This is a genomic window from Ruegeria marisflavi (assembly GCF_025673445.1).
In the GTDB taxonomy this organism is placed as follows: Bacteria; Pseudomonadota; Alphaproteobacteria; order Rhodobacterales; family Rhodobacteraceae; genus Ruegeria_B; species Ruegeria_B marisflavi.
The window spans coordinates 56,702-113,029 of record NZ_JAOVQN010000013.1 but is presented as its reverse complement, the minus strand read 5'-3'; the positions used below and the strand labels follow the sequence as shown (position 1 = coordinate 113,029).

General features: G+C 62.9%; 53 protein-coding genes (2 of these 53 only partly in view). 21 read left to right on the top strand and 32 right to left on the bottom strand.

From position 1 onward, the window contains the following. From OEZ49_RS13750 to OEZ49_RS13725, 6 genes are all read right to left on the bottom strand, one after another. Window positions 1-1,023 carry the 5' portion of an alpha-D-ribose 1-methylphosphonate 5-triphosphate diphosphatase gene (locus OEZ49_RS13750; protein WP_263388845.1) on the bottom strand. 126 nt of this gene lie to the left of the window's left edge, so only the first 1,023 of its 1,149 coding nucleotides appear in the window; its start codon is at window positions 1,021-1,023; its stop codon lies off the left edge, out of view. Next, window positions 1,020-1,793 carry an alpha/beta fold hydrolase gene (locus tag OEZ49_RS13745; RefSeq protein ID WP_263388844.1) on the bottom strand — a complete coding sequence of 258 codons (774 nt, stop codon included), beginning with the start codon at window positions 1,791-1,793 and terminating at the stop codon, window positions 1,020-1,022. The genes OEZ49_RS13750 and OEZ49_RS13745 overlap by 4 nt, the downstream gene beginning before the upstream one ends. A gap of 38 nt (window positions 1,794-1,831) precedes the next feature. Next, a complete protein-coding gene (locus OEZ49_RS13740; RefSeq protein ID WP_263388843.1) occupies window positions 1,832-2,674 on the bottom strand; it encodes a DMT family transporter in 843 nt (280 codons plus the stop codon). Window positions 2,675-2,805: 131 nt separating this feature from the next. After that, window positions 2,806-3,276 carry a GNAT family N-acetyltransferase gene (locus OEZ49_RS13735; RefSeq protein ID WP_263388842.1) on the bottom strand — a complete coding sequence of 157 codons (471 nt, stop codon included), beginning with the start codon at window positions 3,274-3,276 and terminating at the stop codon, window positions 2,806-2,808. A 175-nt stretch (window positions 3,277-3,451) separates the two neighbouring features. Then, window positions 3,452-5,092 (bottom strand): chaperonin GroEL, encoded by a 1,641-nt coding sequence (gene groL, locus OEZ49_RS13730; protein WP_263388841.1) that lies wholly within the window; start codon window positions 5,090-5,092, stop codon window positions 3,452-3,454. Window positions 5,093-5,154: 62 nt separating this feature from the next. Then, entirely contained in the window at window positions 5,155-5,442 is a 288-nt protein-coding gene (locus OEZ49_RS13725) for a co-chaperone GroES (RefSeq protein WP_263388840.1), read from the bottom strand. Window positions 5,443-5,672: 230 nt separating this feature from the next. Here OEZ49_RS13725 and OEZ49_RS13720 point away from each other — a divergent pair, with 230 nt between their 5' ends. Further along, complete coding sequence (locus tag OEZ49_RS13720; protein WP_263388839.1) at window positions 5,673-6,569, top strand: alpha/beta fold hydrolase; 897 nt, start codon at window positions 5,673-5,675, stop codon at window positions 6,567-6,569. On the opposite strand, the gene OEZ49_RS13715 is transcribed toward OEZ49_RS13720, so the two are convergent. After that, window positions 6,566-7,231 (bottom strand): DUF2161 domain-containing phosphodiesterase, encoded by a 666-nt coding sequence (locus tag OEZ49_RS13715; protein ID WP_263388838.1) that lies wholly within the window; start codon window positions 7,229-7,231, stop codon window positions 6,566-6,568. The two genes, OEZ49_RS13720 and OEZ49_RS13715, sit on opposite strands and share 4 nt — an antisense overlap. Window positions 7,232-7,344: 113 nt before the next feature. Between OEZ49_RS13715 and OEZ49_RS13710 the strand changes: the two genes are divergently transcribed. The 4 genes from OEZ49_RS13710 (at window position 7,345) to OEZ49_RS13695 (ending at window position 12,512) form a co-directional block, all read left to right on the top strand. Beyond that, a complete protein-coding gene (locus OEZ49_RS13710) occupies window positions 7,345-8,331 on the top strand; it encodes a TraB/GumN family protein (RefSeq protein WP_263388837.1) in 987 nt (328 codons plus the stop codon). A 9-nt stretch (window positions 8,332-8,340) separates the two neighbouring features. After that, window positions 8,341-9,333 (top strand): TraB/GumN family protein, encoded by a 993-nt coding sequence (locus tag OEZ49_RS13705; RefSeq protein WP_263388836.1) that lies wholly within the window; start codon window positions 8,341-8,343, stop codon window positions 9,331-9,333. Window positions 9,334-9,436: 103 nt separating this feature from the next. Then, window positions 9,437-10,357, top strand: coding sequence for a manganese-dependent inorganic pyrophosphatase (locus OEZ49_RS13700; RefSeq protein ID WP_263388835.1), 921 nt, complete (start codon window positions 9,437-9,439; stop codon window positions 10,355-10,357). Window positions 10,358-10,553: 196 nt separating this feature from the next. Then, window positions 10,554-12,512 (top strand): bifunctional 2',3'-cyclic-nucleotide 2'-phosphodiesterase/3'-nucleotidase, encoded by a 1,959-nt coding sequence (locus OEZ49_RS13695; protein ID WP_263388834.1) that lies wholly within the window; start codon window positions 10,554-10,556, stop codon window positions 12,510-12,512. Window positions 12,513-12,526: 14 nt separating this feature from the next. On the opposite strand, the gene OEZ49_RS13690 is transcribed toward OEZ49_RS13695, so the two are convergent. Then, window positions 12,527-12,934, bottom strand: coding sequence for a GFA family protein (locus OEZ49_RS13690; protein ID WP_238905177.1), 408 nt, complete (start codon window positions 12,932-12,934; stop codon window positions 12,527-12,529). Between the two features lie 102 nt (window positions 12,935-13,036). Between OEZ49_RS13690 and OEZ49_RS13685 the strand changes: the two genes are divergently transcribed. The 7 genes from OEZ49_RS13685 to OEZ49_RS13650 all read left to right on the top strand — a co-directional run bounded on the left by OEZ49_RS13685 (window position 13,037) and on the right by OEZ49_RS13650 (window position 19,921). After that, window positions 13,037-13,954 carry a GlxA family transcriptional regulator gene (locus OEZ49_RS13685; RefSeq protein ID WP_263388833.1) on the top strand — a complete coding sequence of 306 codons (918 nt, stop codon included), beginning with the start codon at window positions 13,037-13,039 and terminating at the stop codon, window positions 13,952-13,954. A gap of 80 nt (window positions 13,955-14,034) precedes the next feature. After that, the gene (locus tag OEZ49_RS13680) at window positions 14,035-14,910 is read left to right on the top strand and encodes an HAD family hydrolase (protein WP_263388832.1); all 876 of its coding nucleotides are present in this window, start codon (window positions 14,035-14,037) and stop codon (window positions 14,908-14,910) included. A gap of 102 nt (window positions 14,911-15,012) precedes the next feature. Continuing rightward, window positions 15,013-15,456, top strand: coding sequence for a MaoC family dehydratase (locus OEZ49_RS13675; protein WP_044028673.1), 444 nt, complete (start codon window positions 15,013-15,015; stop codon window positions 15,454-15,456). Between the two features lie 239 nt (window positions 15,457-15,695). Beyond that, window positions 15,696-17,387 (top strand): cytochrome b5 domain-containing protein, encoded by a 1,692-nt coding sequence (locus OEZ49_RS22995; protein WP_317853172.1) that lies wholly within the window; start codon window positions 15,696-15,698, stop codon window positions 17,385-17,387. Between the two features lie 97 nt (window positions 17,388-17,484). Beyond that, window positions 17,485-18,417, top strand: a complete 933-nt coding sequence (locus OEZ49_RS13660; RefSeq protein ID WP_263388831.1) for a bifunctional riboflavin kinase/FAD synthetase — start codon at window positions 17,485-17,487, stop codon at window positions 18,415-18,417. Next, entirely contained in the window at window positions 18,414-18,884 is a 471-nt protein-coding gene (locus OEZ49_RS13655; RefSeq protein ID WP_164133018.1) for a YcgN family cysteine cluster protein, read from the top strand. Before OEZ49_RS13660 ends, OEZ49_RS13655 begins: the two co-directional genes overlap by 4 nt. After that, on the top strand, window positions 18,884-19,921 hold the full coding sequence (locus tag OEZ49_RS13650; RefSeq protein ID WP_263388830.1) for a threonine aldolase family protein: 1,038 nt from the start codon (window positions 18,884-18,886) through the stop codon (window positions 19,919-19,921). Before OEZ49_RS13655 ends, OEZ49_RS13650 begins: the two co-directional genes overlap by 1 nt. A gap of 55 nt (window positions 19,922-19,976) precedes the next feature. On the opposite strand, the gene OEZ49_RS13645 is transcribed toward OEZ49_RS13650, so the two are convergent. Together OEZ49_RS13645 and OEZ49_RS13640 are read right to left on the bottom strand one after the other, a co-directional pair. Next, entirely contained in the window at window positions 19,977-20,774 is a 798-nt protein-coding gene (locus OEZ49_RS13645) for an alpha/beta fold hydrolase (RefSeq protein ID WP_263388829.1), read from the bottom strand. Window positions 20,775-20,788: 14 nt separating this feature from the next. Next, entirely contained in the window at window positions 20,789-21,391 is a 603-nt protein-coding gene (locus OEZ49_RS13640; protein ID WP_263388828.1) for a 2-hydroxychromene-2-carboxylate isomerase, read from the bottom strand. Window positions 21,392-21,498: 107 nt separating this feature from the next. Between OEZ49_RS13640 and OEZ49_RS13635 the strand changes: the two genes are divergently transcribed. Next, complete coding sequence (locus tag OEZ49_RS13635) at window positions 21,499-22,518, top strand: ribose-phosphate pyrophosphokinase (RefSeq protein ID WP_263388827.1); 1,020 nt, start codon at window positions 21,499-21,501, stop codon at window positions 22,516-22,518. A 77-nt stretch (window positions 22,519-22,595) separates the two neighbouring features. Here the strand turns inward: OEZ49_RS13635 and OEZ49_RS13630 are convergent, their stop codons facing one another. From OEZ49_RS13630 to OEZ49_RS13600, 7 genes are all read right to left on the bottom strand, one after another. Then, the gene (locus tag OEZ49_RS13630) at window positions 22,596-22,946 is read right to left on the bottom strand and encodes an H-type lectin domain-containing protein (RefSeq protein WP_263388826.1); all 351 of its coding nucleotides are present in this window, start codon (window positions 22,944-22,946) and stop codon (window positions 22,596-22,598) included. A 127-nt stretch (window positions 22,947-23,073) separates the two neighbouring features. Further along, entirely contained in the window at window positions 23,074-23,484 is a 411-nt protein-coding gene (locus OEZ49_RS13625) for a F0F1 ATP synthase subunit epsilon (protein WP_263388825.1), read from the bottom strand. Between the two features lie 12 nt (window positions 23,485-23,496). Continuing rightward, the gene (gene atpD, locus OEZ49_RS13620) at window positions 23,497-24,921 is read right to left on the bottom strand and encodes a F0F1 ATP synthase subunit beta (RefSeq protein WP_263388824.1); all 1,425 of its coding nucleotides are present in this window, start codon (window positions 24,919-24,921) and stop codon (window positions 23,497-23,499) included. 19 nt (window positions 24,922-24,940) lie between these two features. Further along, on the bottom strand, window positions 24,941-25,816 hold the full coding sequence (locus OEZ49_RS13615) for a F0F1 ATP synthase subunit gamma (RefSeq protein ID WP_263388823.1): 876 nt from the start codon (window positions 25,814-25,816) through the stop codon (window positions 24,941-24,943). A gap of 12 nt (window positions 25,817-25,828) precedes the next feature. After that, the gene (gene atpA / locus OEZ49_RS13610; protein ID WP_263388822.1) at window positions 25,829-27,367 is read right to left on the bottom strand and encodes a F0F1 ATP synthase subunit alpha; all 1,539 of its coding nucleotides are present in this window, start codon (window positions 27,365-27,367) and stop codon (window positions 25,829-25,831) included. After that, window positions 27,368-27,928, bottom strand: a complete 561-nt coding sequence (locus OEZ49_RS13605; protein ID WP_164133031.1) for a F0F1 ATP synthase subunit delta — start codon at window positions 27,926-27,928, stop codon at window positions 27,368-27,370. A 308-nt stretch (window positions 27,929-28,236) separates the two neighbouring features. Further along, the gene (locus tag OEZ49_RS13600) at window positions 28,237-28,968 is read right to left on the bottom strand and encodes a class I SAM-dependent methyltransferase (protein ID WP_263388821.1); all 732 of its coding nucleotides are present in this window, start codon (window positions 28,966-28,968) and stop codon (window positions 28,237-28,239) included. Window positions 28,969-29,028: 60 nt separating this feature from the next. Here OEZ49_RS13600 and gloB point away from each other — a divergent pair, with 60 nt between their 5' ends. From gloB to OEZ49_RS13585, 3 genes are all read left to right on the top strand, one after another. Then, entirely contained in the window at window positions 29,029-29,796 is a 768-nt protein-coding gene (gloB, locus tag OEZ49_RS13595) for a hydroxyacylglutathione hydrolase (RefSeq protein ID WP_263388820.1), read from the top strand. Between the two features lie 175 nt (window positions 29,797-29,971). Continuing rightward, window positions 29,972-32,299 (top strand): ATP-dependent Clp protease ATP-binding subunit ClpA, encoded by a 2,328-nt coding sequence (gene clpA / locus OEZ49_RS13590; RefSeq protein ID WP_263388819.1) that lies wholly within the window; start codon window positions 29,972-29,974, stop codon window positions 32,297-32,299. Between the two features lie 140 nt (window positions 32,300-32,439). After that, complete coding sequence (locus OEZ49_RS13585) at window positions 32,440-33,258, top strand: M23 family metallopeptidase (RefSeq protein WP_263388818.1); 819 nt, start codon at window positions 32,440-32,442, stop codon at window positions 33,256-33,258. Between the two features lie 3 nt (window positions 33,259-33,261). On the opposite strand, the gene OEZ49_RS13580 is transcribed toward OEZ49_RS13585, so the two are convergent. The 3 genes from OEZ49_RS13580 to OEZ49_RS13570 all read right to left on the bottom strand — a co-directional run bounded on the left by OEZ49_RS13580 (window position 33,262) and on the right by OEZ49_RS13570 (window position 37,370). Further along, window positions 33,262-35,583 carry a peptidoglycan -binding protein gene (locus OEZ49_RS13580; protein WP_263388817.1) on the bottom strand — a complete coding sequence of 774 codons (2,322 nt, stop codon included), beginning with the start codon at window positions 35,581-35,583 and terminating at the stop codon, window positions 33,262-33,264. A gap of 3 nt (window positions 35,584-35,586) precedes the next feature. Further along, a complete protein-coding gene (locus tag OEZ49_RS13575; RefSeq protein ID WP_263388816.1) occupies window positions 35,587-36,768 on the bottom strand; it encodes a biopolymer transporter ExbB in 1,182 nt (393 codons plus the stop codon). A 71-nt stretch (window positions 36,769-36,839) separates the two neighbouring features. Next, the gene (locus tag OEZ49_RS13570; RefSeq protein WP_263388815.1) at window positions 36,840-37,370 is read right to left on the bottom strand and encodes a gamma-glutamylcyclotransferase; all 531 of its coding nucleotides are present in this window, start codon (window positions 37,368-37,370) and stop codon (window positions 36,840-36,842) included. Window positions 37,371-37,435: 65 nt separating this feature from the next. On the opposite strand from OEZ49_RS13570, the gene OEZ49_RS13565 reads away from it, so the two are divergent. Continuing rightward, complete coding sequence (locus OEZ49_RS13565; RefSeq protein WP_263388814.1) at window positions 37,436-38,437, top strand: DUF2125 domain-containing protein; 1,002 nt, start codon at window positions 37,436-37,438, stop codon at window positions 38,435-38,437. Between the two features lie 9 nt (window positions 38,438-38,446). Here the strand turns inward: OEZ49_RS13565 and OEZ49_RS13560 are convergent, their stop codons facing one another. From OEZ49_RS13560 to OEZ49_RS13545, 4 genes are all read right to left on the bottom strand, one after another. Beyond that, window positions 38,447-39,178 carry an extensin-like domain-containing protein gene (locus OEZ49_RS13560; RefSeq protein WP_317853171.1) on the bottom strand — a complete coding sequence of 244 codons (732 nt, stop codon included), beginning with the start codon at window positions 39,176-39,178 and terminating at the stop codon, window positions 38,447-38,449. A 128-nt stretch (window positions 39,179-39,306) separates the two neighbouring features. Further along, window positions 39,307-40,227, bottom strand: a complete 921-nt coding sequence (locus tag OEZ49_RS13555; protein WP_263388812.1) for a prephenate/arogenate dehydrogenase family protein — start codon at window positions 40,225-40,227, stop codon at window positions 39,307-39,309. Beyond that, the gene (gene hisC, locus OEZ49_RS13550; RefSeq protein ID WP_263388811.1) at window positions 40,224-41,309 is read right to left on the bottom strand and encodes a histidinol-phosphate transaminase; all 1,086 of its coding nucleotides are present in this window, start codon (window positions 41,307-41,309) and stop codon (window positions 40,224-40,226) included. The genes OEZ49_RS13555 and hisC overlap by 4 nt, the downstream gene beginning before the upstream one ends. 66 nt (window positions 41,310-41,375) lie before the next feature. Further along, a complete protein-coding gene (locus OEZ49_RS13545; protein ID WP_263388810.1) occupies window positions 41,376-42,791 on the bottom strand; it encodes an aminotransferase class V-fold PLP-dependent enzyme in 1,416 nt (471 codons plus the stop codon). 103 nt (window positions 42,792-42,894) lie between these two features. On the opposite strand from OEZ49_RS13545, the gene OEZ49_RS13540 reads away from it, so the two are divergent. Then, on the top strand, window positions 42,895-43,353 hold the full coding sequence (locus tag OEZ49_RS13540; RefSeq protein ID WP_263388809.1) for an Lrp/AsnC family transcriptional regulator: 459 nt from the start codon (window positions 42,895-42,897) through the stop codon (window positions 43,351-43,353). Here OEZ49_RS13540 and rpiB read toward each other — a convergent pair. Both rpiB and rpsD read right to left on the bottom strand, forming a co-directional pair. Next, window positions 43,350-43,799: a ribose 5-phosphate isomerase B gene (rpiB, locus tag OEZ49_RS13535; RefSeq protein WP_263388808.1), complete on the bottom strand. Its 450-nt coding sequence runs from the start codon at window positions 43,797-43,799 to the stop codon at window positions 43,350-43,352. The genes OEZ49_RS13540 and rpiB overlap by 4 nt on opposite strands. A 128-nt stretch (window positions 43,800-43,927) precedes the next feature. Next, window positions 43,928-44,548, bottom strand: a complete 621-nt coding sequence (rpsD, locus tag OEZ49_RS13530; RefSeq protein WP_263388807.1) for a 30S ribosomal protein S4 — start codon at window positions 44,546-44,548, stop codon at window positions 43,928-43,930. Between the two features lie 285 nt (window positions 44,549-44,833). Between rpsD and OEZ49_RS13525 the strand changes: the two genes are divergently transcribed. After that, window positions 44,834-46,201, top strand: a complete 1,368-nt coding sequence (locus tag OEZ49_RS13525; RefSeq protein WP_263388806.1) for a class I SAM-dependent methyltransferase — start codon at window positions 44,834-44,836, stop codon at window positions 46,199-46,201. Window positions 46,202-46,224: 23 nt separating this feature from the next. Here OEZ49_RS13525 and OEZ49_RS13520 read toward each other — a convergent pair whose 3' ends face one another. Continuing rightward, a complete protein-coding gene (locus tag OEZ49_RS13520) occupies window positions 46,225-47,289 on the bottom strand; it encodes a Hint domain-containing protein (protein WP_263388805.1) in 1,065 nt (354 codons plus the stop codon). A 314-nt stretch (window positions 47,290-47,603) separates the two neighbouring features. Between OEZ49_RS13520 and OEZ49_RS13515 the strand changes: the two genes are divergently transcribed. Then, window positions 47,604-49,631 carry a molybdopterin-dependent oxidoreductase gene (locus OEZ49_RS13515; protein WP_263388804.1) on the top strand — a complete coding sequence of 676 codons (2,028 nt, stop codon included), beginning with the start codon at window positions 47,604-47,606 and terminating at the stop codon, window positions 49,629-49,631. Here the strand turns inward: OEZ49_RS13515 and OEZ49_RS13510 are convergent. Beyond that, the gene (locus tag OEZ49_RS13510; protein ID WP_263388803.1) at window positions 49,628-50,335 is read right to left on the bottom strand and encodes a GNAT family N-acetyltransferase; all 708 of its coding nucleotides are present in this window, start codon (window positions 50,333-50,335) and stop codon (window positions 49,628-49,630) included. The genes OEZ49_RS13515 and OEZ49_RS13510 overlap by 4 nt on opposite strands. 90 nt (window positions 50,336-50,425) lie before the next feature. On the opposite strand from OEZ49_RS13510, the gene pdxR reads away from it, so the two are divergent. Continuing rightward, window positions 50,426-51,826: a MocR-like pyridoxine biosynthesis transcription factor PdxR gene (gene pdxR, locus OEZ49_RS13505; protein WP_263388802.1), complete on the top strand. Its 1,401-nt coding sequence runs from the start codon at window positions 50,426-50,428 to the stop codon at window positions 51,824-51,826. 89 nt (window positions 51,827-51,915) lie between these two features. Here the strand turns inward: pdxR and OEZ49_RS13500 are convergent, their stop codons facing one another. The 4 genes from OEZ49_RS13500 to OEZ49_RS13485 all read right to left on the bottom strand — a co-directional run. Continuing rightward, the gene (locus OEZ49_RS13500; protein ID WP_263388801.1) at window positions 51,916-53,751 is read right to left on the bottom strand and encodes a BCCT family transporter; all 1,836 of its coding nucleotides are present in this window, start codon (window positions 53,749-53,751) and stop codon (window positions 51,916-51,918) included. A 107-nt stretch (window positions 53,752-53,858) separates the two neighbouring features. Beyond that, entirely contained in the window at window positions 53,859-54,872 is a 1,014-nt protein-coding gene (locus OEZ49_RS13495; RefSeq protein ID WP_263388800.1) for an Ldh family oxidoreductase, read from the bottom strand. Between the two features lie 12 nt (window positions 54,873-54,884). Beyond that, the gene (locus OEZ49_RS13490; protein WP_263388799.1) at window positions 54,885-55,517 is read right to left on the bottom strand and encodes a DUF3726 domain-containing protein; all 633 of its coding nucleotides are present in this window, start codon (window positions 55,515-55,517) and stop codon (window positions 54,885-54,887) included. After that, window positions 55,514-56,328, bottom strand: the 3' portion of a protein-coding gene (locus OEZ49_RS13485; protein ID WP_263388798.1) for a hypothetical protein. The gene runs 874 nt beyond the window's last position; the window shows 815 of its 1,689 coding nt (coding positions 875-1,689); its start codon lies beyond the right edge, outside the window; its stop codon occupies window positions 55,514-55,516. Before OEZ49_RS13485 ends, OEZ49_RS13490 begins: the two co-directional genes overlap by 4 nt.

Genomic DNA, 56,328 nt, shown 5'->3' with positions numbered 1-56,328 from the left:
CTCTCCCCGGTCGGTAAGCCCGAGGATCGTCGCGGGGCCGGAACTCACCAGCGCCCACGCCGCTGGCAGGTCGAGAACCCCGCTGCGGGCCAGCATCAAGGCGGCCCGGCGCGGGCTGGGGTAGTGATAGTCCGAGGCCAGCGCATCGCAATAGCCCATGGCGATCAGTTCCACCGCGCTGGCATTGCCCTTGTGCGAGCCGCCGCGCACCACGTTGGGCGAGCCGAGGATGACATGCCCGCCTGCCGCACGCCTGGCCTCGGCCGCTTCGGCGGTTTCCGGAAACTCCGAGATGCGCAGGCCACGCGCCTGCCAGGCGGCACAATCGGCCGCACTGTGGTCGTCATGGCTGGCCATGATCACCCCCCTGCCCTGTAGCTCCAGGCAGAGCGCATCGAGCGCGGCAGGCACCCGGTCGCCATTGGCATGCAGCGCCATGAGCATCTCCAGATGCGCTTCGGGACTGCGGCCAGCCTTCAAGGCCTGCCCAGCCAGTCGCGGCGGCTTGCGCCCTTCTGCCAAGCGGTCATGCGGCAGGTGATCGTTAAAAACAAGATAAGGGACCTGCCATTCCTCCAGCAGGTCGGGCAGCGCCGCGTAATCGTCCAGCATATGGGTCTCGAACCGGAGTTGAGGGATCAAGTCCGTCACCACGTTTCCGCGCACTTGCTGAATCGCCCGGAACACTCCGGCCGCGAACTCGGGGCTGCGCAAGCCGCCTTCCCAGCTCCAGAATTGCGCCATGACGGCCGTGGTGATGCCGTTGGCGGCCAGTTCGGCCTCGGCCGCGACGACGCCCTCGGCCATCTCTTTCATGGCGCCGCGCCGTGGCGCCATGTGCCGTTCGAAACCGTCGCCGTGCAGATCGACAATCCCCGGCAGCACCAGATATCCGGCAAGGTCGATCCTGCGGCCGGTTACCGAGGACACAACGCAGCCATCGGCCAGGCCCAGATCGGCCCGTTCCAGCCCGCTCGGCAGCAGGATCTGCGCGCCGGTGAGTGTCAGTTCAAGAGAGGTCATCGGCCACGGGTCCCCGATCCATTCGCGCAGTTTGCGCCCAGGCATCCCTTGTCGAACGCGCCGAACACGGAGTCGATCCAGGTCAGCTCGGGATCGAAACGGCCGTTTTCGAGAAAGAAGAGGGTCTGGGCGATCACACGCGGGTTGTTCATCATGAATGTATGCGTGACAGGCAAGACGATGTGGTCCGTCATGCCGGCAACCTTGGTCGAGGCGACCGAAACCTTGCCATCGTCGGGCCCGGGAATGATCGACGAAAAGACCGGGTTCAGCGTGTTGTCCCCGGCGATCACGCCCAGCGGAAAATCCACCGGCGGTAGTTTGCGCGGCACGCTGTCCGGCCCGGTTCCCAGCGCCAGCCCGGCCGGGCCGTTCAGACGGCCGAACACCTCCCAGGCGCCCAGTTCGTCAACCAGTTCGCTACCCTGGTTCGGCGGCCCCAGCATCACAACGCGGCCAAGCCCGGAGGGGCGATTTGTCATGAGCCACTGGCGGATCAGGATGCCGCCCATCGAATGCGCCACCATGTGGATCGTTTCGCCCGAACATTGCGCCACCGCCTCAGGCAGGGTGTCTTGTGCCAGTTCGGGGATCGGCAGGTCCGTCGAGGGGTAGCCCGGACGCACAACGCGCAAACCCCGCGCCTCGAACACCTCGTCCATCAGGGTAAACGACGCCTCGGTGCGCGCCAGCCCATGCAGCATCACGACGCAATCCGCCCAAAGCGGCGCAGGCAGAAGCAACAGAAACAGGGACAATACCAGACGCATAGGCGGGAGATACTGCGATTTACCGGCGTGCGAAACCCTCAACGCGCGGGCGAGCGACGGATGGAAAGCGCGATACCGCCCAGCAGCAGCACGCCCCCGAGGAGCAGCCGGAGCGGGAGATCCTCTCCCAGCAGAAGCACGCCCGCCAGGACGGCGATAGCAGGGGCGGAAAGCTGCACCGTTGCGGCGCGCGCGGATCCGAGGCGCGGCACCAGGCGGTACCAGAGCGCATAGCCCAATCCAGACGTCACCGCGCCAGAGACCACGGCCAAGGCGCCCCCCTCCCAGGTCAAGGCAAGAGATGTGCCCGGGATCAGGATCACGGCAGCCGAAACCGGCAAAGCCATGACAAAGTTTGCGCTGGTTGCCGACAACGCATCCGTTTCAAGACGCCCGGCAAGCGTGTATGCGGCCCATCCCAGACCGGCAAGCGCCATCAGACCCGCACCAACCGGATCGACGCGCACGCCACCGGCTGGCCACAGAATCCAGGTCAGGCCGGAAAAAGCGACCACAGCCCCGATGATCTGACGGACCGTAGGCGGGACACCCGACACAGCGGTCCAGCCGAACATGGTGATCTGCACAACGCCAAACAGGATCAGCGCGCCCAGACCCGCATCCAGGCTGAGATAGGCAAGCGAAAACGCGACCATGTACAATGACAAGGCCCCAGCGCCCACTATTCTCTGGCGATGGAAAAGCGGCAGCGGCTTGTGTTGCCAGAGGACCAGACACACCAGCATGGCGGCGCCCGCGAACAAGCGCAGCAGTGCAAAGGCCCCTGGATCCGCCAGGTTTCCGGCCACGGCAAAACGATTCAGAATGGAATTGGCGGCAAAGGCCACCATGGTCAGGGTTGTGAGCAAAAACACCTGCATGTGGGCCCCTTGGATCGCTGTGCCGGGGCGTGCCGCCCGTTTCCGCGCCTCCTGTTTGGTCGAAACCGGTGCTGGAAAGCAACCGTTTCGATATCACGATTGCGATGGATGGCCCGAGAGTAGACCGGCTGTCATGCCTCTTCGAAGGCAACGGGGTAGATCAGCCGCGACGCCGGAGCGTTCTGGCCGGGCCCGGCCAGCAACAGATGCTCGACCGGATAGGGGGCGGTCAGATTGGCTGCCCGCTCGGATGAAAAGCCGCGCTTGCCATAGTAATCCCGATCCCCAAGTACAACGATGGTGAGATCGCGTTCCTTAGCCCAGGCAACTGCCAGCTTCAGGACCTTGGAGCCGATGCCGCGCTTCTGATGTTCCGGCGACACCGCGACAGGCGCCAGGCACAGCCACCCATCCGGTGCCCGCATCCAGGACAGGGCGGCATAGCCCAGCAACTGGCCGAATTCCTGATAGATGATCTCGGTCGCCAGATCCCGGTCTGCCCGTAACGCGCGCACCAGTTCCGCCTCTGCCTCACCCGCAAAAGCCGCGCACAACAGGGCGTCGACCATGTCAGGGAATACTGCGGGGGGAAGCGGGTTCATGTCTGGATCTGCTCGGGATATGCGGTGCTGCGCTTTCTTGCACGAAACAACCTGTGATTACAGGTCGCACACGCAGAATTCACGGGTTCCCAGGTACTTTTGTTCCCCATTGACGGGAAATGAATAAGGGGCCGCCCGAAAGCGACCCCTTGTTTTCCGATCGGATCGGACGTGCTTACATCATGCCGCCCATGCCGCCCATGTCGGGCATGCCGCCGCCTGCGGGGGCGTCTTTCTGCGGCTTGTCTGCCACCATCGCTTCGGTGGTGATCAGCAGGCCAGCAACCGAGGACGCGTCTTCCAGAGCGGTGCGGACAACCTTGGCCGGGTCGATCACGCCGAACTTGAACATGTCGCCATATTCTTCGGTCTGAGCGTTGAAGCCGAAGGAGGCATCACCCGATTCACGCACCTTGCCGGCAACCACGGCGCCATCGACGCCTGCGTTCTCGGCGATCTGGCGCAGCGGTGCTTCGATGGCCTTGCGCACGATGTTGATACCGGCGGTCTGGTCGGCATTTGCACCTTCCAGGTCGGCCAGGACCTTGCCCGCCTGAACCAGAGCTACACCGCCGCCCACAACAACACCTTCCTGCACGGCAGCGCGGGTGGCGTTCAGGGCGTCATCGACGCGGTCCTTGCGCTCTTTCACTTCGACTTCGGTCATGCCGCCGACGCGGATCACGGCAACACCGCCTGCCAGTTTGGCAACGCGCTCTTGCAGTTTCTCACGGTCGTAGTCGCTGGTGGTTTCTTCGATCTGGGTGCGAATCTGGGCCACGCGGGCTTCGATCTCGGCCTTTTCGCCTGCGCCATCAACGATGGTGGTCTCGTCCTTGGTGATCGAGATTTTCTTGGCGGTGCCCAGCATGTCCATGGTGACGGACTCGAGCTTCATGCCCAGGTCTTCGCTGATCACCTGACCGCCGGTCAGGATGGCGATGTCCTGCAGCATGGCCTTGCGGCGGTCGCCGAAGCCCGGTGCCTTGACAGCCGCAATCTTCAGGCCGCCGCGCAGCTTGTTGACCACCAGGGTTGCCAGTGCTTCACCTTCGACGTCCTCGGCGATGATCAGCAGCGGCTTTTGCGACTGGATCACCTGCTCGAGCAGCGGAACCATCGGCTGCAGCGAGGAGAGTTTCTTTTCGTGCAGCAGGATCATGCAGTCTTCGAGTTCTGCGATCATCTTGTCTGCGTTGGTGACGAAATAGGGCGACAGGTAGCCACGGTCGAACTGCATGCCCTCGACCACGTCGGTCTCGGTCTCCAGGCCTTTGTTCTCTTCGACGGTGATGACACCCTCGTTGCCGACCTTCTGCATCGCTTCGGCGATCTGGCGGCCGATTTCGGTTTCGCCGTTGGCCGAGATGGTGCCGACCTGCGCCACTTCGGCGCTGTCGTTGACGGGGCGCGAGGCGGCCTTGATGGCCTCGACAACCTTGGCCGTGGCCAGGTCGATGCCGCGCTTCAGGTCCATCGGGTTCATGCCGGCGGCAACCGATTTCATGCCTTCGCGCACGATGGCCTGGGCCAGAACGGTGGCGGTGGTGGTGCCGTCGCCGGCCTCGTCATTGGTGCGGCTGGCGACTTCTTTCACCATCTGCGCGCCCATGTTTTCGAACTTGTCTTCCAGTTCGATTTCCTTGGCGACCGACACACCGTCCTTGGTGATGCGGGGGGCACCGAAGCTCTTGTCCAGAACCACGTTGCGGCCTTTGGGGCCCAGGGTCACCTTGACCGCGTCGGCCAGGATGTTGACGCCCTTGAGCATCTTGTTGCGGGCTTCGGTGTTGAACTTGACGTCCTTAGCAGCCATGTTCTTTCTCCTTGAGAATTTTGATTGGAATGTTGCGACCAGAGATCAGAGAAGCGCGCGGCTTACTCGATGATCCCCATGATGTCGCTTTCCTTCATCATCAGCAGTTCTTCGCCTGCAACGGTGACTTCAGTGCCCGACCATTTGCCGAACAGGATACGGTCACCGGCTTTTACGGCCATCGCGATCAGCTCGCCGCTATCCTTGCGGGCGCCGTCGCCACAGGCGACAACCACGCCTTCGCTGGGCTTTTCCTTGGCGCTATCGGGGATAATCAGGCCGCCTGCGGTCTTCTCTTCGCTTTCGGTACGGCGAACCAGCACGCGGTCATGAAGCGGTTTCAATGCCATCTTTGCAGCTCCTTGAGGCTCAAAGTTTGTTTCCCTCCCCCTGCTCTGTGTCAGAGGCATTAGCACTCCCTCTTGCTGAGTGCTAACGGCGCATAGCTAGGGACTTGGAAAGGCCGAGTCAACATCTTTGCCCGGAAAAAATTCCCCGATTTTGACGGGACGGAGGCGGTTTACAACCGGGTGTCCCCGAAGCAGAGTGCGCACCGTATGACAGACGCGGGACAATCGACATGCAGATCAAGGCAAACGGCATTCAGATCGAGGTCGAGGAGCACGGACCGTCGGACGGCGTACCGCTGATCCTTATCCGGGGGCAAGGCAGCCAGCTGGCGCATTGGCCGACCGAGCTGTATGACGGTTTTGCCAAGGCCGGATACCGGGTGATCCTGTTTGACAATCGCGACGTCGGCCTGACCCAGCGCTTCCCGGTCGATGACGTTCCGGCGGATGCCGATACCATTCTCGCACGGCTGCGCAATGGCGCGGAAATGCCAAAGCCCTATGATATCAACGATATGGTGGGCGACATTACCGGTCTGATGGATGCGCTGGGGATCGAACATGCGCATATGTTCGGCATCTCGATGGGGGGGGCGGTGCTGCAACAATTGTGCATCGATCACCCTGACCGCGTTTTGTCGGCCACGATTGTGATGACCGCTTGCCGACCATTCACCGAACGCGCGCCGGATGACCGGGCAGCCCTATTGGCGCTTGTCGACAGCCTGTTGGTGCGCGACGTGACGCGTTCGGAATATCTGGATGCGCAGGTCGCCGAACATGGGCTTTGGGGCAGTCCCGGCTACCCGATGCCCGAGGCGGATATCCGCGCCATGGCCGCCCGCGCCTGGGAGCGGGGCGTGGATGCGGCCGGGCGAAACCGACAGGTGCTGGCAATACTGCATGCGCCTGACCGCAGGCCAGGCCTGAGGAAGGTCGCACTGCCCTGCTTTGTGATCCACGGCACCGATGACGCGCTGATACCGCTGGAGATGGGCGAAGAGATCGCGGCGGCAATTCCCGAAGCAGAGTTTCAGGCGGTGAAGGGAATGGGCCATATCATCACCCCGGCCCTTTCCCCGGTCATGGTTGACATGGTGACCGACTTCATCGCGCGGCGGGCCTAGGTCCAGCTATAGGCCCAATGGACCAGTCCGGCGCGGCCTTCATCCGTAATGCCATAGATGCCCTTCTCGACCCGTAGAAACCAGCCATAGTGGTTTTCGCGCATCAAGCGGGTTGCAGTGGTAACGCCCGTAGCAAGGGCGACCTCGCTGCCTTTGCTTTGTCCGTTCTCCGCCAGATGCGCGGCACAGCGCAACGCATCCTGGCGGTAGGCGGTGACAATGCCATGCCGGGTCGCACCACCGGCGTTTGGATCGCCGGTCAGGCGGTCGAACTCTCGGAACAACTTCTCCGTCCGCGCCCTGGACTTGCGCGGCTGGTAGGGTCCGGGGTCGCACTGCACCTCGACCTGCCCATCGGGGCGCACTGTGATCAGGCCCAGCCCCAATCGCTGGCACAGCGCGAGATTGTCGCGTAAAGCCCGCCGGGCCGTTTTTCCCTTGGGCCGCAAGACCGCCATATAAACGGTATCTGTTAGGGCGAGCCGCGCCACAGCCTGATGAAACAGCGACAGCGAGAACCGCAGCTTCAATTCCACCACTACCGGCGGTTCATCACCCCGCCGCGCGACAATGTCGGCGGCGCCGACCTCACCCTTGACGGTGTAGCCCTGCCGTTCCAGCATCTGTTTGATCGGTGGGTATAGATCCTGCTCTCGCTGCATGGTTGCAGGCTAGGCACATCGGAGGGGCAATACAATCGCGCAACCAAGCGTGTCTTGCCCCTGGCAAATCCGGACCTTAGCTGTTGATTCAGTTCGAAATCGAAGGAGACCCCATGCTGCGCGCCCTGATACTCTGCCTGGGCCTGCTGGGCACGACCGGGGTCGAGGCCCGCTGTACCGGCACCGATCTGCGGACACGGTTGACGCCTGAAGGCGAAGCACTTTTGGCGCGCGAGATAAAAAAGGTCCCGTTTGCCTATGGCAACCACTGGATCGCGACCAAAGGGTCGCAACGCATCCACCTGATCGGAACCCAACATACCGGGGACAGCCGGATGCGGGCAGTGATGCGAAAGCTCACGCCGGTGATCCAGTCCGCTGATGCCGTACTGTTGGAAGTCACGGCCAAGCAGCTCGCCACCCTCGAAGACACGCTACGCGAGACACCCTCGATCCTGACGATACCCAAGGGTTCTCCGGGGCTGGACAAGCTGATGGAACCGGAAGAGTGGCAGATGCTGAGCCTTCAGATGCGGGTGCAGGGAGTCAATGAACAGGTTCTTGCCCGCATGCAGCCCTGGTTCATCTCGATGAACCTATCCCGCTCGGGCTGCGGCGGGCGCGGGCTGTTTGCCTATCGCGGTCTGGATGACCGGATCGAGCTTTTGGCGGCGCGGGCTGGAGTGCCGGTCGGCTCACTGGAAGCGGTCGGAACGGGCATGAGTTCTCTGTCTGCCATCCCGATCCGCGACCAGGTCAAGCTGCTTGTGCTGGACATGAAGAGCGAGCTCAATTTCGACGATCAGGTCGTGACCCTTTCGAACGCCTATTTCGAAGAGAGGTTGGCCGAGGCAATGCTGATCGAGGACTGGACGCTCTATCGCGACCTGAACGTTTCCCGAAAGGAAGTGTCCCGCCTGCTGCGCCAGTTCGATACGCATATTCTGGACAAGCGCAATCGGGCCTGGATGCCGGTTATCCAACGGACCAAAGGAAAGACCTTGGTCGTGGCTGTCGGGGCGGCGCATTTGCCGGGAAAGGCCGGTCTGCTGAACCTGTTGAAACAGCGCGGCTACAGCCTGAGCCGCGCTGAGTTTTGAAGAGCGGAAATGACATCCATGCGTTTTCTGGCCGCTTTCCTGTTTCTGACAATGCCAATGGCGGCCTTTGCCGCCTGCGAAGGGCGCGACCTGCGTGACGACTTGCCGAACGAGGTCCGCGCCGACATGGTACAGGCCGCTGCCGCGATACCCTATCACGAGGGCAACCACTGGATAGCGACCCGCGGCAATACCGTGCTGCATCTGATTGGGACCCTGCATGTCAACGACCCTCGTATGGGGCCTGCTGCCGACAGGCTGGAACCGCTGATCGAGCGGGCAGATTCCATCTGGTTTGAGATGAACTCTCTCGACCTTGCCGACTTTGAGCGTGAGATCATGGGGAACCCCAAGGTGGCGCTGATCACCGAGGGCCCAACCCTGATCGAACTGATGAGCGAAGAGGGATGGAGCCGCGTCGCCCAGGCCCTGGCCGAGCGCAATGTCCCGGCCTGGATGGGGGCCAAGATGCAACCGTGGATATTGGGTTCGGTCCTGTCGATGCCGCCCTGCCTGCTGCGCAGTTCGGAAGAGGCGATGCAAGGTTTGGATCGCCGCTTGATGGACATCGCCTACAGTCACGACGTACCGCAACATTCGTTGGAAACCGGGACCGAAATGCTGGCGCTGTTCACCGCCACCTCGATCGAACAGCAGGCACGCGAGTTGGAGATGTTTTCGGGCAGTCTGGGGACCAATGCCGACCAGTTGGCGACACTGAGCGATATCTATTTCGAAGAGCACCATGCCGAGGCCATGGAGTTCTTGCGTCGTGACACACTGGCGCGCACCGGTTTGACACCTGAGGATTTCGACCCGATTTGGGACAGTTTCAAGTTGGAACTGTTAGAGGGACGCAACCGCAATTGGATGCGCCATATTCTGGATTTCCAAGATCAAACTGCGGTGATCGCCGTGGGCGCGGCCCATTTGCACGGCGAAAGCGGATTGCTGAACCTCCTGACGATAGAGGGGTACGTGTTGGAACGCTCCGCATTCTAAGGCAGCAACCTGACCAAGGGTCGCAGCCTGAGCGGCCCCCCGTGACAATGCCGGTCCGCGCCCCTATAAGGCGCGCAAATTTGACCTTGCGCAGGATAGACACATGACCATTCAGGTATTTGGCCACAAATCCCCCGACACCGATTCCACCGGCTCGCCCATCGTCTGGGCCTGGTATCTGAACGAGGTAAAGGGCGAGGCCGCCAAACCGGTGCTGCTGGGCGAACCCAACACCGAAGCGGCCTTCATGCTGAGCCGCTGGGGTTTCGACAAGCCCGAGATCATCTCGGACGTGGACGCAGGCGCCCCGGTGGTGATCGTGGACACCAACAACCCCGCCGAACTGCCCGCCAGCGTCAATGACGCCGATATCCGCCAGATCATCGACCACCACGCGCTGATCGGCGGGCTGAAAACCAAGGGCCCGATCGACATCACCGTGCGTCCTCTGGCCTGTACTGCCACCATCATGGTCGACCTGATGGGCGACGATGCCGCGCGCATGCCCGAGGCGATCAAGGGTGCGGCGCTGACCTGCATCCTTAGCGACACGCTGGAGTTCCGCTCGCCCACCACCACCGACCACGACCGCGCCGTGGCCGAGAAGCTGGCCGCCGATCTGGGCGTCGACATCCCCTCTTACGCCGCCGAGATGTTCGCGGCGAAGTCGGACGTGTCCTCGTTCTCGGATGCCGAACTGCTGCGGATGGACTCGAAAGAGTACAATGTCGACGGCAAGGAATTCCGGGTCTCTGTTCTGGAAACCACAGCGCCCAAGGTGCTGCTGGACCGCAAGGACAGCCTGATGGCCTCGATGATCGACGTGGCCAAGGAAGACGGCGCCGATCAGGTGCTGCTGTTCGTCATCGACATCCTGAACGAGGAAGCCACCCTGCTGGTGCCCAACGATCTGGTCAAGACAGTGGCCGAAAAGAGCTTTGGCGCCTCGGTCTCGGGCGACACGGTTGTCCTGCCCGGCATCATGAGCCGGAAGAAGCAGATCATCCCCAACCTCAAGGTCTGATAGCCACTTCTGTCGAACCGGTTCAAACCGGGGAAAGGGCGCGGATACGCGCCCTTTTTTTGTTGCCACGATAATGAGACACTTCGGTCAACGGCCCCGGGAATCGGGTCGTTTCACTATTACGCCGCAGGCAGGGCTCAGCGCCCTGCCCGGCCAAACTGATAAAAACAAAATCCCAACAACCGGAGGTACTGACATGCCGCTTCTCCTAGACCGCCGTTCCTTTATCGGCGCAACCGCTGGCTTTATCGCTCTGCATCCGTTCTCGGCCCGGGCATCCGGGATGCAGGCCCATTTGCGGATCATGGAGACGACGGATCTCCATGTTCACGTCTACCCATATGACTATTACGCAGACAAACCGATCGACACCGTCGGCCTGTCGCGCACAGCGGCGTTGATCCAGTCGATCCGGGACGAAAGCACCAACTCGCTGCTGATCGACAACGGAGATTTCCTGCAAGGCAACCCGATGGGCGATTACATCGCCTATGAACGCGGCATGGCCGAGGGCGACAGCCATCCGATCATCACGGCCATGAATACGCTGGGCTTTGATGGATCGACCTTGGGCAATCACGAGTTCAATTATGGTCTGGATTTCCTGACAAAGTCTCTGGCGGGTGCGAATTTCCCTGTTGTCTGCGCCAATATCGCCCGCGAGGCGGGCAGTTCCCCGCGCGAGGACAAGACGCTGTTGCCGCCCTATGTCATTCTGGATCGCGAGGTCATCGACGGCGACGGGACACCCCATCCGATCCGGATCGGTCTGATCGGTTTTGTCCCGCCACAGGTGATGAACTGGGATCGGCGCCATCTGGAAAACAAAGTTGTCGCACGCGACATCGTGGATACCGCCCGGGCCTATGTGCCGCAAATGAAGGAGCAAGGCGCAGACATCATCATCGCGCTCTGCCATTCGGGCATTGGCGAGGCAAATCATGTGGACGGACAGGAGAACGCCGCGATTCCACTGGCGGCCGTCGACGGGATCGACGCGATCCTGACCGGCCATCATCACCGCGTCTTCCCCGGCCCGCAATATGAGGGGACCGCAGGCGTCGACTCGACTGCCGGAACCATCATGGGCAAACCTGCGACCATGGGCGGCTTCTGGGGCTCTCACATGGGGCTGATCGATCTGATGCTGGAACGCGACGGCGGAGCGTGGCGCGTCGTGGCCCATACCGCCGAGGCCCGCCCGATCTCGAAGCGCAACGAAGACCGCTCGATCACGCCACTGGTCGAAAGTGTCGCCAAGGTCGAAGAGGCCGCCAGTGCCGAACACGAGGCGACGCTTGCCTATGTCCGCCGTCCGGTGGGCAAGACCGACGCAGCGCTGCACAGCTACTTCGCTTTGGTCGCCGATGATCCCTCGGTGCAGATCGTGTCGATTGCCCAGACCTGGTACATCGGCGAGATGATGAAGGGCACCGAGCACGAGGGCCTGCCGATCCTCTCGGCTGCCGCGCCGTTCAAGGCGGGCGGGCGCGGCGGGCCGCAGTACTATACCGATGTCCCGGTGGGCGACGTGGCGATCCGCAACGTTGCGGACCTGTACCTCTACCCCAACACGGTGCGCGCCGTGCGCGTGAACGGGGCGCAGCTGCGAGGCTGGCTGGAACGGTCTGCCGGGATCTTCAACCAGATCACGCCGGGCGAGGCCGACCAGGTTCTGCTGAACCCCGATTTCCCGTCCTACAATTTCGACGTGATCGACGGTGTCAGCTATCAGATCGACCTCAGCCAGCCGTCGCGCTTTACCGCCAAGGGCGAGATGGCCAATCCCGAGGCGCAACGCATCGTCAACCTGTCCTTCAACGGCAAGCCGGTGACGGATGACATGGAATTCGTGATCGCAACAAACAACTACCGTGCCAGCGGCGGCGGAAGCTTCCCGGGCGCCTCGCCGGATACTGTGATTTTCGAGGGGCCGGACACCAACCGGGACGTGATCGTGCGCTACATTGTCGAACAAGGCACTATCAATCCCAGCGCCGACGCGAACTGGTCGTTTGCGCCCCTGCCCGACACCTCGGTCCTGTTCGACACCGGGCCGGCCGCCGCGCAATATGCCGACGGGATAAAAGGTATGAAGATCGAGGCCGCAGGCGATGGGCCGGACGGGTTCGCGCGGTTCCGCATCGCGTTGTGATCTGAAGCTCCCTGCTACGCGGGGGGCAGCCCGTCAAAGGCGTGTACGCCCTCGGGAATGATGTGAAACGCCTGTTTCTCGGCGGCGAACACCGCTGCCTTGGGCCCCTTGAACACCGCGGGGTCGTCCAGCGTGCCGATCTTGAGGATCACCGCCGGCAGGCCGGGCCGGTGCGAGGCGACCCCGGTGCCGCAGGTGGCGCAGAAATCGCGGGTCACGCGGTCGGGCCGGTCCTCCAGCCGAAAACTCTTGGGCGTGCCTTTGACATAACGAAAGCCAGCGGCGGGCATCACCATGAACAGGTTCGGCGCGCCGCCGGAGTAGGTTTGGCAGGCGCGGCAGTGGCATTGCGCCTTGAGCATGGGCGCGCCCTCGGCCTCGTAGCGCAGCGCGCCGCAATAACACCCGCCAGTAAGGGTCATTCTGGGTCTCCTGTTTCGGTTTCTCCGGCGAGGATGGACGCAGGAGTGACAAGCGCATAGTGTCACAAATGACATTATTCAGATCGAAATGGACAAATCGCCGTGGACGTCGTTCTGCTGCATCCAACCCCCTGCCAGCGGTCGAGCCTGGCCATCGCCGAGGACATGCTGGACAGCGCCAACCGCGTGGCCGCGTTGCGCGGCGAGACGGCGCCGTTTTGCTGGCGCACCCTGCACCCCGAGGCGGTCTGCCCGGATACACCGGCGCCGGGGCTGGTGGTGCTGCCGGGGATGGGGCTTGCCTCGGCCGAGGAGTTGCGGGCGGCGATGGACAGTCCTGCCTTTGTTGCGCTGACCGCGGCGCTGCGCCACTTCGCCCAGCCCGGTACCCGCATTGCCAGCGCCTGCTCTGGCGTCTTTGCGCTGGCGGCGGCGGGGCTTCTGGATGGGCGCTGCGCCACCACAACCTGGTGGCTGGCGCCGCTGTTGCGGGGCTGGTTCCCCAAGGTCCGGGTCGAGATGGGCGAGGTGCTGTGCAGCGATGGAGCGCTGGTGACGGCCGGGGCGTTCTTTGCCCAGATCGACCTGATGCTGCACCTGATCGAAACCCAGGCAGGGTTTGCCCTGGCCGAGGATTGCCGCCGCTTTCTGCTGGCTGACAGCCGACCCAGCCAGCTGCCCTATCTGTCGGTGGCGACCCTGGTGGCGGGCGATCCGGCGCTGCAACGGGTCGAGTTGTACCTGCGCCGCCATATCGCCCGACAGGTGCCGCTGGCCGAACTGGCCGATGCCGCCGGGCTGGGCACGCGCACCTTTGCCCGCCGTCTGGCACGGGTCGCGGGCATGACCCCGGGCGAGTTCGCCCAGACCCTGCGAGTGACCGAGGCGATCCGGCTTTATCGGGCGGGCGGGCTGAGCCTCGAACAGATCGCGCATCGGGTCGGATATGGCGATGCCACCGCGCTCCGCCGTGTAATGACCCGCCGCACCGGGCGGCGGCTGGAAAGTTTTCGCGGCTGACCGCCAGCCCTTTCCCATGGCCATTGTCCAACGCATGCGGCATACAAGCCCTTGCGACAATACCCAAACCGGACCCAGACATGACCCAGATCATCAATGCCCTCTCCGACATCTCCGACCGCTATCGCGCGCTATTCGTCGATCTGTGGGGATGCGTGCACAATGGGGTGACCGCCTATCCAGATGCGATCTCTGCGCTGAGAGCCTATCGCGCCCAGGGCGGCAAGGTCGTGCTGGTGACGAACTCTCCGAAACCGCGCGCCGGGGTTGCAACCCAATTGGTCCAGTTCAACGTGCCGCAAGACGCCTATGACACCATCGCCACCAGCGGCGATAGCGCACGTTCGGCCATGTTCCGGGGGGCGGTTGGGCAAAAGGTCTATTTCATGGGTGAGTGGGACCGCGACGCAGGCTTCTTCGAACCGCTCAAACTGCTCGACAACCCGGTCGAGATCACCCGTGTGCCGCTGCAAGAGGCCGAGGGCATCGTGTGTTGCGGCCCCTTCGACCCTATGGCCGACCCGGCGGTGAACCGGCCCGAGTTCCTCTATGCCAAGACCAAGGGGATGAAGCTGCTCTGCGCCAATCCCGATATCGTGGTCGACCGCGGCGAAATCCGTGAATGGTGCGCCGGGGCGCTGGCGCGGCTTTACACCGAGATGGGGGGCGAGAGCCTGTATTTCGGCAAACCACACCCGCCGATCTATGATCTGGCGCGCCGCCGGCTGCTCGCCTTGGGGGTGGATGTCGCCGATTCCGAGATTCTGGCGATCGGCGACGGCATCCAGACGGACATCGCCGGTGGTCAGGGTGAAGGCATCGATACCCTGTTCATCTCGGGCGGTCTGGCCGCATCGGAAACCAAAACTGGCATCAACCCGGATCCGGTGGCGCTAACTGCATACCTGGAAAGAGAAAACAGAAGCCCGACCTATACTATTGGCCAACTTCGCTAAGCAGAAAGGGCTTGATTTTCTGCAACTGCAAAGTAATAAAGTTGCCAAACCAAGGTGGAGACTTGCTCAAAGTTGCTCCGCCATCTGGATAGAGAGGGTGACATGTTGGACAATCTGCCGCGCGGAACGATCTGTATCGAAGATATCGAGATGGGCATGACCCGGTACCTGCGCAAGCAGGTCACCGACGAGGATATCGAGATGTTCGCCCAGGTCTCGACGGACCGCAATCCGGTGCATCTGGACGACGAGTATGCCCGCGACACCATCTTTGAGGGGCGCATCGCCCATGGCATGCTGACCGCCGGGCTGATCTCGGCCGTGATCGGCGAGCAGCTGCCCGGACATGGCACCGTCTACATGGGTCAGTCGCTGAAGTTCCTCGCCCCCGTGCGCCCGGGAGACACGGTCTATGCCGAGGTCAAGGTGATCGACATCGACTTTGCCAAACGCCGAGTCAAGCTGGACTGCCATTGCGCCGTCGACGGCAAGAAGGTGCTGGTGGGCGAGGCGATGGTGCTGGCCCCCTCGCGCAAGTTCGACTGATCGTTAGCACAGCTGCATTCGCGGCCTCGCTCCTCAGCAACACACGAAGAAGTGATCATTGCTCGCGCTGCCTGGGCCCAACCAAAGTGCAGTTTCCTACTTTTATTTCAATAAGTTGAACAATCACGCGCAGATCGCGGCCCATTGCGCGGGCGTGGTACTATTCTGCTGAAAGCCTGACTGAACTTGCTATCGTTTGGACAAGACTCACTTAACTTGTTCATGAAGTGGAGTTCGAGATGCGAGCAATCGTTATCGGCGCAGGGATGGGAGGGCTGATGACCGCCCTGACGCTGCGGCAATCCAAGGTCTTCTCGGCGATCGAGGTCTACGAGCAGACCAGGCAGCCCAGCACAGCCGGGGCCGGGCTGAACATTCCCCCCAATGGGGCGCGGATCTGCCGCTGGCTGGGGGTCGATCTGGATGGCGGCAACCCCAAAGGACCGGATGGCGCAGTGGATGGTGGCCGGGCTGCGATCCTGACATCGACCCGGCAGTTCAACACCGATGGCAGTGTGACCGAAAGGCCGTTCGACCATGTCACCGCCGCTGGCGATGGCGCCGGGTTTCATCACATGCACCGGCTGGACCTGCTGATGTGCCTCTACAAGCGGGTGTTGGAATTCGGCACCGACAGTGGCGCCCCCTGCCCGATCTCGGTCCATATGGACAGCAGGCTGACCAGGCTGGAGCAAAGCCAAGGCGGTGTGACGGCGGCGTTCGCCAATGGGCATACGGCGACCGGTGACATTCTGGTTGGCGCCGATGGGATCAACTCGGCCACTCTCAGTCTGGCCTGGCCCAACCCGCGCCCCAAGCGCTGGACCGAGGTCACCTGTTTCCGCGGCCTCATTCCCCGCGACACCGTCGCGGCGCTGCGCAAGCCTGATGGCCGTCCGCTGGACCACAACCCCATCCACTCTTTCAGCATGGACCGCCACAAGACGGAACGCAGCGGCGCCACCACCTATTGGGTACGCGGCGGCGAGTTGCTGAATGTCTGGATCGCCCGGTATGAACCCGATTCAACCGCCTTTGAACAGGAAGAGGGCGACTGGTTTCCCATCAGCCGCGAAGAAATCACGCGCGACGTCGGCGCGGCCTTTGCCGAGCTTCCCAATTGCGACGATCTGGTCGCCCTGGCCGGGGCGATGGTAGGCCCCACGAAATGGGGGCTTTATGACCGCGACGCGCTGGACACCTGGGTGCAGGGGCGCATCTGCTTGCTGGGCGATGCGGCGCACCCGATGCTGCCCACCTTTGGGCAGGGCGCGGCGCAGGCATTCGAGGATGCCGCCGCGCTTGGCTGCGCCTTCGCCCTGCACCGCCGTGACGTGTCCACGGCCCTGTTGCACTATGAACGGGTGCGGCACTATCGCGCCAGCCGGTTTCAACTGGGGTCGAAGTTTGCCTTTGACCATCTGCGGCCCAAGGGTACCGAGGCGCAAAAAGCGCTGCTTGAAGGGCTGGATGAACGCGTCACGCCCGCGTTTTCGCATGACAAGCGCGGCGGCGAGAATGACGCCTGGATCTATGCCTTTGATGCCCGCAACATCGGCCCGGCCCTGCCCGCCAGGAAATGGGGACCGTGGGATTACCGCGAGGCATCGAAGGAGGATCATGCAAAGGCGACGCAAAGCCTCTGGCAGCCGGAGGTCCCGGCCGGAGGCACCCGTCGCGTGACCCGCGCCGAGGTCGCCCGGCACAACACCCGCGACGATTGCTGGATCATCGTTTCGGGCAAGATCTATGACATCTCGGCCTGGGCGCCCCATCACCCCGGCGGTGCGGGCATTGCCCGGATTTATGCGGGCAAGGATGCCACCGCCGAGTTCGGCGATTATCACAGCGCGCAAGCGGTCGCACATATGGCGCATTTCTGTATCGGCGAACTGGTCGAGACATCGGAGGGTGCAGAGCCGTCGGCATGACCCGAGTGACCCAAACAGTCTCTGACCGGTGACCGAAACGCCCCTGCTCCATCAAGTCGCGCTTGAACCCGGGGCGACCTGCGTTTACCCAACCTGCATGCGTATCATCCGCGACTACAGATTTCTTGAACCCCGGGACCGAGGCGCCAGCGTCGCCATCGGCAATTTCGACGGCGTGCATATCGGCCACCGCTCGGTGATCGAACTGGCGCGGCAGGCGGCGCCCGAGGCGCCACTGGGGGTGATGACCTTCGAGCCGCATCCGCGCGAGTATTTCGCCCCGGACAGCCCACCCTTTCGCCTGATGCGCGGCCCGGCGCGCGCGCACCGGCTGGAAAAGCTGGGCGTCGAGCGGCTGTATGAGCTGCCCTTCAACGCCGCGCTGGCCGGGTTGACGCCCGAAGAGTTCGCGCGCCGCGTCATCTGCGACGGTCTCGGCCTGGCGCATGTGGTGATCGGCGCCGATTTCTGCTTCGGCAAGGGCCGCAGCGGCAACGCCGCCGACATGGTGCGGTTCGGTCAGCAGATGGGGTACGGTGTCACCATTGCGCCGCTTTTGGAGCAGACCGAGCGCGTGATCTCCTCGACCGCGATCCGCTCCGCGCTGAGCGAGGGCCGCCCGCGTGACGCCGCCGCAATGCTGGGCCATTGGCATCGGATCGAGGGGCCGGTAATCGGCGGCGAGCAGCGCGGGCGCGAATTGGGCTTTCCCACCGCCAATATGTCCATCGACGGGCTGCACCCGCCCCGGTTCGGTGTCTATGCGGTGCTGGTCGATGTGCTGGATGGGCCACACAAGGGCAGCTATCATGGCGCCGCCTCGGTCGGTGTGCGACCGATGTTCAAAGGCGAGCAGCCCAATATCGAAACCTTCCTGTTTGATTTTTCCGGCGATCTTTATGGCGCCACGCTGAGTGTCGGGTTGGTTGAGTATCTTCGTCCCGAAATGACCTTTGACGGGCTCGACGCCCTTATCGCGCAAATGGACGCCGATTGCGCCCGCGCCCGCGACATCCTGGCCGCCCTATGAAAGATCCGATCGACCGCAACGGGCTGCGCCCGCGTTTTTGGGAGCGCAAGCCGCTGGCGCGGCTGAGCAAGACCGAGTGGGAGGCATTGTGCGACGGCTGCGGCAAATGCTGCCTGAACAAGCTCGAGGACGAGGATACAGGCGAGGTCGAACTGACCCGGGTCGCCTGTCGGCTGCTGGATGACGAGAGCTGCCATTGCACCCAATACCCGATCCGTCACCAGTTTGTGCCCGATTGCATCGTGCTGACCCCCGACAATCTGGACAGCCACGCCTATTGGATGCCCCGCACCTGCGCCTATCGGCTGCTGTGGGAGGGCAAGCCGCTTTTTGACTGGCACCCGCTGATCTCGGGCGATGCCGAAAGCGTGCACCGGGCGGGCGTGTCGGTGCGCGGCATCACCGTATCCGAATTCGAAACCCCCGAAGAAGACTGGGAAGACCATATCATCGAGGAGCCGATCTGATGTTCTTTGCTTCTGACAATTCCGGCCCTGTCCACCCCGAGGTTCTGACTGCCCTGGCCGAGGCCAACCAGGGCTATGCCATGGCCTATGGGGCGGATGCGCAGATGCAGGCGGTGCGCGAGAAAATCCGTCGGATTTTCGAGGCGCCCGAGGCGGCGGTTTATCTGGTCGCAACCGGGACAGCGGCCAACTCGCTGGCGCTGGCCACCCTGTCACAACCGTGGCAGACGATTTTCTGCTCGCCCGTGGCCCATATCCACGAGGACGAGTGCAACGCGCCTGAGTTCTATTCGGGCGGCGCCAAGCTGACCCTGGTGTCCGGCGGCGACCGGATGACGCCCGAAGCGCTGCGCGCCTCGATCACGGGCGAAGAGACCCGTGGCGTGCACGGGCCGCAGCGCGGCCCGGTCTCGATCACCCAGGTGACCGAACGCGGCGGCGTCTATTCCATTGCCGAGTTGCAGGCGCTTTGCGCGGTGGCCAAGGAGTACGGTCTGCCGGTGCATCTGGACGGCGCCCGCTTTGCCAATGCTCTGGTGGCGCTCAACGCCTCGCCCGCCGAGATGACCTGGAAGGCGGGCGTTGACGCGGTCAGCTTTGGCGGCACCAAGAATGGCTGCATGGGCGTCGAGGCGGTGATTTTCTTTGACCCGAAACATGCCTGGGAATTCGAGCTGCGCCGCAAGCGCGGTGCGCATCTCTTCTCGAAACACCGCTATTTGTCGGCGCAGATGGATGCCTATCTGACGGATGATCTCTGGCTGCGCTCGGCGCGGCGGGCTAATGACAATTGCGCCCGGCTGGTCGAGGGGCTGGGGGCGGCGGGGGCCACGTTCCTGCACGAGCCGCAGGCCAATATCGTCTTTGCCAGCTTCCCGCGCGCCACGCACCGGCGGCTGATGGACGCGGGCGCGTCCTATCACCTGTGGGGTGCGGAACTGGAGGGCGAGGACGAGAGCGAGATGCTGGCCTGCCGCATGGTCTGCGACTGGTCGATCGGGACGGATCAGATCGACCGCTTCCTGTCCCTGCTCTGAGCGGGTGGGGGGCGCTGCCCCCGGAGTATTTTCAGCGAAATGAAAAGACTGACAGTCAGCCTGCCCGCGACCATAACGCGCGGATGTGCGCCGCCGTCTCTGCCGGGTGACTGATGGGCAGCATGTGACCGGCGCCCGCGATGACCTCTTCGGTTGCATCGGGCAGACGCCGCACGAGACCCTTTGAGATCGCCTGCATCACCGGATGGGTCAATGCGCCCCGCAAGAGCAGAACCGGCATCGTGGCACGGTCGAGCTGCCCGGGCGCCAGCAGCCCGGCCGTGTCTTTGAACAGCGCCTCGTCCACCGTCGGAACAATGTGAATACCCCGGATCATTGCCGCGCGGGTCGCCTCGGGCAGGTCCGGCCAGCGCGGGCTGTCGGCGGTGCTCCACATCCGGTTGAACAGACGCGCGGCCAGCGCCTTGTCGCCGCTTTCCAGGGCAGACATATAAGGTTGTGCGTCCTGACCATGCTGCTCGATCAGATCAGGCGCGTCCCGGCAGGCCACGGCGAAAAACACCGGTTCGATGAGTGTCAGGCTGCGAACAAGCTCCGGCTGTTCCACCGCCAGCCGCAAGGCAACGGTAGCGCCAAAGGAATGACCGATCACATCCATGCGCCTGTCGAGACAGGCCTGTGCGTTCTCCAGGATGCGATCCTGAAAACAGCCCTGCCCGTCCCAATCCGGGCTGCGGCCATGGCTGAGCATGTCCGGCGCGGTGAACCGGGCCTCGTCCCCCAGAATGCGGGTCAGCCCCTTCCACGCGCCCGAATGGGCAATGGTGCAATGCAGCGCCAACACCTGCCGCGGCCCATGGCCGAAGTGACTGACGTGGACGGGTTGCGGCAAAGAGGCGGTATCCCTCACCCCTTGATCTCCGCCAGATGCGCGTCGAGATCGTCCAGCCGGTCCTGGCCCCAGAACCTCTGACCATCCGACGTGATGTAGAACGGGGCACCAAAGACACCACGATCGACCGCCTCCTCCAGGTTGGCGGCATAGGTTTCCGCCCCGACCAGCAGGCCGCTGTTTGCCAGATTCGGATCGAAACCGGCGCGTTCCAGGCAATCGCGGATCACCTCGTCCTGCGCGATGTCCTTGTCTTCGGCCCAGCAGGCCCGCAAGATCGAATGACACAGCGCACCGACATCGCCGCTGCCGTCCCGGATCGCTGCAATGATCGCGTAAGAGGAGGGCGCGGCATTCGTCGGCCAATGCACGGGCTTGAGGTAGAACGGCAAACCGGTCTTCCTGGCTTGACGCTGCAACTCCTGGGCCCGGTATTCGATGCGCGAGGGGTGCCGGTCCTTGGGGGGCACACCGCCTGTCCGGCCGAAAAGCGCAAGGATATCCACGGGCTTGTAGGCGATGCTGGCCCCGTGCTTTGCGGCCACCTCCTCCAGTCGCATCCCGGCCAGATAGGAAAAGGGCGAGAGTGTCGCAAAAAAGTAGTCGATATCGGCCATGTTCACTTTCTCCGCAGCGTTACCTTTGCTGGACCGTAAGCCCATGCTAAGCGGTGTCAACATCACGAATCTGTCACAACAGACAGTGCTGCCTGGGGATATCCGTCATGCCGTCACTCACCGAACCCAAGCTCATCTCTGGGAACGCCAATCTTCCGTTGGCCCAGTCGATAGCGCGCCGTATGAGCCTGTATCGAGGCGTTGACCAAGGTTTGGTCAACGCCCGTGTCGAACGGTTCAACGATGGCGAGATCTTTGTCGAGGTGTTCGAAAATGTCCGCGGCGAGGACATGTTCATCATCCAGCCGACATCGAACCCCGCCAATGACAACCTGATGGAGCTGCTGATCATCGCAGACGCGCTGCGGCGGTCGTCGGCAGCGCGGATTACGGCGGTGATCCCCTATTTCGGCTATGCCCGGCAGGACCGGCGGACCAAGGCGCGTACGCCTATCAGCGCGAAGCTGGTGGCGAACATGCTGACCGGCGCTGGGATCGAGCGGATCCTGACCATGGACCTGCACGCGGCCCAGATTCAGGGTTTCTTCGATATTCCGGTCGACAACCTCTATGCTTCGCCGATTTTCGCGCTGGATGTGCGGACCAATTTCAAGGATCGGATGGGCGACCTGATGGTGGTCTCGCCCGACGTGGGCGGCGTGGCGCGTGCGCGTGAACTGGCCAAGCGGATCAATGCGCCGCTGTCTATCGTAGACAAGCGCCGGGAAAAGCCGGGCGAAATCGCCGAAATGACGGTGATCGGTGATGTGACCGACAAGATCTGCCTGATCGTCGACGATATCTGCGACACGGCCGGAACCTTATGTAAAGCCGCGCAGGTGTTGCTCGACAATGGCGCCAAGGAAGTGCACTCGTACATTTCACACGGTGTGATGAGCGGGCCGGCGGTCGAACGGGTGAGCAACTCGGTGATGAAATCGTTGGTGATCACTGATTCGATCCAGCCGACGCCGGAAATCCTTGCTACGCCGAATATCCGTGTGGTCCCAACCGCTCCGATCTTTACCCAGGCGATCCTGAACATCTGGAACGGCACCTCCGTCTCGTCCCTGTTCGAGGACAAGACCCTGCGCCCGATCTACGAGTCGCTCTATCATATGGATTGATCGGGCCGGCGGTTTCGAATCCCGGGCCTCGTCGCCTTGGCCCCAGAAAATTCGTCGAATTTTCTGGGGCGGCGCCCCTAGATCACGTCCCAGTCATCCTCGTTGGCAACGTCACCGATCGCGGTCCATCCCACGCGAAGCCGGGCGACCCGTGTATCGGCCCATGTTCGAAACACGATATCGAACCCGTTCGGGGTGATGTCTTCGGCTTTCACTTCTGCCCGAACCGCGGCCCCGGTATCGACATCCCAAAGTGAAATCCCGACAACAATGGCAGGAACAGAGCGGAATGCCTGCTTGAAGCGGACGGCATGTCTGCGTTCGCGGTTTCCCGATCCGGTCCACATATCCCCTCCGTTCTCGTAGTCCGAGAACATCGCAACATCGCCTTGCTGAATGGCCATACGGTGGGCGGAGAAAACTTTCATAATTCACAATCCAAGACGACGACAGGCGGGTGAGAAATATCACAGGCCAATCAGGCCAAAAATTGACGCAAAAAGGGCCAGCCCGTTGCCCGGCTGGCCCCATGTTCTTGCTGCGAAAGCCAGAAGCTCAGAGCCCCATATGGGTGCCCAGGGCCTCCATATCGGCCAAAAGCTTCGCCGCATCGTCCACGATGCTGTGATGCTCCTGTGCCTTGGCCGCGTCATGCGACGCACGCGCTTCGGCGATCATCTCGTCCAGATGCGCGCGGGTGACTTCCGTTACCGGGATCGCCTTTTCGGCCAGCACCGACAGGGTGTCGGCACCGATCTGGGCGAACCCGCCGGTCACCAGATATTCGCTGGATCCTTCGGGTCCTTCGACCTTGAGGATCCCTGGACGCAGCGTGGTAATGGTGGGGGCATGATCGGGCATTGCCGTCATGTCTCCGTCCGCGCCAGGAATCTGGACCGCAGTCACCTGGAGCGACGCAAGGCGGCGCTCCGGGCTGACGAGGTCGAATTGCATTGTATTTGCCATCAGGGATACTCCTTAGGCAGCTGCAGCGGCCATACGCTCGGCTTTGGCGATCACTTCATCGATGCCGCCAACCATATAGAAGGCCGCTTCGGGCAGGTGGTCGTATTCACCGGCCACAACCGCCTTGAACGACGAGATCGTGTCTTCCAGTGGAACCTGCACACCGTCCGAGCCGGTGAACACTTTCGCAACGTCGAAGGGCTGGCTGAGGAAACGCTGGATCTTCCGGGCGCGGGCCACGGTCAGCTTGTCCTCTTCGCTCAGTTCGTCCATGCCAAGGATGGCGATGATGTCCTGGAGCGACTTGTAGCGCTGGAGGATACCCTGAACGTCACGGGCAACCTGATAGTGCTCTTCACCGACAACCTGCGGGTCGAGGATCCGCGACGAGGAGTCGAGCGGGTCAACGGCCGGGTAGATACCCAGTTCCGAGATCGCACGCGACAGAACGGTGGTTGCGTCAAGGTGCGCAAAGGTGGTTGCAGGCGCGGGGTCGGTAAGGTCGTCCGCGGGAACGTAGACGGCCTGGATCGAGGTGATCGAGCCTGCCTTGGTCGAGGTGATGCGTTCCTGCATCGCACCCATGTCGGTGGCCAGCGTCGGCTGGTAGCCCACGGCCGAAGGGATACGGCCCAGAAGTGCGGACACCTCGGAACCGGCCTGGGTGAAGCGGAAGATGTTGTCCACGAAGAACAGAACGTCGGTGCCGGACTGGTCGCGGAACTGCTCGGCCAGGGTCAGGCCGGTCAGCGCAACGCGGGCACGGGCTCCCGGAGGCTCGTTCATCTGGCCGTAAACCAGGGCCACCTGCGACTCTTCGAGGTTATCCGGCTTGATAACGTTGGATTCGATCATCTCGTGGTAAAGGTCGTTGCCCTCACGGGTCCGTTCACCGACACCGGCGAACACCGAGTAACCCGAGTGCACCTTGGCGATGTTGTTGATCAGTTCCATGATCAGAACGGTCTTGCCCACACCGGCGCCGCCGAACAGGCCGATCTTGCCGCCCTTGGAATAGGGGGCCAGCAGGTCGATAACCTTGATGCCGGTGACCAGGATGTCCGACGAGGTCGACTGTTCATCAAACGAGGGTGCGGGCTGGTGGATGGCACGGGTCTCGGTGGCGTTCACCGGGCCCTTTTCGTCCACCGGTTCGCCGATCACGTTCAGGATGCGGCCCAGGGTGGCTGCGCCCACCGGCACCGAGATCGGGCCGCCGGTATCGGTCACAACCGCGCCACGGACCAGACCTTCGGTCGCATCCATTGCGATGGTGCGGACAGTGTTTTCGCCCAGGTGCTGCGCAACTTCGAGCACCAGACGCTTGCCGTTGTTTTCGGTTTCCAGCGCGTTCAGAATTTCAGGCAGGGCATCATCGAACTGGACGTCAACGACGGCCCCGATGATCTGCGTGACTTTGCCTTTTGCATTCGCCATGTTTCGTCTCCGGATTTTCTTACAGCGCCTCGGCGCCGGAAATGATTTCGATCAGCTCGTTGGTGATGACGGCCTGACGCGAGCGGTTGAATTCGATGGTCAGCTTGTCGATCATCTCGCCCGCGTTGCGGGTCGCGTTGTCCATCGCCGACATCCGGGCGCCCTGTTCCGAGGCCCCGTTTTCCAGCAGCGCCGAGAAGATCTGCGTCGCCACGCCGCGCGGCAGCAGGTCGGCCAGGATGGCCTCTTCGCTGGGCTCGTAGTCAAACAGCGCAACTTCGTCGCTCTCCCCTTCGGCCTCAAAGGCCGCCGGGATGATCTGTTGCGCGGTCGGCAGCTGGGTCACGACGTTCTGGAACTTCGCATAGAAGATCGTGGCAACGTCGAATTCACCGGCATCGAACCGGCCCAGAACGTCGCGAGCGATGTCCTGCGCATTGGCATAGCCAAGAGCCTTGATACCGCTCAGGTCCACGTGACCCACCATATTGGCGGCAAAGTCACGCTTCAGCGCATCGCGGCCCTTCTTGCCGACGGTCAGAATCTTGACCGTCTTGCCCTTGGCCAGCAGTTCATTTGCGCGGACGCGGGCCAGTTTGGCGATGTTCGAGTTGAACCCGCCGCACAGACCGCGTTCGGCCGTCATGACGACCAGCAGATGAACCTGATCGCTGCCCGTACCACGGAGCAGCAAGGGGGCGCTGTCGCTCCCCCCGACCGAGGCCGCCAGCCCCGCCATCACGGCATTGAACCGTTCGGCATAAGGGCGGGCCGCTTCGGCAGATTCCTGGGCGCGGCGCAGCTTTGCCGCCGCGACCATCTGCATGGCCTTGGTGATCTTGCGGGTCGATTTGACCGACGCGATCCTGTTTTTTAGGTCCTTGAGATTGGGCATCGACGCCTCTCCTTACGCGAAGGTTGCGGCGTATTCGTCCAGCGCAGCCTTGACCCGACCAGCAGCATCGTCCTTGATCTTGGGATCTTCGTTGGTGATCCAGGCCAGCAGCTCGGCATGTTTGCCGCGCAGATGCTGGAGCAGACCTGCCTCCCAGCGGCCGACATCGGCCAGCGCGACCTTGTCGAGGTAACCGTTGGTGCCGGCGAAGATGACGCAGACGATTTCAGCGTTGGTCAGGGGCGAATACTGCGGCTGTTTCATCAGCTCGGTCAGACGCGCACCACGGTTCAGCAGCTGCTGGGTCGCGGCGTCGAGGTCGGACCCGAACTGGGCAAATGCCGCCATCTCGCGATACTGGGCCAGCGACAGTTTCACCGGGCCTGCCACGCTCGACATCGCCTTGGTCTGGGCCGAGGAGCCCACGCGCGACACCGACAGACCGGTGTTCACGGCGGGGCGGATGCCCTGGTAGAACAGTTCGGTTTCCAGGAAGATCTGGCCGTCGGTGATCGAGATCACGTTGGTCGGGATAAAGGCCGACACGTCGCCGCCCTGGGTTTCGATGACGGGCAGAGCGGTCAGCGAACCGGCGCCGAAATCCTCGTTCAGCTTGGCCGAACGTTCCAGCAGCCGCGAGTGGAGATAGAAAACGTCGCCCGGATAGGCTTCGCGTCCCGGCGGACGGCGCAGCAACAGCGACATCTGACGATAGGCCACGGCCTGTTTGGACAGGTCATCATAGATGATCAGCGCGTGACGGCCGTTGTCGCGGAAATACTCGGCCATCGCGGTTGCGGCATAAGGTGCCAGGAACTGCATCGGCGCGGGGTCGGATGCGGTGGCGGCCACGACGATGGAGTATTCCATCGCGCCGTTCTCTTCCAGCTTCTTGACCAGCTGGGCCACGGTCGACCGCTTCTGACCGATCGCCACATAGACGCAGTAGAGCTTCTTGCTCTCGTCGTCGCCAGCGGCCTCGTTATAGGATTTCTGGTTCAGGATGGAGTCGAGCGCGATCGCGGTCTTGCCGGTCTGACGGTCGCCGATGATCAGCTCGCGCTGGCCACGGCCGATCGGGATCATCGAGTCGACGGCCTTCAGGCCGGTCGCCATCGGCTCGTGCACCGATTTACGCGGGATGATGCCGGGCGCCTTGACGTCGGCAACGCCGCGCTGCTTGGCGTTGATCGGGCCTTTGCCGTCGATCGGGTTGCCCAGACCGTCAACAACGCGGCCCAGCAGCTCGTCACCCTGCGGCACGTCCACGATGGAGTTGGTGCGCTTGACAGTGTCGCCTTCCTTGATGTCCCGGTCCGAGCCGAAGATCACGACGCCGACGTTGTCGCTTTCCAGGTTCAGCGCCATGCCCATGATGCCGCCCGGGAACTCGACCATTTCACCAGCCTGAACATTGTCGAGGCCGTAAACGCGGGCGATACCGTCGCCGACGCTCAGCACGCGACCGATTTCGGCCACTTCTGCTTCCTGACCAAAATTCTTGATCTGGTCCTTCAGGATTGCAGAAATCTCTGCAGCTTGGATACCCATTTATCCGACCTCTTTCATTGCATTCTGGAGGGAGTTGAGCTTGGAGCGGATCGAGCTGTCGATCATCTTCGAGCCAACTTTGACGACAAGACCGCCGATGAGGGCTTCATCCACGGTCGCATTGATGGTGACAGATTTGCCGACGCGCTCGCTGAGCGTCTTGGTCAGCTTGTCGATCTGGGTCTTGGTCAGGGCCTTGGCCGATGTGACCTCGGCGGTCACTTCACCGCGTTCTTCGGCCAGCGCGTCCTGAAGTGCCTTGAGCAACTGCGGCAGAACAAACAAGCGGCGCTTTTGTGCCATAAGACCCAGCGAATTGGTCAGCACGGCGCCAAGCTTCATTTTCTTGGCAATCGCAGTGATCGCGGCTTCCTGTTCTGTGCGGGACACCAGCGGTGACGCGATCAGACCACGCAGGTCGGCGCTTTCGGCCAGGGCGGCAGCCAGATCATTGATGCCGGTTTCCAGACCTTTCAGGTCATTATTCTCTTTCGCGATCTCGAAAATCGCGGTGGCATAGCGCGCGGCAATGCCTGCGGAAATCGAAGCTGGTTCGGACACGTCCACCCTTCCGATATTATTGGCCCCGAACGCGCCGTTTGCGCGACCCCGGGGGCGTGAGGAAACCCCGCCGTGACGGCGGGGCATCGAAATCACCGGGGATGTAGCAGAGCGTTCCTTATGTCGCAATATAGTATAGCGATAACAGCCTTGCACCCAAATCGTGTGTTTTCAATGTGTTAACGAAACTGCGACCGTTTGCACCCGTTCTTTTAGCTGAAATTGCAGCGGCAAACGCATGTTTTTTCCGATTCCTGTCCGAAACGAAACCGCGACATGCCTTGGGCGCCGCTGGAATGGGACCGCGATCAGGCCGGTTTCAGGAGCCCATCCAGTGCTTTTACGGGCCGTCGCACCGCCTTGGTCGCGCTGCCGCGTGGCGGGTGAACCCGCTTGGAGGCTTCGACCAAAAACACACCGCCGGCCATGATCGTCGGCAGACGGGTACCGGTTCGTTCCAGCAATGCGCCCGATTTCAGCCAGAACCGTTTATACGAGGGCGGCTGGTACAGGGCGGAGCAATGGAACTCCGGCAGGAACTGATGCTTGCGCAACTGGGTTTCCAGCTGTCCTAGAGTATAGGGGCGGCCAAAGCCAAATGGCGTCTTGTCGGACCGTGACCACAGACCGGCTCTATTCGGAACCACAAAAATCGCCTTTCCGCCCGGTCCCAGTACGCGCCAGCATTCATCCAGAACGGCTGACGGGTGTTCCGAGGTTTCCAACCCATGCATCACCACCAACCGATCAATATGGCCGGTCTCGATTGGCCACAACGTTTCCTCGCAAAGGACCGAGACATTGGGCAATCCCGCAGGCCAGGGCATCACCCCTTGCGGCCCCGGCATCAGGCCGATGACCCGGCGCGCGTCGTTCAGATAAGGCCGCAGAAGCGGCACGGCGAAACCATAGCCAGCAACCGTCTGCCCCTTGGCCTCGGGCCAAATACCCAAGAGACGCCCCCGCACGGCCGCCTGCGCCGCCCGCCCCAGCGTGCTGCGATAATAGAAATTCCTCAGGTCCTGCACGTCCAGATGCATTGCAGCCGCTCGCCCGATCTGTTTGGCTGGGGCAGTCTAACAACGAAAAGGCAAAAGGCCATGCCTCTTGAAATCGTCACCATCCCCTGTCTCAGCGACAATTACGCGTATCTCGCCCATGATGCGACCAGCGGAGAGACCGCATTGGTGGACGCCCCCGAGGCTGGCCCCATCCTGGCCGAACTAGCGACGCGAGATTGGAGGCTGAGCCACGTGCTGCTAACGCATCATCATTGGGACCATGTCGATGCCCTGCCCGAGATCCTGGCCACTCATCCCGCACGGGTCATCGGTGCAGCAGCCGATGCACATCGGCTGCCGCCCCTGGACATGGCGGTGGCCGAGGGGGACCGGTTCGACATTGGCGGCGAACCGGTCGAGGTACTGGACGTCTCTGGTCATACTGTCGGGCATCTGGCTTTCTATCTGCCGAAAAGTAACGCGGTTTTCACCGCTGACAGCCTTATGGCGCTGGGGTGTGGCCGCCTCTTCGAAGGAACGCCCGAGCAGATGTGGACCTCGCTGTCCAAACTCGCCGACCTGCCCGACGATACGGTTGTGTGCAGCGGACATGAATACACGCAATCGAATGCGCGCTTCGCTTTGACGATCGACATCGGCAACGATGCCTTGAAAAAGCGGGCGGCGGAAATAGATCAAGCCAGAGCAGCAGGACACCCGACCGTTCCCAGCATGCTGGGGTTGGAAAAGGCGACAAACCCGTTTCTGCGGGCTGCCGATCCGGACATTCAGGCGCATCTGGGCCTGTCCGGCGCCGACCCGGCTAAGGTCTTTGCCGAAATTCGCGGCCGCAAGGACAGGTTCTGATGCCGCAAATGCAACATTCACGCCACCAGTCACGACAAATGTGAGCGGTAAAGAAAAGAAAACCCTTGAAGCGCCGCTAACATCAACCAAACTCTAATAGTATGAGCACATGGTTGGCAGAGGGGTCCGACCGCAACTCGCCCCCCCTCCCGACCCAATACAGAGGAGCACGCCTGTGCCTTCATTCTCGAGCACACTTGAGCAGGCCATTCACGCAGCCCTGGCGGCGGCAAACGAACGGCGACACGAATTCGCAACGCTGGAGCATCTTTTGCTGGCGCTGCTCGACGAACCCGACGCCGTGCGGGTGATGAAGGCATGCAGTGTTGATCTGACCGAATTGCGTAGCACCCTGGTCGAATTTATCGATGAGGATCTTGCCAATCTGGTGACCGACATTGACGGGTCCGAGGCGGTTCCCACCGCGGCGTTCCAGCGCGTGATCCAGCGTGCCGCGATCCATGTCCAAAGCTCGGGCCGCACCGAGGTCACCGGCGCCAACGTGCTGGTGGCGATCTTTGCCGAACGGGAATCGAACGCGGCCTACTTCCTGCAAGAACAGGACATGACCCGCTACGATGCGGTGAATTTCATCGCCCATGGCGTGGCCAAGGACCCGGCTTATGGTGAAAACCGGCCCGTTACCGGGGCCGAGCGCAGCGAAGAAGAAAACCGCGCCACGTCGTCGGGTGAAGGCGAGCAGAAGGAAAGCGCACTGTCCAAATATTGCGTGAACCTCAATGCCAAGTCGCGCGCCGGCGATATCGACCCGCTGATCGGCCGCGACCAGGAGGTCGAGCGCTGCATCCAGGTGCTGTGCCGCCGCCGCAAGAACAACCCGCTCTTGGTGGGCGACCCCGGCGTAGGCAAGACCGCCATCGCCGAGGGGCTGGCACGCAAGATTGTGGCCGGTGAAATCCCCGAGGTGCTGTCGAACACCACGATCTATTCGCTCGACATGGGCGCGCTGCTGGCCGGTACGCGGTACCGCGGCGATTTTGAGGAACGGCTCAAGTCGGTCGTGAACGAGTTGGAAGAGCATCCCGACGCAGTTCTGTTTATCGACGAGATCCACACCGTGATCGGGGCCGGCGCCACGTCGGGTGGGGCGATGGACGCCTCGAACCTGCTCAAGCCCGCGTTGCAAGGCGGCAAGCTGCGCACCATGGGTTCGACCACCTACAAGGAGTTCCGCCAGCATTTCGAGAAAGACCGCGCGCTGAGCCGCCGATTTCAGAAGATCGACGTGAACGAACCCTCGGTCGAGGACAGCGTGAAGATCCTCAAGGGCCTGAAGCCCTATTTCGAGGAACATCACGACGTGCGCTATACTGCAGACGCGATCAAGTCTGCGGTGGAACTGTCGGCCCGGTATATCAACGACCGCAAGCTGCCGGACAAGGCCATCGACGTGATCGACGAGGCCGGAGCAGCGCAGCATCTGGTGGCCGAGAGCAAGCGGCGCAAGACCATCGGCGTCAAGGAGATCGAGGCTGTCGTGGCCAAGATCGCCCGCATCCCACCCAAGAACGTCACCAAGGACGATGCCGAGGTTCTCAAGGATCTCGAAGCCAGTCTGAAACGGGTGGTCTTTGGTCAGGACAAGGCGATCGAGGCCTTGTCGAGCGCCATCAAGCTGGCCCGCGCAGGTCTGCGCGAACCGGAGAAACCCATCGGCAACTACTTGTTCGCCGGTCCCACCGGTGTCGGCAAGACCGAGGTCGCCAAGCAACTGGCCGATACACTGGGCGTGGAACTGCTGCGCTTCGACATGTCAGAATACATGGAGAAACATGCGGTCTCGCGCCTGATCGGCGCGCCCCCTGGCTATGTCGGTTTTGATCAGGGCGGGCTGTTGACCGACGGCGTCGACCAGCATCCGCATTGTGTGCTGCTGCTGGACGAGATCGAAAAGGCGCATCCGGATGTCTACAACATCCTGTTGCAGGTGATGGATCATGGCCAACTGACCGACCACAACGGCCGCACCGTCAACTTCCGCAACGTGGTGCTGATCATGACCTCGAACGCGGGCGCCGCCGAACAGGCGAAAGCCGCCATCGGGTTTGGGCGCGACCGGCGCGAGGGCGAGGACACTGCCGCCATCGAGCGAACCTTTACGCCCGAGTTCCGCAACCGTCTGGATGCCGTGATCTCGTTTGCCCCCTTGCCCAAGGAGGTGATCCTTCAGGTGGTCGAGAAGTTCGTGCTGCAACTCGAAGCACAGCTGATGGACCGCCATGTCCATATCGAACTGACCCGGCAGGCCGCCGAATGGCTGGCCGACAAGGGTTATGACGACAAGATGGGTGCCCGGCCGCTGGCGCGTGTAATCCAGGAAAACATCAAGAAGCCTCTGGCCGAGGAATTGCTGTTCGGCAAACTCGCCAAGGGCGGTGTTGTCCGCGTCAGCGTCAAGAAGGGCGAGTTGGTCTTGCAGGTCGATGGCCCGGACCGGCCACGTATTTCGGGTGACAAGCCGCCCCTGCTGACGGCCGACTGATGCGCACAGGCCTTTGGGCTTTTTTGTTGCTCGCCGCGTATCCCGCGGCGAGCAACCCCATTCTAGGCCTGCCCATCGACTGCACATTGGGCGAAACCTGTTACATCCAGCAATATGTCGATCGCGACCCCGGAGAAGGCGTGAGAGATTTCACCTGCGGCAAGCTCAGCTATGACGGGCACAAGGGCACCGACTTCGCGGTGCCGACGCTCGAGGCCATGCGTGCCGGTGTCAACGTGATCGCTTCGGCCGCCGGTGTCGTGCGGGGCGTGCGCGACGGGGTCGAGGACCGTGTCTACGGCCCCGACAATGCCGAGGCGGTCAAGGGTCGCGAATGCGGCAATGGCGTGGTGCTGGTGCATGAGGACGGGTGGGAAACACAATACTGCCACATGAAACAGGGGTCGGTCCGGGTGCGCAGCGGCGAACGGGTCGAGCGGGGCGATATCCTGGGTCAGGTGGGGATCAGCGGCAAGGCGCAGTTTCCCCATGTCCATCTGTCGGTTCGCCGTGACGGTGCGGTTGTGGATCCTTTTGATACCGGATCTGATGCCACTTGTGATCAAGTCGAATCCAGCCTTTGGCAAGAGCCAATCACCTACGCCGCAGGCGGCCTGATCGACGCCGGATTTACGGATCATGTCCCGGAGTTTGACGCGGTCCAGGAGGGCACGGCGGCGGCCGGACACCTGCCGTCCGATGCCGCTGCAATCGTGCTCTTCGTTCTGGCCTATGGCGGGCGCGCGGATGATACGCTGCGCCTGACTATCGATGGCCCTACCGGTCGCTTCATGGCGCAGGACATGAAACTGGACCGAGATCAGGCGCGGCTTTTTCGTGCCTCGGGGCGCAGGGCCGGAAGCGGTGATTGGCCTGAAGGCACCTATTCCGGCGAAATCATACTCTTGCGTGAAGGTCAGGAGATCGATCGGATCACTACAAGGATCACGGTGAAATGACCCTCATTTCTCGGTCAGTTTAAGCTCGATCCGGCGGTTCTGTGCCCGGGCCTCGGGCGTGTCTGCCGGGTTGATCGGCTGGTATTCGCCAAACCCGTTGGCCGACAGCCGATCTGGCGCGATGCCCAGGAAGTCAACCATGTACCGCACGACCGAGAGGGCCCGGCCCTGGCTGAGTTCCCAGTTGTCGGCGAACCGCCCGGTCCCCGACAGAGGAACGTTGTCGGTGTGCCCGTCTACCCGGATCACCCAATCGATCTCAGGCGGGATCTCGACGGCCACTCCGCGCAGGATACGCGCCACCTTGGCGATTTCGAATTGCCCGGCGGGTGACAGATCCGCGCTGCCGGGGTCGAACAGAACCTCGGACGAGAACACGAACCGGTCACCTTCGATGCGGACACCTTCCTGATTTCCCAAAAGGCCACGCAACCTGCCGAAGAATTCAGAGCGATACTGCTCCAGATCCTTGGCCTGTGCTTCAAGCGCCTTGGCTTCCTCGGCCAGCCGGATAGCCTCGGCCTCCAGCCGCTTGCGTTCCGCTTCTTCAAGAATCCGGCGCTTGCGTTCCTCCGATGCTGCCCGCGCCAGGGCCGCGTTCAGATCCTGACCCAGAGTCTGCACCTGCACCTGCGCGGCCTCGTTCCGGCTTTTGTAGTCGTCAAGCAGGGCTTGCAGGCTGCCAAGCTGGGACCGCAGCGCCGCCACCTGCTGGTTCAAGAGCGCGGTCTGGCGCTGAGCCTCAGCCGAAATCACCTGTTCCTCGCCCAGTGCCGCGCGGGCCTGTGCCAGCAGGTCGGCGCGTTGCTCGGCCAGGGTGCGCTGCTCGGCCGCGCTTGCCTCGGCTTCGGTTTGGGCGTTCAGGGCGGCCAGCAGCCGCTGTTGCAGGACCTCCTGATCCGAGGCGGCGGCCTGCGCCCGCTCCAGCGTTTCAAGCGCAGCAAGCAGGCGCGCCTCTACCGAGGCGCGATCCTCTTCCGTCGAAACGGCCGCGTTTTCCGCCGCTGCCAGATCCGCACGCGCGCGTGCCAACTCGGCCTCCAGCGCCGCCTTGGTGCCGGCTGCGTCCTCTTCGCTCTGCGCCAACCGTTCTTCGAGTGCCGTCCGTGTTGCATCCGCCAGGGCGCGCAATTCGGCCAGTTCCCCCTCCAGCGCGGTGCGGGCAGCGGCGTATTCGGACTGGAGCCGCTCCAGTTCAACCTGGTACTGCGACCGGGTGGCAACCGTGGCGGCCCGCTGTTCCGCCAGTGCGGCCTCAAGCGCGCCTTGCGTATCGGCGGCACGAGCGCGGGCGGCGGCCAGGTCTGTCCGGGTCTGCTCGCCTTCGGCACGAATACGATCCAGCTCTGCCGACAAGGCATTCACCCGCGCCTGACTTTCGGATTGCGCCACCTCCATCTGGGCCAGGACCCGCGTCAGACGTTCGGCCAGTTCGTCACGCTCGTGCAGCTGCGCCCGTGCCGCTTCGATCTCGGCCAGCACCTCGGAAAGCCTTTCATCCAGCTGCGCCTTGGCGGCATCGGCTGCCGCCAGCAAGGTCAACGTGTCTTCGGCCTGTTTTCGCTGCGCCTCGAGCGCCAGGGTCATCGCCGTCAGCTCGGCATCGGCGTTCTTGAGCTTGTCACGCAAGGCCTCGGCTGCCGCCGCTTCGGCCAGCCGGGCGGCTTCCTCCTCGGATAACTGCTGTTCCAGCGACCCGATCCGGGCAGCGCTATGGTCCCCTTCGCGTTCCAGATCTGCGATCATCGCTTCCAGAGCCTCGCGCCGGGCCGCAGCCAGGCGGGCGGCCTCAGCCCGGTCGTCGATTTCGCTGCGGGCTTGTGCCAGGGCCAGGTTCAGTGCCTCCTGCTCCGACAAGAGCGTGGCGCGCTGTTCCTCAAGCGCTGCCACAGTGCCCAGCGCCTGCTCGCGATCCGAGAGCAGCGCGGCGACCTGTGCCTCGAACGCCGTGATCCGGGTGGCTGCGTCGTCCAGGGCCGCGCGCTGCTGGTCGCGTTCGACGGTAAGCGAGGCAATCAACGCCTGCGCCTGAGTCAGATCGTCCTGGGTGTCGTTCAAGGTCGCGTTCAGCGCCCCCAGCCGGGCCTGCAACTGGTTGTTGGTGCGCTCTTCCAGACCAAGCGCCTGCGCCAGCCTGCCAACTTCGTCCGCCAGCGCGTCCAGTTCGTGCTCTTGTCCGGAAATCGTTTCGCGGAGCACAAATTGTACCACCATGAAAATGGTCAGCACAAAGGTCAGCACCATTAACAGACCGGTCATCGCGTCGACGAAGCCCGGCCAGACCGATCCCTGAAACCTGTGGCCTGTGCGCCGCGACAGGGACATGTTTTACACCTCGTCCCGGGTGGTGCCACGCAACGGCCTGCGTCCACCGGACAGCGCCTTGGCAAGCAATTCGATATCGGTTCGCAGCTCTGCCATGCTTTCCTGTCGCCCGGCGGAAATCTCTTCGAGAATGCGCAGCATTTGAACGTCGATGGAGCGCAGCCGCATCCGGCTTTCGGCATCCATCCCCTCGTGCAGCCCATGGGTGCGCAAGTGGTCCAGCAGCGCCTCTTGCCCCGAGGCGACCCGATCGAGCGAAGCGGTTATGCTCTCCGTTTCGGCATCGCGCATGTTCATCTCGGAAATAGCGTCGGCCAGTTGCCCGAGGCGGCCGGTGATCTCGCTTCGCCCCTCTTCGGAGGCTGCAAACATGGCCTTCAAGGCATCCATCTGCTCGGCCATGGTGTCCAGCACGGCCACGATCACACCGCTTTCCGAATGGCCATCCTCGCCCGACGAGAAACTGACCCGGGTGATGGTGGACAGCCATTCTTCAAGCTCGCGGTAGAACCGGTTCTGGCCGTGTCCGGCAAAAAGCTCGAGCAGCCCGACGATCAACGACCCCGCCAGACCTAGCAGGGACGAACCAAAAGCCGTGCCCATACCGCCCAGTTGAGCCTCAAGCCCGGTCATCAGTCGGTTGAAGACCGCAAGCCCCTCTTCGCCCTCCTGCGGGTTGAGGCTGCGGATGGTATCGACCACGGCCGGAATCGTCGTCGCCAAACCAAAAAAGGTGCCCAGAAGACCCAAGTAGATCAGCACATTGGTGATATAGCGCGTGATCTCGCGCTCTTCCTCGATCCTCTCGGCCACCGAGTCGAGGATCGACCGGGTCGAAGTCGACGAAATCTGCATCCGGGCCGCGCGCGACCGCAACAGCGAGGCCAGTGGTGCCAGCAAGGACGGCGCCGGCGTGCCGTCGCGCTCCATCCCGGCGGCAAAATCCTCGATCCAGCGCACCGAGCCGATAAGCTGGATCACCTGCCAGAAACAGGTCACCACGCCGATGAAAAAGACCATCAGGATGAACCCGTTCAGGTACGGGTTCGCCTCGAACACCGGCAGCACCCGCGGCATCGCAACAAACGTGCCAAAACCGGACAGTCCAATGACGATCAGCATCATCAGGATCTGACGGAACGGTTGCGAGAATTGCGGTCTCGCTTCTCGGTCTGGCTGCGCCATACGCGGACTTCCTGAACCTGTCACTGCTCTTGTTTCGAACCTATCGAAAAGTTGTTCGCAACGCCAAGGGTTTATGCCGTGATTTGCCGCACACGGGCCGAAAGCCAATCAAGATCCGGGTCATTGAGCCCGATTTCGGCCAGATGGGCGGCAGTGTTGTAAAGATACTCGGTGTTGGGGCCTCGCCCGCCCACGGCATTGGCGATGATCAGCGCCTGTTCTTCCAATGGCATGCCGCCGCAATACTGCTCATGATGCGGGTCGATCACATAGGCCACGGCGGTTACCTGTTCGCCCCGATCCAGCTGCACATCCAGCAGACGCTCCAGATAGGCCGAGGAGATCAGTTCGCGCTCGCGCAACTCGTCCAGCGTGCGATCTTCGTGCCCGGCTTCGACCGCAAAGGCGATGCCACGGCACTGCGCGCCCTGATGCTCGTCCAGGGCCAGAACCAGGCCCGGTTTCTCAACGCTCCCTCGGTGATGGATTGAACTCATGCAAAAGGACCGCGACCAGCCATGCAGGGTCGCCAGTTCGCGCCGGGCCACCGGGAAACCGGGGTTCCACATCAGCGATCCGTATCCGAAAACCCACATCGTCATCGTACTGGTCCTTGCCCGTTTCGGCCTATAAACAGGAAAACGAGAGCAGACAAAAGAGGCAGGTAATGTTGAACCTCGTGCGAGTTGGGCTTCTGGCGGTGGTCGTTTGGTCCGGGTATTGGACCATTGCGGGTCTAGGTTTGCGCAGCTCGGTCACAAACTGGTTCACAGCACAGGCGGACCGCGGCTGGCAGGCGGAACATTCCCAGGTCAGTCTTTCGGGTTTTCCTCTGCAACACCGGATCACAATCGACGCCCCCGCGCTGGCCGATCCCGCCACCGGAACCGCCTGGCGCGCCGACTGGCTGGCGCTGGAAAGCCCGGCAATCTGGCCTGGCCGACAAACGCTGTACTTTCCCGAAACCCACCAGCGTCTGTCTTACTACGACCAGACGCTGGTGATCGAGGCCGCAGCGATGCGCGCCGATCTGGACCTTGCACCAGGAAATGCGCTGACACTCAGGTCCATGGCCCTGACCGCCGGCGAATGGTCCGTGTCCCGCGGGGGCGAAGTATGGGCGGATGCAGACGCCCTTTCCATCTCGATGCAACAGCAGGAAAAACCGGAAACCTATCGCATCCATGCCGAAGCCTCGGACCTTGCACCGGGCAAGGACATGCGCCGCCTGCTTGGCGGGGCCGAAGAGTTGCCGCGCAGTTTCGACCGGCTGGAACTCGACCTTGACGTTGATTTCGACAAATCCTGGGACCGGACCGCGCTGGAGGAAAGCCGCCCGCAACCCCGCCTGATCAACCTGAAACTGGCCGAAGCCGCATGGGGCGAGCTGCGCCTGTTCGCGGCTGGAAAGGTTTCTGTTGATGACTATGGCGTTCCCACGGGCGAGGTAGCGCTCAAGGCAGAGAACTGGCGCGAGATGGTGGCGATGGCGCAGCAATCGGGCGCGCTGCCTGTTCGGGCGGCGGAACCGCTGACAAAAGTGCTGAACATGCTGGCAGGGCTCGGCGGAAACCCCGAGGCGCTGGATCTGGAACTTGGGTTCCGGGGTGGCTACGTGACGTTGGGCCCGATCCCTCTGGGACCGGCACCGCGCCTGTTCCTGCGATAGGCGACCGCTTTACCGACAATAAGGCCCACCCCGATGGCGGGCAGTGTCCAGGTGCAGGTGGTTCCAGTGATATCTGTCCGCCTCCGGTCCCAGAACAGTACCAAACGGGCCGCAAGCCTCTTTCCAGACCTGCCGAAGCATCTTGCGGGTCGCGCCCCGTTTCCAGCCTTCGGCGACGGTGATCACTTCGCCGTCGTTCATGGTAAAGGCTGAAATGTCGATGGCTCGGCCACGGCCATGTTCCGAGATCTTGGCGCCGCGCTGGTTGTTGCGCGTGCGACAGGCATAGTGGGCAGCCACATTCAGTTCCACAACGGGCCCGCGCCGGCGAAACGTGGGCTTGACGCTGCGATCGACCCACCGGTTCAGCGATTCCGCAGTGGTACAGTCCATTGTCGCGGGCACACTGAGCCGTACCCCCGATACCGAGGTCACCCGCACCGCATCCTTGAGCCCGCAGCCCTTGATCTTGCCCGGCACCTTGCCCACCGGTTCGCCTTGAATGTCAGGATTGCCGCAGACCGAGCCCTTGAGCCGTTTCTTGCGCCCGAAAAGAGCGCGTTCCTCCACCTCTTTGGGGCGTGCTTCGGGGCGGCTGGAGTGCTCGGGTCCCGCATCTTGTGGCACGGGCATCCGCGCCGCAGCCAGTATCTCTTGCTCCGATGCCGGACGAACGGTTGGCCGCAAGCGGGACACGGCGACCGATGCCGAGGCATCCACAGCCGCCAACCGAACATCCACCTCTACCACCGGATCACCCGGTCTGCCCGGTCGCTCAACCGGCCGCAGGGAGGCAGAAGGCGCATTCGCGGCGACGGGAAAAGCCCAAAGGGCCAACCCCACAACCGTGAAGAGCGCCCCCCGTCCGATCATGGCTTGGCCTTGCTGCGGCCGAAATCCGGTGCGGCGGTATCCTGGCCGGCCTGGATGATGCCGCGCCGGATCGCACGCGTGCGGGTAAAGTAGTCGAACAGGTATTTTTCGTCGCCCATGCGGATTGCCCTCTGCAACACGAACAATTCCTCGGCAAAACGGCCCAGGATGTCCAGCGTTGCCTCCCTGTTCGTCAGAAAGACGTCACGCCACATGGTCGGGTCCGAGGCCGCAATCCGGGTGAAGTCGCGAAAGCCTGCCGCCGAATACTTGATGACCTCGCTTTCGGTCACCCGCCGCAGATGATCGGCCACGCCGACCATCGTATAGGCGATGGCGTGGGGCACGTGGCTGGTGACAGCCAGAACCAGATCGTGGTGATCGGCCTCCATCTCGTCCACGTTCGAGCCGATACCCTCCCAAAAGCTCCGCAAACGGGCCACGGCGGTGGGGTCGCTGCCCTCGACGGGAACCAGCAGGCACCAGCGGTTGTCGAACAGCTCGGCAAACCCGGATTCGGGGCCAGAGTGTTCGGTTCCTGCCAGGGGGTGGGCCGGAACGAAATGCACGCCTTCGGGGATATGCGGACCGACCGCGTCGATCACATGCCGCTTGACCGAACCGACGTCCGACACCGTGGCACCGGGTTTCAACATCGGGCCGATTTCCTCGGCCACCGCAGCCATTGCGCCCACAGGAACGCAGAGCACCACGAGGTCGGCGCCTTGCGCAGCATCGGCGGCGCTATCGCAGACCCGGTCACACAGACCGATTTGGCGTGCGGTGTCGCGGGTCGCCTCGGAGCGCGCATAGCCAGTCACCTCTCCCGCCAGTCCGGCCCGCTTGATCGCCCAGAACATCGAAGAGGCGATGAGGCCAAGGCCGATCAGTGCGACGCGATCATAGACCGGACTCATGCTTGTCCCTCCCTGAAGGCGCGTACGGCATCGACGACGGCACGGCATCCGGCCTCATCGCCCACCGTGATCCTGAGCGCCTGCGGCAGGTTATACCCCGCCACCCGGCGCACAATCACACCGCGCGATTGCAGGAACAGGTCACAGGCCTCGGCTTCGGCCCGGTCGGCAAAACGGGCCAGGATGAAATTGGCGCAGGACACGTCCGAAGGCACGCCAAGTTCTGAAAGCCGTCCCGCCATCCAGCCGCGCCATTTGGCATTCTCGGACCGGCAACGGACGACCCAGTCCTGATCGCGGACCGCCGCCTCGGCGGCGGCCAGTTGCATGGTCGAAAGGTTGAAGGGCTGGCGGATGCGGTTCAGCACGTCGATGATTTCGCGCGGCGCATAACCCCAGCCGATCCGCAGCCCGCCCAATCCATAAATCTTCGAAAATGTACGGGTCATGATGACATTTTCACGGGCCGAGACCAGCGCGGCGCCACCATCGAACCCCTCGACAAACTCGGCATAGGCCCCGTCGAGCACCAGCAGCACATTGCCGGGCAGGCCGTCGGCCAGCCGGATCACCTCCGCTTCGGAAAGCATGGTACCGGTGGGATTGGCCGGATTGGCGAGGAACACGAGCCGGGTGCGGTCATTGACGGCAGCCAAGATCGCATCGACATCAACCACCCGTTGACACTCGGGCACCTGAACCGGGCTCGCCCCCGCCATCCGCGCCAGGATCGGGTACATGGAAAACCCGTGCTCTGTATAGATCACCTCGTCCCCCGGCCCGGTATAGGCCTGGGTCACGAATTGCAGTACCTCGTCGCTGCCCACGCCACAGATGATCAGGTCGGGGTCGAGCCCGTGCACCTCACCAACAGCCGCACGCAGTTCGGCATGGACGGTGCTGGGATAGCGATGCGCTTGCCCCGCCGTGGCCCGGATCGCTTCGACCGCTGCCGGGCAGGGGCCAAGCGGATTCTCGTTCGAACTCAGCTTGATGACGTTGGCCACACCTTCGACATGGGCCTTTCCGCCCTGATACAAGGCGATGTCCATGATGCCGGGCTGCGGGGTGAACTGGTTCATGCGGGGCGCTCCTGAAGATTAGCCCCTCATACCGGTCTCATCCGGCTGAGAAAAGCCGCAATTCCCTCATGCGGCCTTGAAACGCGCGGTCGCCGGATCAGCCTGGTAGAGCGGCACATAGTCCTCGGTCCGGCGCGACAGGTCGTTGACGGCCTCGATGATGAAGCGAACAGTATCCTCGCTCATCAGATACGAGAAATTGAGGCGCACCCAACCGGGTTTGCGCATTTCGCGGCCCGCTGCCAGATCGTCATGCAGCGCCTCGGAGGCCGCCCGGTCTATCCCCAGCAGGCGGTGCGCATAAGGCCCCGCGCAGGCACAGCCGCCCCGGGCCTGAATGCCGTAGATGTCGCTCAGCATCCGGGTGAAAAGCTGTTGATGCACGGGCTGTCCAGCCCGGTCCCGCACCAGAAAGGAAAAGATCGGCAAACGATGCGCCTTGTCCGTACCCAACAGAGTCAGATGCGGATTGTCCCCCCACCCCTCCAGCGCCATCGCGTTGAACTGTGCCTCACGCCGGGCGATCTCGTCGGTGCCAACCGCGTCCTTGACGATAAAGGCAAGCGCGGCGCGGATATCGCCGATCACGTTCGGGGTTCCGGCCTCTTCCCGCGCGGACAGGTTGGCGCTGTAGTCATGACGCCAGGGCGACACGAAACTGACGGTGCCGCCCCCCGGCCAGCTCGGCGCCTTGCGGCGCACGGCGTGCTTGTTCACGACCAGCACCCCGGAGGAGCCCGGGCCACCCGGAAACTTGTGCGGCGAGACGACCACCGCATCTTTGCGCACACCTCCTTCGCCCATGTCGATGGCCAGATAGGGACCGCCGCCGGCATAATCCCAGACCGACAGCGCGCCATGCGCCTTGAGCAGCCGGGTCACCGGCACCGTGTCGGTGACAATCCCGGTCACATTGGATGCGGCGGAAAACGCACCCACCTTCAGATCGCTGTCGGCATGGGCCAGAAGCGCCGCTTCGAGCGCCACAAGATCCGGACCGCCCTCGGGCGCCTCGGGGATCTCCACCACCTTTGCCCGGCTCTCGCGCCAGGGCAGGATATTGGAGTGATGTTCATATGGTCCGATAAAGACAACCGGCCGGTCAGCCTCCCCAATCCCAAACAGGCTGACCAGCCGGTTCAACCCGGCGGTGGCACCCGACCCGGCGAAAATCACCGCGTCGTCTTCCGTGGCGCTCACGCACCGGGCAATCTCGTCCCGCGCCTCCCTGCGCAGACGAGTCATGTACGATCCGCAATAGGATGCCTCGGTATGGCTGTTGGCATAGAACGGCAGCACCTGCTCGGCCACGAACGCCTCAACCTGCCTGAGCGCGCGGCCCGAGGCGACGTAGTCGGCATAGACCAGCGGCACGTCGCCATTCAGCCCCGGGATCATCACATTCTCTCCGATCAGACACGCAGACAGGCGTCCTGCGGCAACATCTGCTTCGATCGATTGGCGGAACTGGGAAAGGGTCATGTTCTGGCTCCTGTTTGCAGAACCAATATGATCTTTCGAATTCGGAAGAACTCACCCTTTCTTTGCTTGAAATTCGCAATCTTTGTGTCATTTGATAGATGATATGGGAAAAATAGATCACATTGACACGAATATTCTGAAGGCGTTGCAACGCGATGCCTCGCTCAGCCAGCGTGAACTGGCCGAACAGGTGGGGTTGTCGCAAAACGCCTGCTGGCGACGGTTGAAGGCGTTGACGGATGACGGAGTGCTCAAGGGATCGACCGCCCGCGTCGCGCGCGAGAAGCTTGGGCTCGATCTGGTGGTCTTTGTCATGCTGCGCACCCGGCACCATTCGGCGGAATGGTTGCAGAAGTTCCGCACACATGTGCTGACGATCCCCGAAGTGGTGGATTTCCACCGCATCGGGGGTGACTACGACTATCAGCTCAAGGTCGTGACGCGTGACATGGCCAGCTATGACAAGGTCTATCAGCGGCTGATCGAAAAGGTCGAACTGGACAGCGTCACCAGCTATTTCGCGATGGAGGCGATTGCCGAGGGGCGGCCGTTGCCGCTTTAACCCTCGGGCGTTTCGATCATGTCCACGCGCGTTGCGTGGCGGCCGCCTTCGAATTCCGCCGACAGAAACGCATCGACGATATCCAGCGCCAGCCCCTCGCCCACCACGCGGGCACCGAGCGACAGCATGTTGGCATTGTTGTGCATGCGGATCATCCGGGCCGAGAACGTATCGGAGCAGACGCCGCAACGGATGCCCGCAACCTTGTTAGCGGCCATCATGATGCCCTGCCCGGTGCCGCAGAGAATGATTCCCAACCGGCAATCGCCCGAGGCGACCCGCTCTGCCGCCGCGCGGCCATGTTTGGGGTAATGGGTGCTTTCGGGCGTTTGCGGGCCGATGTCGACCACCTCCCAGCCCTGAGCCGAGATATGCTCGGCAACCGCGCGGCGCAGGTCGATTGCGGCGTGGTCGCTGGACAGGACGATACGTTTGCTGGCGGTCATGCGGCAGGCTCCGGTTTGCGCAAATGCTTTGGCTGCGCGATACCCACAGCGACCGACAGGGTCAACCCGGACAAAAGAAAGCCGCGCAGAATATGCGCGGCTTTCGGAATTCGTAAGCGCTGAACGGATCAGTTCTTGGCGTAGTATTCGACGACCAGGTTCGGTTCCATCACCACCGCGTAGGGCACGTCGCCCAGGTTGGGGGTGCGGACGAAGGTGGCGGTCATCTTCGAGTGGTCGACTTCCAGGTAATCCGGCACGTCGCGCTCGGCCAGCGACACGGCTTCGAGAACCGAGGCCAGCTGCTTGGAGCGGTCACGCACCTCGATCACGTCACCCTCTTTCACGCGGTAGGAGGGGATGTTGACGCGCTTGCCGTTGACCAGAACGTGACCGTGGTTCACGAACTGACGGGCGGCAAAGACGGTCGGCACGAACTTGGCGCGGTAGACGACGGCGTCCAGGCGGCGCTCGAGCAGGCCGATCAGGTTTTCACCTGTGTCGCCCTTCACACGCTCGGCTTCGCCGTAGATGCGACGGAACTGCTTTTCGGTCAGGTCGCCGTAGTAACCTTTCAGCTTCTGCTTGGCGCGCAGCTGGAGGCCGAAGTCGGACATCTTGCCCTTGCGGCGCTGGCCGTGCTGGCCGGGGCCGTATTCGCGGCGGTTGACCGGGGATTTCGGACGACCCCAGATGTTTTCGCCCATCCGGCGGTCGATTTTGTACTTGGCAGACGTGCGTTTGGTCACGGCTGATCTCCTTCGTTATGGTCGAGGCCCGCAAGGGCCAATATGAAGGGCGTTGTCCTCTTGCCTAGCGGCATGACAGGCGATCCCTTGCGGGAGCCACCAACACCAATGAAGCCGCGCTTATATACGTCCTCCAGTCCGAGTCAACACGTGATGTTCAGGGCTTTTGCGCTTTTGTGACAGGTCCGCCAAACCGTGCTAGGGTGCGGCTATGTGCCATGTTCGCAAACAGGAATTCCACCTGTGTACGGGCGGCACGATCCACATACGTAAACCGGAGCGATCTTGGCAACCTCATCCGACTGGTCCCGCGGATATCAGGCGCGGGCAGCATACTTCGACACCGCGCAACCCAATGCGGCGCCCGCCATGATGGACATTTCGCTGACCGTCGCGGGCTACAGACCACCGCGCGATGGCGACCGGTTCCGCTATGTCGAGTTCGGATGCGGTTCGGCCTTTAACCTGATCCTTCTGGCGGCCCTACACCCCGGAGCAAAGTTTCTGGGCGTGGATTTCATGCCCGAACATGTCGCGACCGCCCGCGCGCTGATCGAGGACGCGGGCCTGGACAATATCACCATCCACGAGGCCGCGTTCGGCGACCTGCTCTGCGAGAAAGATCCCGAACCCTTTGACTACGCCGCCTTGCACGGTGTGTGGACATGGGTGGCCCCCGAGGTTCAGAACGAGTTGGTCGAGGTGCTGGGCCGATGGCTGAAACCCGGCGGCATTGCCTATTTCGGATATGCCGCCGCCGCTGGCTGGGCCGCCCCCGAGCCGATACGCCACCTCTTCCGCACCGTGCCCAAGCTGGCGGGCGCGGCCGGTTACGATGCCGCCCGCACCGCCGTGACGCAGTGGCTTGAGGCGGTTGAGCCCCCGGGCGTGACCAAGATGTGGGACCTGTTGTCGTCGCTGCCGGATCTCTACCTTGCACATGATCTTGGGGCGGAATACGGCCGCCCGGTCTGGCTGTCGGATCTACAGACGGCCCTCGCCCCGGCCAAATTGACCTTTGCCGCACCCTGCGATCTGGCCGAACAATTCGACATCCTGCGGTTTCGCGACAAGGTGCTCACCTTTGTCACCGAGGCGGCCAAGGCCGGTTGGGGGGAGACCGCCCGCGATCTGGCATCCAAGCGCAGCTTCCGGGCAGACCTCTTCGCACGCGGCGCGCCACAGCTCAGCGGTGCCGAGCGAAACAGGCGCCTCAAGGCGATGACAGTCGCCTTCTGGCCACCGCTTCTCGACGAAGAGCACGATGTGGCGCAAAGCCGGGACGACTTTCCCCTCACCGCCGATATCAATCGCGAAGTGAGCGACGTCCTTTCGAATGGGCCGATGACGCTTGGTGAATTCGTCAGCAAATCAGGCTTTGACAATCGTAAGGCCTTGCAAGCCATTCTGCTGAGCGTGGCGCGCGAACAGGTGCGGATCGTCGCGCCAGAGCACAATGGAGACGCGCAGCCGGTCGCCCGGTTGCATCAGGTGTTACGGGCCCGGCATCGTGATGGGATACGGCTGCCGGGCATCGCCTCTCCCAGCCTGGGTTGCCCGGTCTGCCTTAGACCCTCGGATGTCCGCGCGTTTGCCGAGCCCGATAATGCCGGTACCGCACACAAGGCGGGACTTGAGCGTCTAGGGCTTTGACCCGCGCGCGATCACCTAAGTGATCATGCCGCTTCGTACATCAGCAACGCCGCCTCGGTCGGCGTCAGGTTCCGGCGCGCAAAGCCGCCATATCCATAGGGATCAGCCTCCAACTCTGGCTTCTGGCGCAGCAATCGCCGCCGATCCATCTCGGTCAGGGCCGACAGGGCGGCATTGGCCGGATGGAAGCTTTCGGTCTCGATCCCGTTTGCCCACAGGATCTGGTGGCTGGGCAAGAGCAGATGGATATATGTCACTTCACGTGACATCAGATCGACGGTGATGGTCGAGTCATTGACCAGATCCCGAGCCGGAACAAGCACTTCACTGGTGTTGAACAGCGCCTGCGCCACCGGCCCCCGCAACAGCATCCTGTGTTCCGGGGACACAAGCAACTCAGCGTCCGGCCGGTCGATGCCCAACGCGCCCACACGCAGGCGGATCGGTCGCAGATGCGGCATCACAAACAGCCGCGCGCCGGTCATTCGTCGCTGCCCGATCCACTCGATAGGTTGTGGTCCGCTGTCGCGGGTCTGCACCCTGTCGCCTTCGCGCAACTCCTCGATCAACCGCGGGCCGGTCGGGGTCGCGATCTTTGTACCCGGGGTAAAACAGATCACACCGCCCGCCTGCCGCTCCACCGTCTTGGGTTCGCCGGTGTTCAGGCCACAGTGCACAACCCAAAGATCAGTATTCCGAGGGGGGATGTCATCGACAAACATCAGCAACGGAAGCGAGCCGTTTCCAGTTTCGATCAGCGTGACGGTATAGCTGCGCGCTCCATTCGTGATGACAAAGCTTTGATCCATCAATGGATCGTCCACCTCGACCGCCTCTATGTCGGTTCGGTTCTGAACCGCCGCGCCAACCAATCGCCTAACTTTGCGCGCCGCGCGTCTGCGCAACGCATCCTCTCCGTCCGCCCGGTCCAGCCGCAACAGCCCATTGGGTCCATCCACCTGAACGGCCTCACCGCGCCAAGACCAGACCGCCCCAGCGGTCAGCGCGTCAAGAGGAGCCCCCTCAAGTCCATCTAGATCTGTTTGCGACCAGGAAATGACGAACGTGCCACGAAAGCCCGTTTTCATTTACCGACTGCCTGCCTCATTTTTTTATTGACGTTGGTCTAACAAATTTTCCGACTCAGAGGAAGAACTATGTTTCCAATTCCTTAAAACGTGTTCTTGAAGTCTCAACCGGGGTGCTCCGGCGGTTTGACCGTCGGTTTACCACTGCATTAGGGGTCCGGGATGCTTCATCCTTGCACGGACAAATGGCAAGTCTTCGAAAATTGGTCTGCTTATTTTAACTCACACTGGCGGTTTTCTGACAATCCTCTTCCGGTAACATCCACATAAGCCGGTTCCGCCTACAGATACCCAAACTCAGGACCACAATTTTGATGAAATTGCCCTCTGTCTGCCCACTGGATTGCCCCGACACATGCAGCCTGTCGGTCACCGTCGAAAACGCCCGGATAACAAAGGTGGCGGGAAGCGACGCCAACCCGTATACCGCCAGCGTGATCTGCAACAAGGTCGCGCGCTACTATCCGGATTTCGTTCATGGAAAGAGCCGCCTGACCCGGCCGTTACGGCGTATCGGCCCGCGCGGGTCGGGCAGGTTCGAGCCAATCGATTGGGACACAGCCCTGGACCTGATCCATGATGGTTTCTCCCGCGCGATTGACGAGTACGGGCCGCAATCCGTTCTGCCCTTTAACTATGCAGGCCCGCATGGCGAGCTGGCCGGCGGCTCGATGGACCGGCGGTTCTTTTACCGGATGGGCGCGACGATGCTGGACCGCGGGCCGCTGTGCGGCGGCGTGCGCGGCACCGCATATTCAAGTCTTTTTGGCCCTGCTCCGGGCATGCCCCCGGAACAGGCCGTGAATTCCGATCTGGTTCTTGTCTGGGGCAACAATGTCACCGTCTCCAATCTCCACCTGATGCGGGTCCTGAAACAGGTCCGGGCAGCAGGAGGCCAGGTCGTAGTGATAGATCCAAAGCGGATCAAGCTGGCGGAACAATGCGATCTGTTCCTGCAAATCCAACCCGGCACTGATGTGGTCCTGGCGCTGGCGCTAGCCGCCGAGCTGGAGCGGCGTCAGGTGCTGGATATGGCCTTCATCGACCAATGGGTGGCTGGGGCCGATCTCTATCTGGAGCAGGCGCGCGGTTTTGGCGTGGCAGATGTCGAACAGGCCTGCGGGCTGACCGCGGTTCAATTTCACATGCTGGCGGATTGGATCGCCGCAGCCCGGAACATGGCGACCTCGCTGGGAAACGGCATCGAGCGCGGCTGTTCCGGCGGTTCGGGATTGCGCGCGGCGATGGCACTCAACGCGCTCATGGGCCAGCACGGGCGACCCGGCGCGGGAGTGGTCGCCAAGCCGGGCTCGGCCTTTCCGCGCACCACGGCGCGCCTGCAAGGCGACCACCTGAAGCGGCCCGGGACACGCGTGTTCAATATCGTGGACGTCGCCGAAAAACTTCTTGACGAGACGCTGGACCCGCCGGTCAAGGCGTTGATGATCTACAATCACAACCCGGTTGCCACCCACCCCGATCAGACCGCTCTCTTGCGCGGGCTAGAGCGCGAGGACCTGTTCATTGTAGGCGCGGATGTGGTGATGACCGATAGCATGGCCTATTGCGATGTTGTCCTGCCTGCAGCGAGCCATTTCGAATATGCCGATATCTACGGCGCTTATGGCCAGACTTGGCTGCAACGGGCAGACCCCGTCATTCCGCCTGTGGGCGACAGTCTTCCCAATACCGAGATTTTCCGCCGTCTGGCCGCGCGGTTCGGATATGACGAGCCAGAGTTCCAGGACACGGACCAAGACTTGATGGATCAGGCGATGAATGGTGCCGACCCGCGGCTAGAGGGCATCGCCCCCAGCGCCCTGCCCACCGACCGGGCGCTGGATATGGGGCGCCGTGACGGCGCGCCGCTCATCATGTGCGATACCGTTCTTCCGGCCACGCCCTCGGGTAGGATCGAGCTGTTCAGCCAGGACCTGGAACAGCGGTTCGGATGCGGTGTCCCGGTCTATCGGCCCGCCAAACCCGATCTGCCCTTTACCCTGATTTCCCCCAGTTCGGCGAAACGAACCAATACGACCTTTGGCGGTCACGCTGACAGCCTTGGCCCCGAACAGGTCGAGATGCACCCCGAGGATGCCGAACGGCTGGGGCTGTCGGATGGAGAGCGTGTGCGTGTCAGCAATGCCCGGGGCGCCGTTGAGCTGGTGCTCTCGGTAACCGACGCAACTCGGCCCGGTGTGCTCTATAGCCCCAAGGGAACCTGGCGGCAAAGCTCTGCCACCGGGCTTACCGTGAATGCGCTGATCCCGGCCGACCTGCGCGCCGACATAGAGCGGGGCGCGGTGTACAATGAAACCTTTGTCGAAGTGCGCCGGGCCTAGGCCCGGCATGCCGCCAGACCATACCGTTGTCTTCCCTCGGCATCGAAGTTCTCCGGCAAGAGCCAGTTTTCAAAACCCCGTTTCACCTTAGGCCAGTCCCGGTCGAGGATCGAAAACCAGGCGGTATCGCGATTGCGCCCCTTATAGACAACCGCCTGCTCGAACAGGCCGTCATAGCGGAAGCCCAAACGCGACGCGGCCCGGCGCGATGCCGCATTGAGCGCGTCGCACTTCCATTCATAGCGGCGATAGCCGAGATCATCGAAGGCATGTGCCATCATCAGGAACATGGCCTCGGTCGCGGCGGGCGTCCTTTGCAGAATAGGCGCAAAGGCGATGCCACCCACCTCGATCACCCCATGCTCGGGTTGAACGCGCATGAAACTTGCAATCCCAGAGGCGCGTCCGCTCGCAAGGTCCAGAATGGAATAATAAACGGGATCGTCGCCCTGGCTCATCGTCGCAAGAAACGCGGCGAACGCGGCCTGCCCGCCGAAAGGACCAAAGGGCATATAGGTCCAAGAGCGACCTTCGACGTCCGCCGCAAAGGCGTGCCACAGGTCGTCCGCATGCCGGGCCACATCGAGCGGTTCCAGCCGCGCGACGCGTCCCTCCAACACGCGCCGGTCCGGGCGCGAACGCGGCTGCCACTCAGGCAGGGCAAATCCGATGGGCTGGCCCAGAAGATTTATCTCGTGATCCATGATCCACTCTCTAACTTGTTTCAGCCTGTTTGCAGGCAAACCGGTGCGCCGTTAATATCCAACATCAACGTAAATCAGCAGACCAATTTCATGCCGCAAACCTCCTGGCCCGCCATATCCATCGACCGGCAGAACCCTTTGCCGGTCTTCGAGCAGATCTGTGCCGCGATCCGGTCGCGCGCGGTTTCGGGCCAGTTGCCCGCCGGCAGCCGGATGCCGCCGACACGGGCTTTGGCCACCGAACTGGGTGTGTCGCGGTCGACCGTTGTCACCGCCTATGATCAGTTGGTGGCCGAAGGGTACCTGAAGGCGCGGCAGGGCTCCGGTTTTCTGGTCTGCACGATGGGCGAGGTCGAACTGTCGGCGCGGCCAGATGCCCGTACCGCGTCCGCGCCACCTGCCTCGCCGGGCCCACGCCCCTTTGTTGCCGGGACACCGGACATGCGGTTGTTTCCCTACAGGCAATGGGCCAAAACCGTGGCCCGGCTCTGCCGCTCGAACCCGCAGGCTATGTTCCGCGCCGGGGACCAGTTCGGAAACCCTGCCTTGCGCGAGGCCATAGCCGCGCATTTGCGGGACTGGCGCGGCATCGACGTAGCTCCAGATCAGGTGATCGTGACCGCCGGGGCCACGGATGCGCTGGAGTTGTGCATGCGGACACTTGCGGAACCGGGCGATTCCATAGCGCTCGAATCTCCCGGATATCCGCCGCTTTTCGCCTTTTCCGCGGCGCAGGGGTTGCAGCCCGTTTTTTTGCCGATCGATGCCGAGGGGGCCTCTTTGCCTGGCCCGGACACCCGGGCCCGGCTCGCCATTCTCACGCCCTCGCATCAGTACCCGCTCGGCGGGGCGATGTCGCCCAGCCGACGCCGCGCATTTGTCAACTGGGCACAATCATCCGGCGGTTGGATCATCGAGGACGACTACGACAGCGAATTCCGTTACTCCGGTCGGCCGATCCCTGCGATGGCGGGGGGCGACACGCTGGGCCGCACGATCTATGTGGGCTCGTTTTCCAAGATCTTCTCGAACGCATTGCGCCTTGGTTATCTGGTAACCCCCGAGACACTCACCGACCGGTTTCGCGCCACGCTCCGCCGATTTGGCCTGCACGCAAGTTCGATGCCCCAGCAAGTGCTGGCCGAGTTCATGTCAAGCGGCGAGTTCTACCGGCATCTGCGCCGGGTGCGCCGGATCTATGGCGAGCGTCGGCGCTTTCTGTTGGACCGGCTGGCGCGGGATTTCGCCCGTTACGGTACAGCCGCCGACCATCAGGCCGGAATGCAGACGGTACTGCACCTGCGGCCAGGGCTGGACGATGCCGCACTGGCCGCGCGCGCGCGGGCGGCGGGGCTGACCGTCTCCGCCCTCTCAGGCTATTGCGCGGTACCGGGGCGCGGCAATGGTCTGGTCCTGGGGTTCTGCGCCTTTTCCGAGGTCGAGATGGCCCCGGCGCTGGATGCGTTGCGCGACCTGCTGGCAAACGCCTGAGCCAGACGCGAAACGGGCCGGCGCCGATCCGACACAGGCCCGTTTGCAAAGATCAAGGCCGGGCGGCACCTGGCCGCCCGGTTGATGGCTCATTCGGCCGGGTCGCCCACGGCAAGGCCCAGCTTCTCGCGCTTGCCATCGCGATAAAGCGCCTTGGCCAGCGAGACGCACATCAGCCCCATCACCGCCGTGAACGGCAGCGCGCCGATGATCATCGCGCTCTTCAGCGCCTCCATCGGGTCGGCTCCGCCATTGGTCTTGCCCGCGATCAGCAGCGTGCCGATCACCGCGGTCAGGATCACGCCCCAGACGATCTTGTGCTTATTGCCGACATTCTGGTCGCCGCCCGACATGATCGTGTTCATCACCAGGATGCCCGAGTCCGCCGAGGTGACGAGGAAGGTCATGATCAGCACCACGCACATGATGGTGATCGCCGACAGGAACCCGCCCGACAGCATCTGGCCCAGGGTCACGAACAGCTTGGCCGTGTTGGATGCGCCGATGATGGCACCATTGGCACCGCCGGTCAGTTCCAGATCGATGGCCGTGCCGCCCAGGATGGTCATCCAGGCAAAGCAGACCAGCGCCGGGGCGAACAGGCAGCCGACAATGAACTCACGCACCGTGCGACCGCGCGAGATACGCGCCAGGAACAGCCCCACAAAGGGAGAGAACGCGATCCACCATGCCCAGTAAAAGGTGGTCCAGCCTGCCTGCCAGCCGAACTGACGGCCCGGCTCGCCTGCGGCATAGGCAGCGGCCAGAACCTCGTCGGACAGGGCTGCCGCCTCGCCTTCGAGACCGGACTTGAACCCTTCAAACGAGCCCCAGGCATTGGTCGCCCCGCCGCGCAGCGCATCGGCATAGGGGGCGGCCTCGGCCGGCAGAGCAGCAACAAACGCGGCCGGATCCTGCGGGCCATAGGCGCCGAAGCTGATCGAGAGGAAGTTCAGCAGGTAATCCACCAGCGCCGAGGCATAGGTGGTCATGGCGAACAAGAACGAGCCAAACAGCACGAAGGTGAACAGCAGGATCAGCGACAGCACCAGGTTGAGGTTCGACAGGTATTTCACCCCTCGACCGACGCCCGACACCGCCGAGACGATCGACAGGCCCATGATCACCACAAGACCGGCGATCAGGCCGACGGTCCCGGGTGCGGGGGCCTCGCCGGTCATATCCATCATCCATTCCATACCGGTGATCGCATACATGCCGTCGATGAACTGCGAGACACCAAAGCCGATGGTCACCGACACACCCAGGATGGTGGCCAGCACGCCCAGCACGTCGACCACATGGCCCAGGAACCCGTTCATCAGCGACCCGAACAGCGGGGTCAGCGCCGAACGGATGGTCAGCGGCATATCGCGGGTATAGGCGTAATAGGCCAACGCCAGACCCGTCACTACATAGATCGCCCAGGCGTGAAAGCCGTAATGGGCAAAGGTATAGCGATAGGCCGATTGCAGCGCCTCCTCGGTATTGCCGACAACCGCGCCCGAAACCACGACCGGATTCGATCCCCACAGGCCCAGCGGCTCGGCGGTGGCGAACACCATCAGGCCGACACCCAGACCGGCGCCGAACATCATCGAGAACCAGGAGAAGTTGGAAAACTCGGTGCCCTCCCCCGGCCGGCCCATGATCCGCTTGCCGGTCTGCGGCAAGGCCGCCAGCACGAACAGGAAGACGGCAAAGAAACCGACGATGACAATGTAGAAGACGTTGAAATCCTCCAGCAGCCGCCAGTTCAGGCTGCCCAGCACGCCGTTTGCGTTGGCAGGCCAGACAAGGGCCCAAAGGACAAGGCCGACCATGATCGCCTTGGAGAATAGCGCGATTTCGACGCTATGCCCTTGGTAGAAACCGGACGCGGCCCTTTTGACCTCGATCTCGGTGAATGGTGGTTTGATAGACATGCGATCCCTCCCTGACACAAGAATTTAGTTGTCTTAGCGGTCCCGCAGCGGTCAGAGCGACACAGGACCGGTGGTCTTTGACTTATTAGCGACGTCCAAAATGCCGCTTATCCGGCGATGATCTTCTCGATCCGTTCCAGTGTGGCGCAACTGACGGCGACTCCCGCCTCACGCGCATGAAGGCGGCGTGCCCGGCGCCCATCGCCAGGCAAGCGCGCGTTGTCCTGATCGTGGACCGCAGCGGTCAGCCGTGCGATCAACGGTGCGAACCGGTCGCCCGAGGTCGCGCCCGGGTCGATCGCAAGGAAGAACTGGCCGGTGCGGGGCGGCCCGCCCGCCGTGCCGGAAAACGGCGAGGCATCGATCCCCAGCGTGGCGCCGGTCAGCGCCGCGGCCATGGTCTCGACCAGCAGAGCAACCCCCACCCCCTTGTAGCCGCCCGACGGCGCCATCGAACCTTTCAGTCCGACCTCAGGGTCTGTGGTCGGGTTCCCCTCGGCATCCAGCGCCCAGCCGACCGGGATCGGCTTGCCCTCGCGGGCACGCTTCATCACCTCGCTCTTGGCAATGGTGCTGGCACTCTGATCGATCAGGATCGCCGGTTCGCCATTCTCGCCCGGCACCGCCAGCGAGAACGGGTTGGTGCCGACCACCGGTTTCGATCCTCCCGAGGGCGCGATTGAGGCGGGCGCGTTGGTAAAGCCCAGACCTACCAGCCCTTCGCGGGCCAGACGGGCGGTGTGATAGCCTAGCACGCCGCAGTTGTAACTGTTTCGGATCGCCAGCGCGGCCACGCCCTGGCTGCGTGCCAGCGGTATCAGTTGATCAAAGCCAAGGTCGATGGCGGCATGGGCAAATCCGGTGGCGGCATCCACGGTCAGAAGTGAGGGCGCGGGACGGTCAAGCCGGGGTTCGGCCCGCCCGTCGACCTTGCCGCACTGCACATGTTCGCAATAGATCGGGATGTAAAGCAGGCCATGGCTGGCGATGCCGTCAGCCTCGGTCGCGGCGGTGGCGACGGCCAGTGGCCGGGCATTGACCTCGGAGGTGCCGACGGCCACCAAGGCGCGAAAGCTCAGATCTTCGATCTCGTCCAGACTCAGGGTGCGGGTTTCGGTCATGGGGTCCTCGGTTCAGTCATTGTCGGAAAGCCCCGCGCCCGCGCCCTTCAACCGGGATTCCTCGGTTGCCGGGGCATAGGTGCGATGGGCGAAACGGTTCAGGGTGGCCCAGGTCTCGGGCGCGGGTTGGGCGCGGCTGCGGATCGGCGTTGCAGAGCCGATCTGACCGCCCGGTGTCACCTCGACCAAAGGCGTAAGGTCCGGCGCCGTGCCGGAAAGGTCGAGCACCGCGCCGTCGGTGACGGCACCGCCGCCCTGCCAGCGCAGGGTGACCGGGCGGCCGATCTGCTGCGCCATCAGCGCGGCAAAGGGCACCAGCAGCGCGGGCCGGGCCACCTGTTCCAGCCGGATCCCTGCAACGGTCAGCTCAGCCGCACGGTCCGACAGCGCCGCCCCCGCCGCCAGCGGGCAGAGCGTTCCGCCCGGCGCGGCCCAGGTCGTGCCCTTTGGATCGGGAGAAAGATCGGCAAGTGGAACCCCGTCGACCCGGGTCAGCAGTCCGGCCAGTTCGGCGCAGGCGTCAATGTCATGGGCGGCCAGCCAGCGGGTTGCCTTGGCCGCTTCTTCGGCGAGGCCCCAGGGATAGCCCGCGCCGCGCATGGCGCGCTTGGCGGTGGCCTCGATCTCGTTGAGAGAGAAACTCATGCCGGAACCTCCGGGTAAACCCAGTCATCCGCCGTCTCGGGCGAAAGATCCTCGGGGTACGGCGCGCCGGCATACATACAGATCCGAACCCAGCGGTCCGAACGGGGGTCGAAATGGATGGCACCAAAGAAGGCCAACTTTGCCCGCAGCATGTCGATGGGCAGGACCGAGGCGCTGATTGTGTTGTCGTGGATCTCGCCATAGGGGGCCACGCGGCTCATCTGGGCACGGCGCACGGTGTGGCGGTGTTCGGGATGGGCCAACAAGAACTCGGCCACCGGACGGGCACCACCCCAATCGGCCAGCGCCGCATGGGCCGCCGCCGCATCGCGGGCCGGGGCCAGCGGCTGTTCATAGTCGGCAATCGGCTCGTCAAAGCGCTCGCCCAGACGCGGCTCCAGCTTCTCCTCGGAGACATACCAGGCGCGCGCGCAGTTTTCGGGCGCCGTCCAGTCCAGATCAAAGGCCCAGGCGTAGCTGGCCGCGATCAGCGCGCGCAGCTCCGAGATCGGCATCGCTCCGTCGATACGAAACGCACCCGGATTGCCATCGGCCATACAGCTTGCCAGACCGTCCACCAGATCGGGATAGGGTTCAAGGATCAGCGAGGCGACCAGTTCCTGCCCCTCCTCGCTGAGCGCGCCCTCGGCCCAGCGCATCAGCCGGTCCCAGGGGTGATCGTTCAGCAGGTCGTCGCCCGCCACATGGCGCGAGAGCACCTCCATGTCGCGGCGCAGATCGGCCAGCTTGGCCAGTTGAATCGGGTGTTCGGAACGCCACTGGCTCAGCGACACCTCGCTGCGCCTCAGCA

Excerpts from the sequence above, each read along its gene's own strand:
- OEZ49_RS13570 (WP_263388815.1), bottom strand. The coding sequence starts at position 37,370 with ATGACGATGTGGGTTTTCGGATACGGATCGCTGATGTGGAACCCCGGT.
- OEZ49_RS13695 (WP_263388834.1), top strand. The coding sequence starts at position 10,554 with ATGCCGCTTCTCCTAGACCGCCGTTCCTTTATCGGCGCAACCGCTGGC.
- OEZ49_RS13705 (WP_263388836.1), top strand. The coding sequence starts at position 8,341 with ATGACATCCATGCGTTTTCTGGCCGCTTTCCTGTTTCTGACAATGCCA.
- OEZ49_RS13660 (WP_263388831.1), top strand. The coding sequence starts at position 17,485 with ATGCGTATCATCCGCGACTACAGATTTCTTGAACCCCGGGACCGAGGC.
- gloB (WP_263388820.1), top strand. The coding sequence starts at position 29,029 with ATGCCTCTTGAAATCGTCACCATCCCCTGTCTCAGCGACAATTACGCG.
- OEZ49_RS13690 (WP_238905177.1), bottom strand. The coding sequence starts at position 12,934 with ATGACCCTTACTGGCGGGTGTTATTGCGGCGCGCTGCGCTACGAGGCC.
- OEZ49_RS13655 (WP_164133018.1), top strand. The coding sequence starts at position 18,414 with ATGAAAGATCCGATCGACCGCAACGGGCTGCGCCCGCGTTTTTGGGAG.
- OEZ49_RS13615 (WP_263388823.1), bottom strand. The coding sequence starts at position 25,816 with ATGCCCAATCTCAAGGACCTAAAAAACAGGATCGCGTCGGTCAAATCG.
- OEZ49_RS13580 (WP_263388817.1), bottom strand. The coding sequence starts at position 35,583 with ATGTCCCTGTCGCGGCGCACAGGCCACAGGTTTCAGGGATCGGTCTGG.
- pdxR (WP_263388802.1), top strand. The coding sequence starts at position 50,426 with ATGCCGCAAACCTCCTGGCCCGCCATATCCATCGACCGGCAGAACCCT.
- OEZ49_RS13540 (WP_263388809.1), top strand. The coding sequence starts at position 42,895 with ATGGGAAAAATAGATCACATTGACACGAATATTCTGAAGGCGTTGCAA.
- atpD (WP_263388824.1), bottom strand. The coding sequence starts at position 24,921 with ATGGCGAATGCAAAAGGCAAAGTCACGCAGATCATCGGGGCCGTCGTT.
- hisC (WP_263388811.1), bottom strand. The coding sequence starts at position 41,309 with ATGAACCAGTTCACCCCGCAGCCCGGCATCATGGACATCGCCTTGTAT.
- OEZ49_RS13555 (WP_263388812.1), bottom strand. The coding sequence starts at position 40,227 with ATGAGTCCGGTCTATGATCGCGTCGCACTGATCGGCCTTGGCCTCATC.
- OEZ49_RS13515 (WP_263388804.1), top strand. The coding sequence starts at position 47,604 with ATGAAATTGCCCTCTGTCTGCCCACTGGATTGCCCCGACACATGCAGC.
- OEZ49_RS13745 (WP_263388844.1), bottom strand. The coding sequence starts at position 1,793 with ATGCGTCTGGTATTGTCCCTGTTTCTGTTGCTTCTGCCTGCGCCGCTT.
- OEZ49_RS13735 (WP_263388842.1), bottom strand. The coding sequence starts at position 3,276 with ATGAACCCGCTTCCCCCCGCAGTATTCCCTGACATGGTCGACGCCCTG.
- OEZ49_RS13740 (WP_263388843.1), bottom strand. The coding sequence starts at position 2,674 with ATGCAGGTGTTTTTGCTCACAACCCTGACCATGGTGGCCTTTGCCGCC.
- OEZ49_RS13490 (WP_263388799.1), bottom strand. The coding sequence starts at position 55,517 with ATGAGTTTCTCTCTCAACGAGATCGAGGCCACCGCCAAGCGCGCCATG.
- atpA (WP_263388822.1), bottom strand. The coding sequence starts at position 27,367 with ATGGGTATCCAAGCTGCAGAGATTTCTGCAATCCTGAAGGACCAGATC.
- OEZ49_RS13635 (WP_263388827.1), top strand. The coding sequence starts at position 21,499 with ATGCCGTCACTCACCGAACCCAAGCTCATCTCTGGGAACGCCAATCTT.
- OEZ49_RS13720 (WP_263388839.1), top strand. The coding sequence starts at position 5,673 with ATGCAGATCAAGGCAAACGGCATTCAGATCGAGGTCGAGGAGCACGGA.
- OEZ49_RS13495 (WP_263388800.1), bottom strand. The coding sequence starts at position 54,872 with ATGACCGAAACCCGCACCCTGAGTCTGGACGAGATCGAAGATCTGAGC.
- OEZ49_RS13675 (WP_044028673.1), top strand. The coding sequence starts at position 15,013 with ATGTTGGACAATCTGCCGCGCGGAACGATCTGTATCGAAGATATCGAG.
- OEZ49_RS13725 (WP_263388840.1), bottom strand. The coding sequence starts at position 5,442 with ATGGCATTGAAACCGCTTCATGACCGCGTGCTGGTTCGCCGTACCGAA.
- groL (WP_263388841.1), bottom strand. The coding sequence starts at position 5,092 with ATGGCTGCTAAGGACGTCAAGTTCAACACCGAAGCCCGCAACAAGATG.
- OEZ49_RS13520 (WP_263388805.1), bottom strand. The coding sequence starts at position 47,289 with ATGAAAACGGGCTTTCGTGGCACGTTCGTCATTTCCTGGTCGCAAACA.
- OEZ49_RS13680 (WP_263388832.1), top strand. The coding sequence starts at position 14,035 with ATGACCCAGATCATCAATGCCCTCTCCGACATCTCCGACCGCTATCGC.
- OEZ49_RS13715 (WP_263388838.1), bottom strand. The coding sequence starts at position 7,231 with ATGCAGCGAGAGCAGGATCTATACCCACCGATCAAACAGATGCTGGAA.
- OEZ49_RS13500 (WP_263388801.1), bottom strand. The coding sequence starts at position 53,751 with ATGTCTATCAAACCACCATTCACCGAGATCGAGGTCAAAAGGGCCGCG.
- OEZ49_RS13650 (WP_263388830.1), top strand. The coding sequence starts at position 18,884 with ATGTTCTTTGCTTCTGACAATTCCGGCCCTGTCCACCCCGAGGTTCTG.
- OEZ49_RS13510 (WP_263388803.1), bottom strand. The coding sequence starts at position 50,335 with ATGGATCACGAGATAAATCTTCTGGGCCAGCCCATCGGATTTGCCCTG.
- OEZ49_RS13565 (WP_263388814.1), top strand. The coding sequence starts at position 37,436 with ATGTTGAACCTCGTGCGAGTTGGGCTTCTGGCGGTGGTCGTTTGGTCC.
- rpiB (WP_263388808.1), bottom strand. The coding sequence starts at position 43,799 with ATGACCGCCAGCAAACGTATCGTCCTGTCCAGCGACCACGCCGCAATC.
- OEZ49_RS13630 (WP_263388826.1), bottom strand. The coding sequence starts at position 22,946 with ATGAAAGTTTTCTCCGCCCACCGTATGGCCATTCAGCAAGGCGATGTT.
- OEZ49_RS13625 (WP_263388825.1), bottom strand. The coding sequence starts at position 23,484 with ATGGCAAATACAATGCAATTCGACCTCGTCAGCCCGGAGCGCCGCCTT.
- OEZ49_RS13575 (WP_263388816.1), bottom strand. The coding sequence starts at position 36,768 with ATGGCGCAGCCAGACCGAGAAGCGAGACCGCAATTCTCGCAACCGTTC.
- OEZ49_RS13640 (WP_263388828.1), bottom strand. The coding sequence starts at position 21,391 with ATGGCCGATATCGACTACTTTTTTGCGACACTCTCGCCCTTTTCCTAT.
- OEZ49_RS13700 (WP_263388835.1), top strand. The coding sequence starts at position 9,437 with ATGACCATTCAGGTATTTGGCCACAAATCCCCCGACACCGATTCCACC.
- OEZ49_RS13545 (WP_263388810.1), bottom strand. The coding sequence starts at position 42,791 with ATGACCCTTTCCCAGTTCCGCCAATCGATCGAAGCAGATGTTGCCGCA.
- OEZ49_RS22995 (WP_317853172.1), top strand. The coding sequence starts at position 15,696 with ATGCGAGCAATCGTTATCGGCGCAGGGATGGGAGGGCTGATGACCGCC.
- OEZ49_RS13600 (WP_263388821.1), bottom strand. The coding sequence starts at position 28,968 with ATGCATCTGGACGTGCAGGACCTGAGGAATTTCTATTATCGCAGCACG.
- OEZ49_RS13710 (WP_263388837.1), top strand. The coding sequence starts at position 7,345 with ATGCTGCGCGCCCTGATACTCTGCCTGGGCCTGCTGGGCACGACCGGG.